The organism is Photobacterium kasasachensis, assembly GCF_050336885.1.
Taxonomy (GTDB): Bacteria; Pseudomonadota; Gammaproteobacteria; order Enterobacterales; family Vibrionaceae; genus Photobacterium; species Photobacterium kasasachensis.
The window spans coordinates 1-57,671 of record NZ_JAKJSH010000005.1 but is presented as its reverse complement, the minus strand read 5'-3'; the positions used below and the strand labels follow the sequence as shown (position 1 = coordinate 57,671).

General features: G+C 48.8%; 50 protein-coding genes (1 of these 50 running past the window's edge). 27 read left to right on the top strand and 23 right to left on the bottom strand.

Annotated features, from left to right (window positions below):
• The 4 genes from L4D19_RS04710 to L4D19_RS04695 all read right to left on the bottom strand — a co-directional run.
• A protein-coding gene (locus tag L4D19_RS04710) for a 6-pyruvoyl trahydropterin synthase family protein (protein WP_428451455.1) crosses the window boundary here: on the bottom strand, positions 1-849 show its 5' portion. It extends 27 nt beyond the left edge of the window; only the first 849 of its 876 coding nucleotides appear in the window; the start codon lies at positions 847-849; its stop codon lies off the left edge, out of view.
• Between the two features lie 127 nt (positions 850-976).
• Entirely contained in the window at positions 977-1,627 is a 651-nt protein-coding gene (locus tag L4D19_RS04705; protein WP_428451454.1) for a hypothetical protein, read from the bottom strand.
• A gap of 160 nt (positions 1,628-1,787) precedes the next feature.
• On the bottom strand, positions 1,788-2,165 hold the full coding sequence (locus L4D19_RS04700) for a SpoIIAA family protein (RefSeq protein WP_160648789.1): 378 nt from the start codon (positions 2,163-2,165) through the stop codon (positions 1,788-1,790).
• A gap of 261 nt (positions 2,166-2,426) precedes the next feature.
• Positions 2,427-3,980 carry a long-chain-fatty-acid--CoA ligase gene (locus tag L4D19_RS04695; RefSeq protein WP_428451453.1) on the bottom strand — a complete coding sequence of 518 codons (1,554 nt, stop codon included), beginning with the start codon at positions 3,978-3,980 and terminating at the stop codon, positions 2,427-2,429.
• 381 nt (positions 3,981-4,361) lie between these two features.
• On the opposite strand from L4D19_RS04695, the gene L4D19_RS04690 reads away from it, so the two are divergent.
• Entirely contained in the window at positions 4,362-5,351 is a 990-nt protein-coding gene (locus L4D19_RS04690) for a phospholipase A (RefSeq protein WP_428451452.1), read from the top strand.
• Between the two features lie 54 nt (positions 5,352-5,405).
• On the opposite strand, the gene L4D19_RS04685 is transcribed toward L4D19_RS04690, so the two are convergent.
• From L4D19_RS04685 to L4D19_RS04675, 3 genes are all read right to left on the bottom strand, one after another.
• Positions 5,406-6,620 carry an amidase family protein gene (locus L4D19_RS04685; RefSeq protein WP_428451451.1) on the bottom strand — a complete coding sequence of 405 codons (1,215 nt, stop codon included), beginning with the start codon at positions 6,618-6,620 and terminating at the stop codon, positions 5,406-5,408.
• Positions 6,621-7,143: 523 nt separating this feature from the next.
• Entirely contained in the window at positions 7,144-9,075 is a 1,932-nt protein-coding gene (locus L4D19_RS04680; RefSeq protein WP_428451450.1) for an alkaline phosphatase D family protein, read from the bottom strand.
• 108 nt (positions 9,076-9,183) lie between these two features.
• The gene (locus L4D19_RS04675) at positions 9,184-10,068 is read right to left on the bottom strand and encodes a LysR family transcriptional regulator (protein WP_428451449.1); all 885 of its coding nucleotides are present in this window, start codon (positions 10,066-10,068) and stop codon (positions 9,184-9,186) included.
• Between the two features lie 165 nt (positions 10,069-10,233).
• Here L4D19_RS04675 and L4D19_RS04670 point away from each other — a divergent pair, with 165 nt between their 5' ends.
• Positions 10,234-11,598 (top strand): MATE family efflux transporter, encoded by a 1,365-nt coding sequence (locus tag L4D19_RS04670; protein ID WP_428451448.1) that lies wholly within the window; start codon positions 10,234-10,236, stop codon positions 11,596-11,598.
• A gap of 87 nt (positions 11,599-11,685) precedes the next feature.
• On the opposite strand, the gene L4D19_RS04665 is transcribed toward L4D19_RS04670, so the two are convergent.
• Entirely contained in the window at positions 11,686-12,891 is a 1,206-nt protein-coding gene (locus L4D19_RS04665; protein WP_428451447.1) for a NupC/NupG family nucleoside CNT transporter, read from the bottom strand.
• A gap of 239 nt (positions 12,892-13,130) precedes the next feature.
• Positions 13,131-14,078, bottom strand: coding sequence for a LysR family transcriptional regulator (locus tag L4D19_RS04660; protein WP_428451446.1), 948 nt, complete (start codon positions 14,076-14,078; stop codon positions 13,131-13,133).
• Positions 14,079-14,225: 147 nt separating this feature from the next.
• Between L4D19_RS04660 and L4D19_RS04655 the strand changes: the two genes are divergently transcribed.
• Both L4D19_RS04655 and L4D19_RS04650 read left to right on the top strand, forming a co-directional pair.
• Positions 14,226-15,551, top strand: coding sequence for an FAD-dependent oxidoreductase (locus tag L4D19_RS04655; RefSeq protein WP_428451445.1), 1,326 nt, complete (start codon positions 14,226-14,228; stop codon positions 15,549-15,551).
• A gap of 172 nt (positions 15,552-15,723) precedes the next feature.
• Positions 15,724-17,361 carry a tetratricopeptide repeat protein gene (locus L4D19_RS04650; protein ID WP_428451444.1) on the top strand — a complete coding sequence of 546 codons (1,638 nt, stop codon included), beginning with the start codon at positions 15,724-15,726 and terminating at the stop codon, positions 17,359-17,361.
• Between the two features lie 93 nt (positions 17,362-17,454).
• Here L4D19_RS04650 and L4D19_RS04645 read toward each other — a convergent pair whose 3' ends face one another.
• From L4D19_RS04645 to L4D19_RS04635, 3 genes are read right to left on the bottom strand one after another with little or no spacing between them, the layout of a single operon-like run.
• Positions 17,455-18,123, bottom strand: coding sequence for a hypothetical protein (locus L4D19_RS04645; protein WP_428451443.1), 669 nt, complete (start codon positions 18,121-18,123; stop codon positions 17,455-17,457).
• A 26-nt stretch (positions 18,124-18,149) separates the two neighbouring features.
• Complete coding sequence (locus L4D19_RS04640) at positions 18,150-18,617, bottom strand: enoyl-CoA hydratase (protein ID WP_428451442.1); 468 nt, start codon at positions 18,615-18,617, stop codon at positions 18,150-18,152.
• Positions 18,618-18,631: 14 nt separating this feature from the next.
• The gene (locus L4D19_RS04635; RefSeq protein ID WP_428451441.1) at positions 18,632-19,063 is read right to left on the bottom strand and encodes a c-type cytochrome; all 432 of its coding nucleotides are present in this window, start codon (positions 19,061-19,063) and stop codon (positions 18,632-18,634) included.
• Positions 19,064-19,199: 136 nt separating this feature from the next.
• On the opposite strand from L4D19_RS04635, the gene L4D19_RS04630 reads away from it, so the two are divergent.
• Positions 19,200-19,823, top strand: a complete 624-nt coding sequence (locus tag L4D19_RS04630) for a cytochrome b/b6 domain-containing protein (RefSeq protein ID WP_428451440.1) — start codon at positions 19,200-19,202, stop codon at positions 19,821-19,823.
• A 10-nt stretch (positions 19,824-19,833) separates the two neighbouring features.
• Positions 19,834-20,262 carry a MarR family winged helix-turn-helix transcriptional regulator gene (locus L4D19_RS04625; protein WP_428451439.1) on the top strand — a complete coding sequence of 143 codons (429 nt, stop codon included), beginning with the start codon at positions 19,834-19,836 and terminating at the stop codon, positions 20,260-20,262.
• Positions 20,263-20,286: 24 nt separating this feature from the next.
• Here the strand turns inward: L4D19_RS04625 and L4D19_RS04620 are convergent, their stop codons facing one another.
• Entirely contained in the window at positions 20,287-21,318 is a 1,032-nt protein-coding gene (locus L4D19_RS04620) for a S66 family peptidase (protein WP_428451438.1), read from the bottom strand.
• A gap of 230 nt (positions 21,319-21,548) precedes the next feature.
• Here L4D19_RS04620 and L4D19_RS04615 point away from each other — a divergent pair, with 230 nt between their 5' ends.
• A complete protein-coding gene (locus L4D19_RS04615) occupies positions 21,549-22,223 on the top strand; it encodes a DUF3047 domain-containing protein (protein ID WP_428451437.1) in 675 nt (224 codons plus the stop codon).
• A gap of 22 nt (positions 22,224-22,245) precedes the next feature.
• Here L4D19_RS04615 and L4D19_RS04610 read toward each other — a convergent pair whose 3' ends face one another.
• Complete coding sequence (locus L4D19_RS04610) at positions 22,246-23,256, bottom strand: DUF2860 domain-containing protein (RefSeq protein WP_428451436.1); 1,011 nt, start codon at positions 23,254-23,256, stop codon at positions 22,246-22,248.
• Positions 23,257-23,431: 175 nt separating this feature from the next.
• Between L4D19_RS04610 and L4D19_RS04605 the strand changes: the two genes are divergently transcribed.
• Complete coding sequence (locus tag L4D19_RS04605) at positions 23,432-24,640, top strand: OmpP1/FadL family transporter (protein ID WP_428451435.1); 1,209 nt, start codon at positions 23,432-23,434, stop codon at positions 24,638-24,640.
• 35 nt (positions 24,641-24,675) lie between these two features.
• Here L4D19_RS04605 and L4D19_RS04600 read toward each other — a convergent pair whose 3' ends face one another.
• The 5 genes from L4D19_RS04600 to L4D19_RS04580 all read right to left on the bottom strand — a co-directional run bounded on the left by L4D19_RS04600 (position 24,676) and on the right by L4D19_RS04580 (position 29,931).
• Positions 24,676-25,509, bottom strand: a complete 834-nt coding sequence (locus tag L4D19_RS04600) for a citryl-CoA lyase (RefSeq protein WP_428451434.1) — start codon at positions 25,507-25,509, stop codon at positions 24,676-24,678.
• Positions 25,506-26,708, bottom strand: coding sequence for a CaiB/BaiF CoA transferase family protein (locus L4D19_RS04595; protein ID WP_428451433.1), 1,203 nt, complete (start codon positions 26,706-26,708; stop codon positions 25,506-25,508). The genes L4D19_RS04600 and L4D19_RS04595 overlap by 4 nt, the downstream gene beginning before the upstream one ends.
• Positions 26,709-26,825: 117 nt before the next feature.
• Positions 26,826-28,382, bottom strand: coding sequence for a tripartite tricarboxylate transporter permease (locus L4D19_RS04590; RefSeq protein WP_239411335.1), 1,557 nt, complete (start codon positions 28,380-28,382; stop codon positions 26,826-26,828).
• Between the two features lie 4 nt (positions 28,383-28,386).
• Positions 28,387-28,860, bottom strand: a complete 474-nt coding sequence (locus L4D19_RS04585) for a tripartite tricarboxylate transporter TctB family protein (RefSeq protein WP_428451432.1) — start codon at positions 28,858-28,860, stop codon at positions 28,387-28,389.
• 87 nt (positions 28,861-28,947) lie between these two features.
• Positions 28,948-29,931 (bottom strand): tripartite tricarboxylate transporter substrate binding protein, encoded by a 984-nt coding sequence (locus L4D19_RS04580; protein ID WP_428451431.1) that lies wholly within the window; start codon positions 29,929-29,931, stop codon positions 28,948-28,950.
• Between the two features lie 197 nt (positions 29,932-30,128).
• On the opposite strand from L4D19_RS04580, the gene L4D19_RS04575 reads away from it, so the two are divergent.
• From L4D19_RS04575 to L4D19_RS04520, 12 genes are all read left to right on the top strand, one after another.
• Positions 30,129-31,781 (top strand): ATP-binding protein, encoded by a 1,653-nt coding sequence (locus tag L4D19_RS04575; protein WP_428451430.1) that lies wholly within the window; start codon positions 30,129-30,131, stop codon positions 31,779-31,781.
• Positions 31,781-32,479: a response regulator gene (locus L4D19_RS04570; protein ID WP_428451429.1), complete on the top strand. Its 699-nt coding sequence runs from the start codon at positions 31,781-31,783 to the stop codon at positions 32,477-32,479. Before L4D19_RS04575 ends, L4D19_RS04570 begins: the two co-directional genes overlap by 1 nt.
• 329 nt (positions 32,480-32,808) lie before the next feature.
• Positions 32,809-33,672 carry a glycosyl hydrolase family 18 protein gene (locus L4D19_RS04565; RefSeq protein ID WP_428451428.1) on the top strand — a complete coding sequence of 288 codons (864 nt, stop codon included), beginning with the start codon at positions 32,809-32,811 and terminating at the stop codon, positions 33,670-33,672.
• 223 nt (positions 33,673-33,895) lie between these two features.
• Positions 33,896-34,801 carry an oxidoreductase gene (locus L4D19_RS04560; RefSeq protein WP_428451427.1) on the top strand — a complete coding sequence of 302 codons (906 nt, stop codon included), beginning with the start codon at positions 33,896-33,898 and terminating at the stop codon, positions 34,799-34,801.
• A gap of 32 nt (positions 34,802-34,833) precedes the next feature.
• A complete protein-coding gene (locus L4D19_RS04555) occupies positions 34,834-35,745 on the top strand; it encodes a helix-turn-helix domain-containing protein (protein WP_428451426.1) in 912 nt (303 codons plus the stop codon).
• A gap of 35 nt (positions 35,746-35,780) precedes the next feature.
• On the top strand, positions 35,781-36,959 hold the full coding sequence (locus tag L4D19_RS04550) for an alpha/beta hydrolase (RefSeq protein ID WP_428451425.1): 1,179 nt from the start codon (positions 35,781-35,783) through the stop codon (positions 36,957-36,959).
• A 3-nt stretch (positions 36,960-36,962) separates the two neighbouring features.
• Complete coding sequence (locus tag L4D19_RS04545; protein ID WP_428451424.1) at positions 36,963-37,616, top strand: NAD-dependent epimerase/dehydratase family protein; 654 nt, start codon at positions 36,963-36,965, stop codon at positions 37,614-37,616.
• Between the two features lie 151 nt (positions 37,617-37,767).
• Positions 37,768-38,562, top strand: coding sequence for a YMGG-like glycine zipper-containing protein (locus L4D19_RS04540; RefSeq protein ID WP_428451423.1), 795 nt, complete (start codon positions 37,768-37,770; stop codon positions 38,560-38,562).
• Between the two features lie 487 nt (positions 38,563-39,049).
• Positions 39,050-39,442: a hypothetical protein gene (locus tag L4D19_RS04535; protein ID WP_428451422.1), complete on the top strand. Its 393-nt coding sequence runs from the start codon at positions 39,050-39,052 to the stop codon at positions 39,440-39,442.
• Positions 39,443-39,579: 137 nt separating this feature from the next.
• Positions 39,580-40,077 (top strand): copper chaperone PCu(A)C, encoded by a 498-nt coding sequence (locus tag L4D19_RS04530; RefSeq protein ID WP_428451421.1) that lies wholly within the window; start codon positions 39,580-39,582, stop codon positions 40,075-40,077.
• 304 nt (positions 40,078-40,381) lie between these two features.
• The gene (locus tag L4D19_RS04525; protein WP_428451420.1) at positions 40,382-41,293 is read left to right on the top strand and encodes a sensor domain-containing diguanylate cyclase; all 912 of its coding nucleotides are present in this window, start codon (positions 40,382-40,384) and stop codon (positions 41,291-41,293) included.
• Between the two features lie 221 nt (positions 41,294-41,514).
• Positions 41,515-42,519, top strand: coding sequence for a leukocidin family pore-forming toxin (locus L4D19_RS04520; RefSeq protein ID WP_428451419.1), 1,005 nt, complete (start codon positions 41,515-41,517; stop codon positions 42,517-42,519).
• 69 nt (positions 42,520-42,588) lie between these two features.
• Here L4D19_RS04520 and L4D19_RS04515 read toward each other — a convergent pair whose 3' ends face one another.
• Complete coding sequence (locus L4D19_RS04515) at positions 42,589-42,816, bottom strand: nitrite reductase (protein ID WP_239410997.1); 228 nt, start codon at positions 42,814-42,816, stop codon at positions 42,589-42,591.
• A gap of 245 nt (positions 42,817-43,061) precedes the next feature.
• Here L4D19_RS04515 and L4D19_RS04510 point away from each other — a divergent pair, with 245 nt between their 5' ends.
• The 6 genes from L4D19_RS04510 (at position 43,062) to L4D19_RS04485 (ending at position 51,399) form a co-directional block, all read left to right on the top strand.
• Complete coding sequence (locus L4D19_RS04510) at positions 43,062-43,907, top strand: helix-turn-helix domain-containing protein (RefSeq protein ID WP_428451418.1); 846 nt, start codon at positions 43,062-43,064, stop codon at positions 43,905-43,907.
• A gap of 108 nt (positions 43,908-44,015) precedes the next feature.
• On the top strand, positions 44,016-44,630 hold the full coding sequence (locus L4D19_RS04505; RefSeq protein WP_428451417.1) for a GNAT family N-acetyltransferase: 615 nt from the start codon (positions 44,016-44,018) through the stop codon (positions 44,628-44,630).
• A 111-nt stretch (positions 44,631-44,741) separates the two neighbouring features.
• On the top strand, positions 44,742-45,623 hold the full coding sequence (locus L4D19_RS04500) for a LysR family transcriptional regulator (RefSeq protein WP_428451416.1): 882 nt from the start codon (positions 44,742-44,744) through the stop codon (positions 45,621-45,623).
• Between the two features lie 163 nt (positions 45,624-45,786).
• Entirely contained in the window at positions 45,787-46,872 is a 1,086-nt protein-coding gene (locus L4D19_RS04495) for an efflux RND transporter periplasmic adaptor subunit (protein WP_428451415.1), read from the top strand.
• 11 nt (positions 46,873-46,883) lie between these two features.
• On the top strand, positions 46,884-49,946 hold the full coding sequence (locus L4D19_RS04490) for an efflux RND transporter permease subunit (RefSeq protein WP_428451414.1): 3,063 nt from the start codon (positions 46,884-46,886) through the stop codon (positions 49,944-49,946).
• On the top strand, positions 49,933-51,399 hold the full coding sequence (locus L4D19_RS04485) for an efflux transporter outer membrane subunit (RefSeq protein ID WP_428451413.1): 1,467 nt from the start codon (positions 49,933-49,935) through the stop codon (positions 51,397-51,399). Before L4D19_RS04490 ends, L4D19_RS04485 begins: the two co-directional genes overlap by 14 nt.
• 89 nt (positions 51,400-51,488) lie before the next feature.
• Here L4D19_RS04485 and L4D19_RS04480 read toward each other — a convergent pair whose 3' ends face one another.
• The 3 genes from L4D19_RS04480 to L4D19_RS04470 form a co-directional block, all read right to left on the bottom strand.
• Complete coding sequence (locus L4D19_RS04480) at positions 51,489-52,649, bottom strand: glycosyltransferase (protein ID WP_428451412.1); 1,161 nt, start codon at positions 52,647-52,649, stop codon at positions 51,489-51,491.
• A 145-nt stretch (positions 52,650-52,794) separates the two neighbouring features.
• The gene (locus L4D19_RS04475; RefSeq protein WP_428451411.1) at positions 52,795-55,656 is read right to left on the bottom strand and encodes a TolB family protein; all 2,862 of its coding nucleotides are present in this window, start codon (positions 55,654-55,656) and stop codon (positions 52,795-52,797) included.
• 30 nt (positions 55,657-55,686) lie between these two features.
• On the bottom strand, positions 55,687-56,406 hold the full coding sequence (locus L4D19_RS04470; RefSeq protein ID WP_428451410.1) for a winged helix-turn-helix domain-containing protein: 720 nt from the start codon (positions 56,404-56,406) through the stop codon (positions 55,687-55,689).
• A 184-nt stretch (positions 56,407-56,590) separates the two neighbouring features.
• Between L4D19_RS04470 and L4D19_RS04465 the strand changes: the two genes are divergently transcribed.
• On the top strand, positions 56,591-57,496 hold the full coding sequence (locus L4D19_RS04465) for a DMT family transporter (protein WP_428451409.1): 906 nt from the start codon (positions 56,591-56,593) through the stop codon (positions 57,494-57,496).
• Positions 57,497-57,671: the final 175 nt, after the last annotated feature.

Here is a 57,671-nt window from a genome sequence, read left to right as displayed (position 1 = left end):
AACCCCTTCGTAAGCGACCACGTCAAGGGACTTGCCCTCGACCATTGGACGAACCTGCTCAGCAATATAATGCGCCAACAGCTCTACGGTAGTATCTGTATCGAGCATCTCGGTTTCCGAGCGGGCAATCGCCAACTCAAACTCACCCTGAGGCGCCTGATAACGGAAACCATAATGGGTCAACTCGGAGATACCCGCCGCATGCTTGCTCAGGTTCAGGTCCGATAACGCAACCTCGTCTTCACTGCTACCCAGGTAGATATCCTGCCAGCGCTGCGCCCACTGCTGCTCTAGCTCGGCATCGCGCTGGCCGCCAACATACAGCTCTACCGGAGAACGGTGGCCATGAGCAATACGCTGACAGTTCCCGTCATGCTTTTTAAGCCCATGGCTATAGTGATAAAAGGCGCCTTCAATTTTCTCATGACGCAAAGTCAGTTCCAGCCCTTGCACATTGTCCGGTAACTTACCGTCTAGTACCTGATACAAATGGCGGGTAACAGACTCAATCGTTACTGCATCATCATCAATAAAGCAGTAAGCCTGATCCGGGCAATTCAAGTGAATACTTGTCTCGTCACGTAGCAAGTCGACTGTTGCGTAACCAGGCTGACTTTCGGCAACATGAATTCGGGAGTTCCGAGTCGGTACAATTAGGCGATGATCGACAAACTCATCCACCAGCTGCTTGATTTGCTTTTTGACCCTGCTGAAATCGAGCACCATGCTCATTTCATTCAGCTCACCCGACATCACCACATCGAGGATCCAACTTTCTCCGACCATACCTCGCTGTTCGCACAGGTAAGAAGCATCGATAACGGTAAGATCTCTGACAAATAGCTTCAAAGTGAAGTCCTTAATGATAATGGTTGTCGTTAAACTAGCAGGGCATTATACGCAGCTGAAAACGGGAGTAAACAACAGCGTGAGCCCGCCTCCCATCAGATAAGCTGCACGGGGCATATTCTGTTACTCAGAACAAATAGGAAGCGCCAATAAAGAGGGAGGTGACACCGTTCTGCTGTGATTCGAATGTAACGGCATTTCCATCGCTGTCGGTACCATTCCAGGTTTCTATATCTTTCGGCACCAGCGAGTGACGTAGCCCAAGATCAACTCTGACCGGCTCTGCTACCTGCCAATTAATCCCTGCCTGCAGGCCGAACACGATTCCGCTTACATCAAACCCATCCGGAAACTGCGAATCCGGCTCCACCGACGAGTAACCGATATGAAGCCCAACAAACGGGGTTACAGTCTTTTCATGACGGAACAGGTAATCGGCACTGAGCAAGTGCATGTTGGCTTTTGTCTCGTAGGCAGGGGACTCTTGGAACTTGGTTTCAGATTTATGCTGCTCGAAACTGTAATACATCCGGCTCTTGCCATCGGGTGTATATGCGCCAATATCAATGCCAGCAAAACCCTCGCCTGAGGTGGATTCTGCTTCCAGCTTACTGCCATTACTCAGCACAACGCGATCAGAATTACTGAGCTGGCTCATTCCGCCCTTTATGCTGGCAAAATATCGAAAAGACGAATCGAGCTGCTCAGTATCCTTGGCATGAAGCGATATAGGGAGCAATGCAAACAGTACAGCAACCGCTGTTTTATTAATATCCATTTTAAACCTGTAAATAGTACAAACATATAAAGCAAATAACTGAATATGGCGATAACACCCACGCCACCATACTCAACAAAGGAAAGATCTAATTGTCGTTTATTCTAATTCAATAGTAATTTCAGTACTATAGTTGCTATTGTGCAGTAAGCTCTAAATGTCACTCCCGTAGCCAACTCAGTGCATCCAGGGGCTCTTCAAAATACCTGACCTCTCCGGAAACAAACCAGCTTCCCATCTTAGACATCACTTCCTGCCACCGGCTGTTGCCGTAAAACGCAACTTTGTTGAATTTCTTGCCGTGCTTTAAGCCCAGCTTTAAATCATCCCAGGCGGCCTGGAGCTGCCAGCCGTCAAAATCAGTACCATCGACGTAAACATTGACGATCGGGTGTTCAACTTCCACCAGCGCATCCTCAATCAATGGTGTGATCTTTTCATAATCCGAATGAGTCAGGGTGCCAATGGCCTTGAATTCCATAAAGACCATTTCATCCACCCGCTCTACATCCATCGAGATACCATGTACGTTACTCATCATTCCTCCTCAGAGCTTGTCATCGACAATCAGCCTCCGAGTCAAAGGGATCTGTTGATAAATCACTTATTGATATCATTACAGTTTAGCTGCTGAAACCCCATTCAGCGTCCTCAAATACCGACACAGCGATCATCCTGACCGGTTCAAAACCATCTCTGGGATGGATTCGGCTAAACACATAAAAAAGCAGGGGAAATCCCCTGCTTATCTTAAGCTGGCTCACTACGTATCAGGCGAATTGATTTCGCCAGCTAAGCACTACTCGGCAGACTGACTCATCCTGGCCTCGGCTTTGAGATCTTTTTTCAGGATCTTACCCGTGGCGCTCATAGGCAGCTGCTGACGTATCTCCACGCTCCTCGGATATTTGAACGTAGCAAACTGGGCCTTACCCCACTCGTAGAGCACCTGTTCATCCGCGTCGGATCCTTCTTTCAGCACCACATAGGCTTTAATCTCTTCACCATATTCCTGATCAGGAATGCCAATCACCGCCACCATGGCAACAGCAGGATGGGTCATAAACACTTCTTCGATTTCTCGCGGATATACATTAAATCCGCCGCGAATGATTAAGTCTTTGACCCGATCAACGATGTACAGATTTCCCTTTTCATCAAATCGACCGATATCACCGGTAAAGAACCAGCCATCGCGTAGCGCATTCTCATTTTCTTCCGGGCGGTTAAGGTATCCCTTCATGATGTTATGACCACGAATAATCACCTCCCCTTCCTGACCGCTGGCAACAAGCTCACCCTTCACATCGGCCAGGCGAATTTCAACGCCCTGAATCGGTTGACCGACCGAGCCTGGGATCCGTTCCTGATCCAGGTGATTGAAACAGGCAACAGGGCTGGTCTCCGACAGTCCGTAGCCTTCGAGAATCGGGACGTTGAACCTATCTTCAAAAACATGAATCACCTCTGTCGGCATCGACGAACCACCACTGATTGCCAGCCGCAGCGAAGAAACATCCCGCTCGTTCGGGCAGTGATTGAGCGCAATATACATAGTCGGTACCCCAGCAAACACGGTCACCTTATGCTCAGCAATCAATTCAAGAACCAATGCTGGCTCGAACCTCGGCACCAATACCATTGTTGCACCAGCGAAGACGGAGGCATTCATGTTAACGGTCTGGCCAAATGAGTGGAAAAGAGGCAACGTTACCAGCTGAACATCATCGGCCTGCGCCGCTATCAGGTTTTCTGTAACCAGGGCATTGCAGACCATATTCCCCTGCGTCAGTTCGGCCCCCTTCGGCAGGCCGGTTGTTCCGGAGGTATATAAAATAACAGCCGTATCATCGGCACGACGAGGCAGATAATCACAACAAGGAGCACACTCCTGGATAAAAGCAGAAAACGATGGCTGGCCATTAAATGAGTGCTGATTTTGATCCGCAGTCATCACAACCATATCCAGGCACTGCTCCACCTGGTTGAATGCCGCAACCCCGGCCTCCCCCATCGGCAATACGTCTGTTCCCTCAAAACAGAAAAAGAACTTCGCCTGAGAGTCTTCGAGGTGGTATTTAATCTCTCGTTCTTTAAGCAGCACATTAAGCGGTACCACGACCGCTCCGGCTTTCTGGATGCCGTAATAGACAATAGGGAAAAAAGGCAGGTTCGGGCAACTCAGCGCCACCTTGTCACCGGGTAAAATACCTTTGGCTATCAGGCCATTGGCAACCTTGCTGGCAAGGGCATCAAACTCGGCATAGGTGATTTGAATATCACCACAAATAATCGCAACTTTATCAGGTTTACAACTGGCATTTCTTTGCAGGGCAGCAGCTAGACTCATCATAGATGATTACCTTGTTATTCGTTGATTATCATTGATTCAGTTGCTAAATACCTAAAAATCCAACAGATATTAAGCAGCGTAGAATGATATAACTAGATAAGCCCTGACCAATTGTCAATAAACAGATGTTTAAATGTTAACTTTATGTGATCACAACTATCAAGTCTTAGTACCTGGTCACTGCGAGAAAGCAAAATGGGGATCACACCTAGCCTCCAACATCGCTATAGCTGGCTATCAAATGCTAAGTACAGCGAGCCATTGTCGTTCTCTGCTATCAACAACATGGTAGCGATAGACTATTATCAGCTTTATACATGTTTTTCTTATTAATAAATAAGAAAAACACCTTAACAACAGACACAGGGGGCTTTAGGCCTGATGATCACAAACAAGTACATTCTCTGTTGGATATTATTGTATCTCTTAAGCTTCCAAGCCCACTCTAGCTGTGCGGACATTAAGGTCGATCACCAACGGTTAGAATGTTATGACCAGCTATCAAAGGGTGGCCCCGAACTATCAGACAACGCTGATAAATCAGTAGCATCTAAAAGTGAAGCGAAAGCGTTCAATCTCACTACCATGGATAGCAACGAGATTGTCAGCTATTTTAATGACAGGAAAGTATTTCAACTGACCCCACATTATCCCAACTACATCCTCCCGTTGTCTTATAACGAAAGGCCGAATGAAGAAGCCTTCGAGGAATTTGCTCCCGGCGCAGAACTCGACAGATTTGAAGTCAAATTCCAGATCAGCGGTAGACTCAAACTGTTGGACGATATCTACCGCGATAACTGGGATATCTGGTTTGGCTATACCCAAACAGCGTGGTGGCAACTATATAACTCTGATGAATCAGCGCCTTTTAGGGAAACGAACTATGCCCCAGAAGTCTTTGCCTCCTACTACTCGGATGTGAATATCTTAGGTTTTAAACTCGTCATGACGGATATTGGTCTAATTCACCAGTCGAACGGACGCTCTGAATTACTCTCCCGAAGCTGGAATCGACTATATGCTAACTTTCAATTTACCAGAGACGACTTTTATCTATCCATTCAGCCCTGGTATCGCATTCCTGAAAGTGATGAGGACGATGACAACCCTAACATCGAAGATTACATGGGCTACGGAAATTATCGCCTGACATACAAAGACGAGGGAACACTGTATAGCCTTTTATTACGTAACAACCTAAAGTTTGACGATAATAAAGGCGGTATCGAATTAAGTTTGGCATTCCCCGTTTACGATATCGTTAAATTATATCTGCAATATTATAACGGCTATGGTGAAAGCTTGATTGACTATGACCATTACGTAAACCGAGTAAGCCTTGGAATATTAATTTATGAGTGGTTATGAGCCAGCTCTTTTAATACAGGTATCTCTTACGGAACATTATAAAAATCAATAATGCTACTGAGGAAAAAGCTTTCGGGCTGTAGACAGTAAAAATTCATCCTGATACGGCCCAGATGCAATAGATAAACCTACTGGGGCACCATCGACTGTAGTTAAAGGAATAGATATTTCGGGCAACCGCCCAACACCTGAAAACGATGTGATAGCCATTGTTCTGTCATAGAAATCCATCACCGTTTCAATGTTATTAAGCGCTCCTTTTAGTGGGGCAATAGTTGGAGTAGTGGGAAATAAAACCAATTCACCTTGGTTCATGAAGTTTAATATTCGCCCACATAGCTTTTCGCGCAGTAGTAATGCGTCACTCAACTCGCTCCGATCAAACCCTCGCAAATTCTCATAGGCAGCCGCAAAGCTGGGACCTTTTTCGGGGTTAGTCTCTTCGATCCAGCCACCGACTGTATTCATGAATTCAGCAGTTTGCACAACTCTCAACGCTTGAGTATTTAACGTATGCAGATCAATATCTTTTCCGACTATTTCACTTAACGTAATTGATTCTATGGCAATATCAGATGCTGAGAAAATCCTTGCAACCTCTTGCTTTAGCGCACCAGCGACAGCACCGTCAGCAATAGCAAAAGCATCTTCAAGTATATAGATGCGACGGGGCTCGATAGGTTCAGGGCTCTCGCTATTTAGCATGATTCGCATTACCTTATCGAGAATTGATATGTCATTAGCAAACGCACCAACGGTACTCACACTTGGCATAAAAGGCAGTACTCCCGCTTCAGAAATACGGTGCAGCGTGGGCCTCATACCCCATACCCCGCACAAACTCGCAGGCACGCGAATAGAGCCTGCAGAGTCAGTACCGATAGCGAAATCAACCAAGCCACATGCAACAGCTGATGCCGAGCCGCTCGATGAGCCGCCTGGAATTCTGGCTGGTGCCTTGGGGTTAACAGGCGTGCCATAAAAATAACTTTCTCCATCCAGGCTATAGGTATATTCATCGGCAACTGTTTTGCCTACACAAGTTGCACCACTCGCCAATAGTTGCTCGATACAGACGGCACTGTAGACAGCAGAATGATGGGCTGAAAGCCAGGGTTTGCTACCATAAGAAGTATTAAAGCCTTTGAGTTCAATATTATCTTTCACTGCAAAAGTGAGGCTATCTAAAGGGCCATTTTTATATGGACTCAAAGTAAATATTTCAACGAATGCACCGGATGATGACATCGAGTATTTTTTATCAGTCATTATCTTTCCAATCTTAGCTTGAGTTATATAACGAATAAAATCAGGCTTGGCAAAAATAAAACTCACTCAATATAAACAAATTAATTAATTGGCCTAACATAAGATTTAGATTTATTTTTAATATCCTACTATTTCCTGAATGAAAAATACGTTATCACTCAACAACCATTCCTTCAAGTAAAAATCAGAGTTTAACAACAGATATTTATCAACAAATAATATGGCGATTTTAAGAGGCCAAACAGGCGGCTGGGGGCTTTCATTTTAGAATTTAGTAGCCAGCAGCGAACTTGAACATTGAACGCATGAGAGTTAATTTAAGCAGGCTTACTGACCGCTCGACACTTTTAATTAAATTGTGATTATTTGTGGTGTTCTCACATTGAACTTAAACTGTTTCTTCACACCCAAAAGATAAACTGATTTCAAATCGACTGTAATAGTTATTGCAACCTTTTATACAGATAAGAAACATCTTTTCAGCGTAGAGAGCAGATGTTTCTTATCATCATGACCTATAGCGCTACTCAACAGGTGGAAAGCACACCGTGTCACCCTCTGCGGTCAGGATCTCAACCCGGCTCGGCTTGCCGTTACTATCGAGATACAACTCACCGATTGCGCTGCGATTGACCAAACGGTGGTTCCCGGTTGTATCAGGATCGCGTTTTTTGATCTTTAACCGCTTTCGCTTGGTCAGCCAGTTCAGGGGAGAGTGCGGGCTATACAGCGCCCTGTCCATCACATCACAAAAGCGCAGCAAGGCGTTGGGGAATTCATTCTTGATCCCGCTTGATGTGATCTGGTAGATATTCGGGCTGCTGCGGCGAAAGCGCAGCTTCACATCATAGGCAAACGAATAATGGACATCACCAGAGAGGATTACGAAGTTTGTCGGTGTCTTGGTATGAGAAAAAATACTGAGCAAGGTATTGGCGGAACCCGGATGCGCCATCCAGTTTTCGGCATCAATCAGCAATGGCTGACCGAGCCAGGTCATGCCGCGCTGGAGCATTTCGATAAACTTCACCCCGAACATAGGTGCCGCCGAAACAATGATCACCGCGGGCTCATTCAGCAGCGACTGCTGCAGCTCGGTCAGTGCTTCCCAGTCCATCAGCCCCGACGGTTTGTTCATTTTCGACTCTGAGCGCCAGCGTCGCGTGCGGGTATCCAGCACCAGCATTTTAGGTGTTGTTTCAATGGTGTAATGCCACTGTTCAAACCGATACAGATGGTTAATCAGCTGATCCTGATGCTCACAGCTAGGCTGTGAGAAATACCCCTTGGCCAGATTGAGAAACTCCTGATCGAAATGCTCGGGCGCATTGCCCCAACCCTGGCACAGCCAATAGCTGATCAGGCCATTACCAATGATACGGCGGGACAATAAGTTACCGTAAGCCGCTTTTTCCCAGCCAATCGTCAGGTTCCAGTCGTCAGTGATATCATGATCATCAAAAATCATATAGGTCGGTATATGCGCCATTAAGCGCTGAACCTGCGGCAAACCTGCAACAAATTCATCGATATGCTGCTTTTCTTGATGCCATAGCTGCTGCCATTTAGGCTCAAGCATACGCTGACCTGACTGGAAGCCGCACTTTTTCAGCCGCTCACCGTCGATAAGCTGCCACAACTGCGGCGACCATACCAACAGATACATGGCAAAGAACTCACTGAAGCTCATCAGATGGTTTTCGCATTCCCTTGAGCTAAATACCGGCCTTCCCCGGTTTGGCAGCCACTTTCGCAATCCGTTATCCGACAGCCAGTTGCCGCTTTCCACATAGTGCGGCAAGATCTTTTCACGGCCATAGAAGTTATAGCCATGCTGATAAAGTGACTGAGTGTTGGCTACCGGCCCCTGGGCGAAAGTTTCATCAGGCAGTCCCAGTAATCCGATAACCTGCTGAATAGCGTCCAGTGTAGGTCCGGCAACATGATCGGCATAAATCTGATCGCCACTCATCATCAGCAGCGCCGGACGCTCCAGAACTGACTGCAAGGCCAGTTTATCATCCGCCGCAACCAAACTGTCCTTGCTCGGATAATGCGGATTACGACAAGAACCATGCAGTACGTAGTCAGCCTGCTCCTTAATACTGAATGACAGCCGCTTTTCGCCGGGGTACAGCAAATAGGGAACCAGCTCGGTAATGTCTCCTCGTTGAGTAACCAGCTGATATTCCAATACGGTAGCGACAGGAAAATGGCCTTTGATGCTGGCCATTGTCACCCAGGCAGCCTGGCCCACCTGGATCTGCTCCGCTGTTGTTATCTGCTCAGAAAAGAAAGGTTCATCATCCTCGGGATAGTAGAGGGAAAAAGTCGCAGCCAAGGGCTCTGATGTGACAAGCCACAGCGTAAGTTCATTCGCCGTACATTTGCGTAGGATCGGGCCTGCCAGCAACAAAGGCAGGTTGGCGGAGGAAGATGCAGTTTGGGAACACATGGTTTGCACTAAATACCCACTTGATGGCTTTGATGCCCTAATCATACCTCGATTTTGCATCAAAAATTGCTAGCAAAACGTAAAGTTATGCATAGATTCTTGCTCGCACTAGGTGTTTTCCTTGAACATTGAACTTAGCTCGTCATACATCCAGGTCATGATTTTGCCACTTCCTTTATCGCGCCGCTTGACGACTCCCATCTCAACCAGCAGCGAATCAGCGATATGCTCGGTAGATAACTCAACCAGCTCGTCGACATACCACTCTTCTTTCGCCAGATGCTCCGGAACCAAAGCCCAGCCAACTCCCCGAGTGACCAGAGCCGTAATATAGTAATAGCTATCAACGTACCAATGATTGGATGAAATCGGCTTGGCCGAGGCCTCCCCCATCCGCTCGCGGATCACCAGTTGGCGATAACGGTTAAGCTCACTCACACGTGGCGCCGAAACCGTTGCTAACGGATGCTCGGAGGAAACAATCAGGGACTGGTAGAACTGGCTGATAGGCATAAATTCCAGGTTGTCAGGCAAGCTTTTAATGTGAAACAAAATACCAATATCGGCTCTTTTCTCACTTACCCAGCGTGCAATATCGTCCTGCGAGCCATTGATGATAGTGAGCTTCAAGAGCGGATACTTCGCAGCAATTTGTAGGAAAAAATTCTCAAAAGACAAAATAGGCACGGCTTCATCCATGGCGACGGTAAGCGAAATTTCCTCACCAGTCGAGACTGTCATCGCCCGCGATTGCATCCGCTGACACTGCGCCAGTACGGCCTGTGCCTCGGTATACATCTCTTTGCCTTCAGGCGTTAGCACCGGCAGGCGAGCACTGCGATCGAACAGTTCGAATCCAAGGTCGACTTCCAAATTGGTGATCGCCGTACTCACCCGAGACTGGGCCTTGCCGATTTTTCTTGCCGCCGCTGAGAACGACCCATGATTGACAGCCGTGACAAAGGCTTCTAACTGATCGAGTGTCCAATTCATTTCATTTCCTTATCTCGCATCTCGCATCTCGCATCTCGCATCTCGCATCTCGCATCTCGCATCTCGCATCTCGCCAATGTATCCGAAAAACGGATGGATACCAACTTTCATCAATCTGTATTCCACGCATAATTCTCCCTAGACATCAAAAAGTGAATAATGACTATGCAAGAGAAAGTAACCACCGATAATTCAGTAAATCGCACGTTTTGGCGCTATGCGATCCCGTCAGTTGTTGCCATGTTGGTCAACGGCCTCTATCAGGTCATCGACGGCATTTTTGTGGGTCACTATATTGGCTTTGAGGGCCTGGCCGGGATCAATATGGCATGGCCTATTATTGGTGTGATTGTCGGTCTTGGTCTATTGGTAGGAATGGGCTCAGGCAGCCTGATCTCTATCTACCGCGGCGAAGGGGCTACAGACAAAGCACGTAGGACATTGACAACAGGCCTTGGTCTCATTCTTATTGCCGGTGTGCTAATGATGGCGTTGGTCTCGGCATTTGGGCCAGCGATGCTTATTGCCCAGGGAGCCGTCGGAGAAACTCTTGAACTTGGCATTGAATATATCGATATCTTCTCGTGGGGAGCGATATTTACGATTGCAGCAGGTGCAATGCCAATGCTGATCCGCAATGATGACAGCCCGAACTTTTCGACCATTTTAATGGTTATCGGTGCCCTGATTAATATTGCTCTCGATTACCTATTCATAGGTCGGTTTGGCTGGGGGCTGGAAGGCGCAGCCATCGCTACTATTTTCTCGCAAGTTACCGTATTTGTTGTCGCCATCGGCTACTATTTTTCGCCATTTTCCCAGCTAAGGCTGAGTTTGGGAAAGCTACGATTCAGCCCGAGGCTGGCTGCTAAGTCCATCGGATTAGGCACCTCAAGCCTATTCATGTATGCCTATTTCAGCTTCGTTATTGCTCTGCATAATCGGCTGTTCATGGAATATGGCAGCTCGGTACACGTTGGTGCGTTTGCTATTGTCGGTTACCTGATGACCATGTACTACCTGTTAGCCGAAGGCGTCGCAGGGGGGATGCAACCTCCGGTGAGCTATTACTTTGGCTCGGGGCAAATGAATAAGATAAAAGCAACACTAACCCTGGCTATCAAAGTGGTACTACTCACCGGTATTAGCGCCGTAATACTGCTAAACCTGTATCCCGAGACCATGATCGGCTTGTTTACCAGTGACGATCCGGTACTGATCAGTGAAACGACAAACGGTCTGCGGTTACACCTGTTCTCGATGTTTCTGGATGGTTTTATTGCCCTGGCTTCTGTGTATTTCATGGCTGTCAATCAAGGCGGGAAGGCACTGGCGATTTCAGTTGGCAACATGCTCATTCAGCTGCCGTTCCTCTACCTGTTACCACAGTGGCTGGGTATCGACGGGGTGTGGCTTTCTGTTCCAGTATCGAATGTTGTCCTGTTTACAATAGTTGCGCCTATGGTTTGGAAGGATATTCAGGGAAAAAACAAAGTGACACCAAACCTCAAGCTGGCTGAATGTAACTAGAACCAATATTTCTATATCAGTAACACAACAAAGGGAGCCCCAAATAAGGGCTCCCTTTCTGTTTCCCCCGAATCAACGACAACGCACTTAAAGTGACAGGATCACGCCTGCAATAGCCGCGCTCATCAAGTTAGCTAGCACACCGGCAGCAATAGCTCGAAAGCCATTTTGGGAAATAAAAGTACGGCGCTCCGGTACTAGGCTGCCCAACCCACCAATGAGAATTGCCATGGTCGAAATATTGGCAAAGCCGCACAGGGCGAAGGTCACTATTGCCATAGAGTGCGCACTAAGCTGATCTTGTACCTTAATCAGCTCGATAAAGGCGACAAATTCATTCACTACAATCTTGTTGCCTATCAACGAACCGGCAGTAACTGCCTCATACCAAGGCACTCCAATCAACCAGGCTACAGGCGCGAACACATAGCCTAGGATCAATTCAAAGCTGAGCGCAATACCCACAAGTTCGCCGATATAACCCAACATACCGTTCAACAGCGCAATAACGCTGACAAAAGCCAACAGAGTCGCCCCTATAGCAACCGCAATTCTCAGGCCGGACATCGCACCGTCCGCAAGGGCTTCCACTACATTTGTCGCACGAGGAAGCTCAACCGAGGTGATCTCATCCTGATCTAGCGTGGTATTACTTGGCGGATAGAGTATCTTTGCCATCAGCAAACCCGCCGGCGCTGACATAAAGGCGGCAGCAATCAGAAAGTGCAACTCCACCCCCAAAGAGGCGTATCCCACCAGTGTACCGCCGGCAACCGAGGCCAGCCCGCAGGTCATTACAGCAAAAAACTGCGAGTCGCTCATGTTCTTCAAATACGGCTTCACCACCAGCGGCGCTTCAATCATACCGACAAAAATATTGGCAGTGGCCGATAGCGACTCTGCGCGACCGGTGCCCAGCAGTTTTTGCAAAGAACCACCAATCAGGTTGATCACCTTTGGCATCAGCCCGATATGATAAAGGGCTGAAATAAGTGCAGAAAAGAAAATAATAATGCCAAGTACATTGATGGCAAAGACAAAACCGACGCTACCGGTGGCCAGGCCGCCAAACAGAAAGCTGATCCCTTCCTGACCGTAATTAATCACACTGGAAACAGTACCGGTAACTGTATTCAATGCCTCTTTACCAGTCGGCACATAGAGCACCAACAGCGCAAACGCCACCTGTAGCCCTAATGCCAGTGAAACAGTTTTTAGGGGAATATTGCGGCGATCTTTTGACAATAGCCATGCAAAGAGCAATATCGTGACAATACCTAACAACGACGTCATGCGTGAACCTTTGTAACCAAATTAAGTTGAGGCGCGCATTCTAGGCAACGGGACTCTTGATGCAATATCCGCTTGTTAACAGCTTGTGGCACAAATTAAGCCCAACACTACCAATATATTTATCTCATTGTATTAATTGAAGTTAAATATCATCTAATCGCTATTGTTGCCACATGGAAAAGATATTTTGGCTATCACAAAAGCCAACACTGGCAACTCTGGATAATTTTCGGGCAGTTTTACTTCCCCGACAGTTTGACCAACGGTGCTAGGGCCTTGTCCCAATAAGGCGTTTCACCGATATACTCTTTAAAAAACGCAATCACCGCCGATATTTTACGCGGCAGGTGTTTACGGCTCGGATACACCGCATAAAACGGCATGCTCTGGTTGGCTTGCCAGTCCGGCATCAACTGGATTAATTTACCGTCGCGAAACTCGCCAGTGAGCAGGTAGCTCGCCAAATAGGCAATGCCCCACCCTGAGATTGCCGCATCACGTACCGCTTCCGCCAGATCCACCCGATAGTTACCCGACACCGTTACACAAAGTGCTTCTTGCTGGCTGGTGAACGACCAGGTGCTGTAATTACGTTGACGACTTTGATAGGTCAGACAGTTGTGATTGACCAGGTCATTAGGATGATGCGGCACGGGATGATGAACCAGGTAGTCAGGCGAAGCCACCACTACAAAGCGTGTGTCGGCCAGCCTCTGGGCCACGTACCCCTCGGGGATATGCTCATAATTGGTGATCCAGAGATCAATACCGTCTTCGAGCATATTGGCCTTGTGATCAAACAGGCTCACTTCAACCTGCAATTCCGGGTATTGCTGCCGCAGATGCTCTATTGCCGGGATAATATGCATGGTCCCAAAAGACTGTGACAATCCAAGGCGCAACACACCAGCCACTTCATCACGGACATCATCCATAATGGCATCGGCATCCTGAACAGCATGGACGACCTGCTCGCAGTAGCTTGCAAAACGCTGCCCGGCTTCGGTCAGGGTAAAACTTCGCGTGGTCCGCTGTACAAGCTTCACGTTAAGTTCGCCCTCAAGAGCGCCTAACTGCTTGCTGACATGAGACGTCGAAACACAGAGTTGCCTGGCAGCCATCGTAAAACTGCCAGCTTTTACCAAGATATGAAAGATGACCATCTGGCCAGCACGATCCTGAATCACGTTACCGATCCTCACTTGAACTATGAACGATTACTCTGTTTGTTGGCCGCTATGCCAGAAAAAGGGCGCTAAGTGTAATGGATCCGAACGGAATGTCACGTATAGTGTCACTAGCATTTCGATATCGACTAGTAAGGTTGTCAAACCATGCCCGCGAAACCAATAGACCTGTGTAATGCCTCGCCTGATACCATTTATGACACTGTATTTGACGCCATAGTTGTCGGCAGTGGCCCCGGCGGTGCAACCATTGCCTGGGAACTAGCAAATCAAGGTCAACGGGTATTGGTTCTCGAATGGGGCAACAACACGCCATTGACTGGCTCTTTTATCCAAATGGCAGGAATAGCCGCGATCCCCGGCAAAAGTGCCTACATTACCCCAGATCTATCATTATTAATTCGTGGGATCACCGCTGGTGGCAGCTCAGCGATTAACTACGCAACCGCCATGGCACCTCCAACCGAGATGTTCCTGCGTTACGGTATCGACTTATCCGCTGAGATCGCAGAAGTGGAGCGAACACTGCCAATCTCAACCCTCCCCGACGATCTTATCGGCCCCAAGGCTCATCGAATCAAACAAGGGGCACAACAGCTCGGACTCAACTGGCAGAAGCTCGATAAGTTCATTGATATTGATAAATGCCGCTCCGCCTGTCACCTGTGTTCGTACGGCTGTCCGCATGATGCCAAGTGGAATTCCCGCCTGTTTTTGGACGATGCCACCGAGCAATGTGCCCAATTGCTCACCAGTGCTAAAGTTACCCGAGTGCTCACTGAAAACAACCGTGCTGTCGGCGTTGAGTTCAAACATAGAGGCCAACTTCGGTCGGTACGGGGCAACAACATTATTCTAGCCGCAGGCGGCATCGGTTCGGCGCAAATTTTACAGGCAACCGGTATTACCAATGCCGGACAAGCCTTCTTTATCGACCCGGTTATCGCTGTGATGGGAAAGGTACAGGAAAGCTATCCCGACGGCGAAATCCCAATGGCAACCGGGCTGCACTTGCCCGATGACGGCATAATGCTGTCCGATCTCAGCCTTCCCAAGCCTTTCTTCCATTTGTTTACCGCGCAGGTAGGTAAGTTCAACCATATGCTGTCTGCCAACAACACCTTATCGCTGATGGTAAAAGTAAAAGATGAACTAAGTGGAAAAATAGGTTCAAGTTGGGTGAACAAGCGCCTTCAATCAAGTGACAAGGAACGACTGGAATCTGGTGCCATCATTGCTGAAGGCATATTGCGCGAGGCTGGTGCCGACCAGACTTATCGCACCCATCATTTTGCAGCCCACCAAGGTGGTAGCGCAAGAATCGGTGACATAGTCGATAGCAACCTGCAAACAGATATCCAGGGTCTGTATGTCTGTGATACCTCAGTGATCCCCGAATCATGGGGGCTCCCGCCAACCTATACATTAATTTGCCTAGCGAAAAGGCTCGCCAAACATATCAATAAGGCTTAGTCGTCTCAGCTCTATCACCAAAGTCACCTTGGTAGGCCGCCATCCGAGATTCTTACCTATACTTTCCTCAATAACTCGACCACGCCAGTTCACTTTGAATAGGCGAGATCAACTGTGAGCCACATATTAAGCAACAAAGCCTATCGCTAGACCATATTTTTGGAGAAAGAATATGAAAACGAATAGTAGGCATGGCTGGCTATTGGTGGCGGCCATCTTTTCCTGTCCGACTTTACTTAGCCAGAGCGTTCATGCTGCAACCCAAGAAACCGACCCAGGCAGGCTAGGCAAAGTAGAATTCCCGACCTCATGCAATGAAGAAAACCAACCAATGCTGGATCAGGGCCTGGCTTTGCTCCACCACATGACTTACGTCAAGGCCCGATCAACCTTTGAAGCTGTCATTGAAAAAGATCCTGACTGTGCGATGGCCTATTGGGGAGTCGCGATGTCTATCGTCCACCCGCTGTGGTCAGATCCACCTAACGAAGAAAACTTTGCCAAAGGCCTGGAAATGGTGGAAAAAGCCAAAGTAAAAGGGACGAAAACCCAACGTGAAGTTGCCTATATCCAGGCCATTAATAGCTACTACGCCCAAGGGCGAAAAGAAAAAGAAACGGATAACCTGATAGCCTTCGAACAAGGTTGGGCTAAGGTACATGACGCGTTTCCTTCTGATCAGGAAGCGACGGCCTTCTATGCGTTGTCACTACTGGGTACCGCATCACCAGCCGATAAGAGCTATGTAAAACAGAAAAAAGCAGGAGAAACCGCAGCGACTATATTGGCCAAGAATCCAAAGCACCCCGGGGCTCACCACTATATTATCCATGCTTATGACTACCCGGAACTGGCTGAGAAAGCGCTTGATGTCGCGCGCAGCTACGGCGAGATAGCACCATCAATCCCCCATGCTCTCCATATGCCTACCCATATCTTTACCCGGCTAGGTCTGTGGGACGAATCTATAGCCATGAACATCCGCTCTGCAGCAGCAGCCAAGCTGAATCCGGCAGGCGACAAGATCTCACTGCACTATCTTCATGCACTGGACTACATGGCCTATTCCTACCTTCAAAAAGCCCAGGACAAAAAAGCGTTGGCTGTGGTCGAAGAGACACTTGCACTCAGCGATCCGCTTCAGCCACATGCAGCCTCGGCCTATACATTGGCAGCCGTTCCAGCCCGCTATGTATTAGAGCGGCAGCAATGGGCAGAGGCCGCCAAGCTTGAGCCGAGACAACCAGCCAGCTATCCGTGGGACAAATTCCCGGCCATGGAAGCAGTTACCCATTTCGCGATAGCACTCGGTGCTGCTCAAACCGGCGATGTACCGAAGGCTGAAAAAGCGATTGCCCGGCTGGGCGAGTTAAAAACACAAACGGAGAAAAGTTCTGCCTACTGGGCTAAGCAAGTTGAAATCCAACGCCTGTCTGCTTTGGCATGGCTGCAGTTCAACCAAGGCGATCATAACCAGGCATTACTGACAATGCAGAGTGCCGCCGACTTGGAGGCAACCACGGAAAAACACCCAGTGACGCCGGGAGAAGTCTTACCGGCCAGAGAGTTACTGGGCGACATGCTGCTGGAAATGGAAAAATACCAACAGGCGACAGTTCAATATGAAGCTGCCCTGAACCGCAGCAAGAACCGTTTTAACAGCCTGTACGGCGCGGCAAAATCAGCAGAGCTCACCGGAGATAAAGACAAAGCCAAACAGTATTATCAAATGCTGGTCGATGTTGCGGAAGTCGAAGAAGCAGACCGACCACAACTCCAACAAGCAACCACCTACCTGGCAAGCAAGTAGCCCCGACGCAGTACTAACGTGTTCCTCCCTCAGCGACAGGAGTTAGCCAGCAATGGCTAACTCCTCGTATAACGAGTTGCCCTGCTAATACTGTTATCTGGCAAGATCCAGCTTATGACCTAGGTATTGAACTTCAACTGTTGCATAGCCAAGATTTACCGCCTCAAATTGCTTACTTAATTCACGTGCATGCTGAGCGTTGTTTGCCAGGAAAGAAACTGAATATACCGGCCTCACTGTGCCATTATCCAATGTCTGAGTATCAATATAAGAAGATGTCACGAGCCCAGCCTGGTTGAGACTGATAACACGCTGCAGATCAATGCCCAACACCCGGTCAATTTCAAGCGGTTCAATCTGATCTTTCCAAGTAAAGATAACACCGTAATTATTATACACCGGGGTATTATCCAACCATTTTGAGCCTAATGAACGCACATTTTCGATTTTAATCAGCTCTTTTTGATATAGCGGCAAATTGGCTAACTTATCGGTCACCTCTTGCTTACTGTCTGCTTCAATAACAAATCGAAGTAACTTAATCGGTTTACCATCAATATTACTGTCGGCAACAAACATGTCTTTGATCTCGCCATTTTCAACAAGTTTGCCAAAAGCGGTTCTTTGCTCCGACATAGTGTCCATCACTTCTTGCACATTGTCGGTATTCCATGCCAGTTCAACACCGAAATCAGCAGCCAATAGAGTACCTGAAGAAAGAAAAGCGATACCAGCAAGAAGCACATTATATTTGTTTTTCATTATATTACCTTTTGAAGTTCGTTATATTACTTATGAAATTTCGGACCAATAGTGCTTAGAACCACCATAGTGATCAGTGGGATAACATTTGAGATCCCTATCCACATCTCGGTTGTAACCGTATCCTTATAGGCTTGCGAAATAGCACCAAGTTTAAGATTCTCAAGAGCCAACTGAGTCACTTCAGGCATCATGGGTACCAAAAATACCACCGCATTAACTGTCAGAAATGCCATACATAAGTAGTTGAGTTTGAGCCATGCCGGTTTGGTCAGATAATCAAACGAGTGCACAACCGTTGCGATGACTTTCATCGCCAGACCCGGCAAAATTAGGATATAAGCACTCTTTTCTTTATAAACGGCCATGTAATACAGTGCTTCAGGTTCATTACCTAATACAGCACCGATAACAATGTGGGACAAAATACCGCCGACATAAAAGATCATCCCCAGTTGGAACAACAAATCGCTCCAGATATGTTTCCTTTTCATCATCATCTCCCGGCCTACCACCGTGAACGATAAGAACGATGGCAGCTACGGCAGGTGTCCTGAGCAGACTCCAAGCCAGCTTCAGCCAAATCAACATTCTGTTCGCGACTGGCTCTGTTCAACTGTTCGAAACCTGAATCCATCTGACTTAATAAAGCGTTAAATTTCTCAGACTTTTTCCACACACTTTCTTTTGCTTTGCTGTCTTTCTGGCTTCCTTCAGGAAACAGAGTGAACAAAGCCGAACTGTGTTGCGAAAGCTTGTTGCTTAGCTCAGACAGCTCTTTCCAATCGGTATCTGCTCCATCAATCGTGCTTTCAGCTTGTTCCGATATGGTTTCGATTGTCGAAAATGCTTCCTGACGTTGCTGAATCTCAGCATTAAAGTCATGGGCCTTCGCTACCAGTGGCAGAAGCACAAGACAGCTCAATATTGTCTTTTTCATTACCTGATCTCCTAACGTTGAGTTCTGACTAGTTACTTTTCTTGTCGACAATTTACACAACAATAGTTGCCCACGCAACAGTTGTTGTGTAAATTGTCTTCCGTCTTATGTAAGGAACATCATTCGGGAGATAGTTATGAAAGTTTGGGATCTGGCAACACGGTTATATCACTGCTTTCAGGCAGTACTCTTTATTGCTCTTATTGCCTCAGGTTTTTCCGGTAATGGGCCTCATGTTCAGCTAGGTCTGGCGCTGTTTACGCTCGTTCTCTGGCGGATTCTATGGGGATTAGTTGGCAGCCAGACCAGTCGTTTTAGTCAGTTTATACGCAGCCCGATTACAGTACTTCGATACCTGACAGGAAAAGAGCCGGCACGGCCGGGTCATAATCCAGCTGGTGGCTGGATGGTAGTAACAATGATATTTGCGCTGTTTCTACAATGTTTTTCAGGTCTCGCGCTGGCAGGGCTGCTCGACAATATGCCATACATGGAGTATTGGCTGACCGATACTGTATTCTCTGCACTTGAAAGTATGCACTATATCCTGGCACGAGTTCTGCCGTTGCTGATTTTGACCCACGTGGGTGCGATTGTTGTGTACAAGCTACGCTCTAAACCACTGGTAATGGCGATGCTAACAGGTGTTCAGAGCAAGGTGACTGAAACTGGTGAACTGTATTTTGTCTCTCAACTTCGAGCCATCACCGTCTTTGCTACCGCCATATTAGTGACGGCGGCAATCGTTGTAATAGCTTAAGAGAAGCACCATGGCCGTTAAGTTTGACAGGCAAAGAAGTTTTGGCTGGATGATAAATGTAGTTGCACATCGTACGGCAAAAAAATTCGATATCGAATTGAAAAAGCATGGTCTTACCATCGCGCTATGGCCGACTATGATGTGCTTATGGGAAGAGGAAGGTGTCACACAGCGAGATATTGCGGCTAAATCTAAGGTTGAGAATTCCACAACAACCCGAACACTCGACAAGCTTGAAAAATTGGGGCTAGTAGAAAGGCGAGCCGATCCTAATAGCCGCCGTTCATTTCGCATCTTCCTGACAGAAGAAGGGCACAAACTAAGGAAAACCCTGCTTCCTATCCCTGTGGCAGTCACTCAAGAGTTACTCTGCTCCCTGAAGCCAGAAGAACAGGAGCTGATGATTGAACTACTACGCAAAATGGTCGCCAACATCTAATAAGCTAACAAGTGTTCGAGTATATTAGGCAATAAGCTGTTGATGAATACGCCCGCCATCGTGTAATTCCACGGTGGCCAAAGCGCCGTTTATCAACGTCAGATTTGGCGGCACATGACCGATATCCAAATCAATCATCACGGGGATCCCTAAATCTGCAAGGTGCCTTTCCAATACCTCGTAGTAAGTCAGATCGTCCTCATTGTCTGAATCGACAACCGCACATCTGCCCAGCAGCAACCCGTTAATGCAGGAAAAGACACCGCGAAACTTCATATTCAATATCGTTCTGGCTAAATCGACCGGTGACATTTCAACATTTTCCAGAAATAGCACCAGCCCTTCAGGATACTGGCGAGACAAGTTATCAAGATCCAAATAGTCAGTACCGAACAGATGAAACAAAGTGTCCCAACAGCCACCGATCAACCGGCCCTCAATGGTGTTCCCCTTTTCAGGCTTAACTAGCCATCTCCATTGGGTGGGTATCTCCGGCTGCAGCACCGCTTCTGGGTCCTCAGCAATATTTGGCCATGACCGGGTGTGCTTGGCTGACGCGGATTGCGAAAAATGTTCACCATACGGCGTTGATAGACAAGCCAACGTGCCAGCAGTTAGTGATTCTGTGGCATTGCTTGTTAAGTCCATCAAGTTTGAGCAATGTGCCGAAGCCCAACCTAACTTGCTGGATAGAACGGCCGTTATGGTACTAACATCTGAAAAACCCAACACCCACTTAGGCTTTACCTTTGTCAGGGCATCAAAATCGAGCAGCGGCAACAGCTCCATCGCCAACTCTCCGCCCCATGGCGGAACTATGGCATCGATATCATCATTCAAGAGGAATGACATCAGTTCATCGGCACGCTGCTGCGCAGGTGCACTAACGTGTTTTTGCTGCCCTCTTAAACACTCGCCTTCAACGACATTGAAGCCTTGCGACTTAAAATAGGCCAGTACACATTGATACCTGGCTTCATGCTCTGTGGCGATTCCCGTTGAGAAAGCGGTTATCGCTATCGTACTGCCTTTCTTTAGTGGTGCTGGATATTTCATGCTTCGCTCACCTCTCGTTTCCAATAAGAACAATTAAGCATATGGAATCCAACCATTCAATAGCGAAAAGCAATAAAAACCTTACATTTTATAGAGATAGATAAGGCTACTCATCTTAGACGAATAAAGAGAAGTGGCACTACTTGCAATCATGTGCTTTATAAATAAGAAGCGGTTAACCCGTTATTTGATTGTCTGTTCTCGACCATTCTTGCTATCGGAGCCTGATAATGAGGATATTGCACTTGCTGAGCCTAAGCTCACTGTCGATGTTCTGTCTTAGCGCCTATGCCGTTACCAGTATTCCCATCGCTCGATTTGAAACAGAGTCATTGAGCCGTTGGCAGGAAAAATCATTCGATGGTTATACCCAATACAATATAGTCACCCTTAGCGGTCAACGGGTGCTAAAAGCCGATAGCCAAGGTTCTGCATCTATCTTGGCCAAACAGCTAAAAATCGATTTAAAGAAAACCCCCTACCTTAATTGGTCATGGCGAGTTGAAAACAACCTGCCCCGGCTCAATGAACGGACCAAACAGGGAGATGACTATGCCGCCCGAATTTATATCGTTCAGGGAGGCAATACGCGCTGGAGCACGATTGCTCTCAACTACGTATGGTCAAGCAATCAAATTCAGGGCAGCCGGTGGAACAATGCCTTTGTCGGGAAGAGAGCCAAAATGCTGGCGGTAAGAGGCCAAGCCGATGCCACAAGAAACTGGACCAATGAGAAACGTAATGTCTATCAGGATTTAATCGAGTTCTTTGGTGATAAAGGCAGCGACTGGAAAAACGAGCAGGCCTACCGGTTCATCGATGCTGTTGCCATCATGACAGACACTGACAACAGCCAACGCAGCGCAATAGCATATTACGGAGATATTTACTTTTCTGAAAAATAAACACCCTGTTAAATGTGCTCAATTAAAACCGATAAAGCAATCCGGCACTTAACAGGCTGACAGAGGAATCATAAAAGTTAACATCGCTATCTTCTTCGAACCATACCACCCCGGTATTGGCCAACCACCCCTTCCAGCCGAAAGGTTGGGCATAAAAGGCAGTAAAGCTGACACCGAACCGGTCGCCATCAGCTTTGGTATCAAAAACCGGATTTGCCTCATTAAACTCAATAAAGCCGAAAGAAGCGTTAGTGACAAACCGCCAACGATTATCCATCCTGTAGATGTAATTCACGCTAAAGGACATACCATCATAGGCCATAGCATTACCATCACTGTCTTGCTCAAAATAGGCAACGGCCGGTGTAACGATGTGCTTCATTCTGTCGTACGACACAGTGTACTGCGCAGTAAAACGGCTACTGTCGCCATTACGGTTCAATAAGGCTAGCTCAGAGTCTGATAACCCCAGAGATTCACCGCTGCGTTCTCTATCGATATCCACTTCACGGGCGGAATAGCGAAGCTCCAACCCCGTGCCATAAATGTTATCCCAAATCAGCCGGTAGCCATCGCTGGTACGATCGGTTTTAGCTCGATCGCTACCAGTTAAAAACGGGTCTTCCCACACTTCCGTGGCGAGTGGCGTTTGCAGGAAACTGGCACCGATAATGCCTGCTTTTCCTATCTCCTGGCGAATACCGGCTCGGGCGGAAAAATCAAACCGGATATAATCTTCCAACTGATTACCAAAGAAAATCTGAGTACGGGTATCAGCAAATGTATAGGCCAGCTCCAAGCCGATCACCGGTATACCGACGGTTCTGGTATCAGCCGTCTGATCAAGCGAATCAAGCGTCGCGTTACCAATGTCGGCACTGCCGAATTTTGCCAGCGAATTGGATTCAACACTGGTTACCCCTGCGCCAATATTCACAAAGCCACTGACTCCGCTTTCTTTGGGAATAGGCTCGATGGCAAAAGCCGAAGGGATCACCACAGTACCGAGAGCAAGCAGGCTAACGTATCGCATTGACAAATTCCTAGAGGATCATTTGTTCAAAATCTAGGTGAGCACACCTCTCCTGTAAAATTATTAGGATATTATTTTTGCGAAACCATCTCATTTTCCTTAACCGTGCCAATCCTAAGAGCAGATCAAACTGCTACGCTTAATTGACTCGGATCCCCATTAATCATATTGAAACATGCAAAAGGCTCTCTTGTTCTTAACATTGGCCGCATCTGCCAGCAGCCACGCCACGGCACCGGTTTTCAACCGCTTGTTTGCTGCGGCTGACAGTGCCGAGACGGCTTATAATAACCCGGCAGGGATGACCCGGCTGCATAGCAACGAATTATCGCTTTCGGGTCACTTGATCAAATATTTAGGGGAGTTCGACATAAATCAGAGTGTCACGACCGTCAGCGGCGGAGCACCTGACAGCGGCGATCCTATCCTTATTCCGGCAATGTATTATGTCCGCGTTATCGACGATGACTGGCGGGCAGGCTTTTCCTTGACGATCCCTACCGGTTTTGGCTCCAACAACGACGGGGACTGGGCCGGGCGCTATTACAGTACAGAATCCAGCCTCATACTCGTTAGCGCAACCCCCAGCCTTGCCTATCGGGTGAATGACAGGTTGTCGCTCGGTGCCGGGTTAGGCTTCAATTACACAACATCAGAAATCTCAACGGCTGTTGCGAATAGCGATCCCAACTTGTCTGACGGATCGCTAGACGTAGAATCCGATGGCCTTGGTATAGCCGTCGTACTTAGCAGCCTCATAGAGCTCACCCCGCACACCCGGGTAGGTATTAACTATCGCAGCGAGTCTGAAGCCAGCACTGATCCCGATATCGACATTAACGGTACAGGTATCGCACCGGAGGAACTGGAACAGCTAAAAGCGGCAATCAACGATCTTGAGATCGCCAGTAAGGTCCCGCAGCAATTCCAGTTTGGCATTTATCACCAACTGGACAACCAATGGGAGCTTACCTTTGATGCCGTGTGGATCGACTTCTCCGAATTTGGCGTGACAGAGATCAGCATTGTTGGCAATGACATCGATGCGCCTGATGATCTATACGAAGACTTCTGGGCCTTCTCTGCCGGCTTGTCCTTTCCCATCTCACCGAGCCTGACTGGCAGAGCCGGCTTGTTGTTCGTCCAACAGGCAATATCAGATGAAAACCGAAGCTTTTCTTTTGCCCTGGATCGCATTTACGGTATCGGCGCAGGCATTCAGCATCAACGCAGCAACGGCGATAAAGTTGATGTGAACGTCAACCTGTTCGATAGCGGCAACGCGCCTATCGATACCGGCGACGACCCCGTTCGCGGCCGCATCGCCGGTGAATATAAAGATCACTATGCAATAGGGCTAGAAGTCAGCTATCACTGGAAGTAATCACTTATCCCTCTTGCCTCCCTCAACACTGTAGGCTACTCCACATCTCTTGGCGGATACCCGTCATAGCTCCAAAGCAGGTGCCGCGGGATCGGTCCTTTGTTTCTGCCTCCCTGCCCTGTCTGCTCCCACGCATGAGCCAGGATCCCCACAGAACGAGATAAGCAAAACAAACCGCGGGCCAATGGTGCCGGAAAACCCAGTTCGGCATAGATTACTGCCGTTGCGCCATCGATGTTCATCGGGATACGCTTGCCTTTCTTTTCTGCCAGATAATGCTCTATTGCCAGGGCTATTTCAGCATACTGGCCCGATACAGTTCCCGCCTCAGCGGCATGAATGACTAGCTCCAGCAATGCCGGAGCCCTGGGATCAATCGGGTGAAAGCGATGGCCAAAGCCGGGAATAAACTTGCCATGTAGCTCAGTAAACCGGAGCAGCTCCTGTTCAACGGCCTGCTCTAACGCGACTCCTGAACTGCAGCGCTCGGCGATAGCAGAATACAAGCCGACAGCCTGCTCACCAGCACCGCCATGTACATCCCCCAGCACATTCACCGCCGATGCCATCGCATTATTGAGATCAACACCACAGGTCGCGGCCATTCTAGCAATGGCAATACTCGGGGCTTGCGGGCCATGATCGACCGCAGCCATCAAGGCAGCATCAAGCAATGATGCCTGCTCGGTTGATGGCCGTTCGCCCCGCACCATCAGCCAAATCATTTGGGCAAAGCTGGTCTTTCCGATCAACTGATCAATCGGGTATCCGTGATAGCGAATCACCCCTGGCGACATATCAATGATGTCGGTTTTCCACCAGTCGCTGACTTCACGGCCCAACCCTGACTCTGGACGCTCTATGCTCATAACACTCCCTCCTCCCTGAATTGCTCAATTTCCTCATGGCTCAGGCCAAGCGCTTGCAGGCACTGATAGGTATGCTCCCCAAGACGCGGAGGCGGCATTGAAACAGCAGGACGCTCGCCATTGACCTTAAAGCCGGTCCGGACGTAACGTACATCCTTGTTCACCCCGGGCACATCATGAAAACAGCCGGTAAAATCTCTTCCGGCGACTTGTTCTAAATCAAGGGCCTGCGGCACACTCAATACTCTACCTGCAGGTACCCCTGCCTGATTCAGCTTCTCCTCCCAGCTTGCTGCCGAGTCTTTGGCAAAAGCTTCCTCGATGATTTCGGTCAATGCCAGACGGTGATCCAGCCGTGCCTGCCGTTCAACAAAGCGAGGATCGGTTATCAGCTCCGGCTGTCCTATCAGCCGACAGACGGCCTCGAACTGCTCCTGCTTGTTGGCTGCCAGATTCAGCAAACCATCTCCGGTACGGAAGGTACCGGACGGGCTGGAAGTGACATTATTGTTGCCCATCGGCTCAGGAGCCTTGTTCGCAACCAAATAGTTAGAAACAGCCCAGCCCATAGTGGTCAGGGTTGATTCAAGCATCGAGACATCGATGAAACATCCTTCTCCCGAGCTCTCCCGTCCGGCCAGCGCGGCACAAACCGAAAAAGCCGCCGTCATTCCACCAATGGTATCGGCGATGGGATAACCCACCCGATAAGGGGCATTGGCCGGATCACCGGTAATACTCATGACCCCCGACATCCCCTGGATAATCTGATCATAGGCTGGCAGATGCTTCATCGGTCCGTCAGCACCGTAACCTGAGATGGCGCAATACACCAGTTTGGGGTTCTCCTCTCTCAGAACCTCATAACCCAGCCCAAGTCGGTCCATCACGCCAGGCCTGAAGTTCTCGATGAGCACATCAGCACCCTTGACGAGCCTTTTTAGCAACGCCTTGCCTTGGTCAGATTTAAGGTTAAGGGTCAACGACTGCTTACCGACATTCTGGGCCAGAAAGGAAATCCCCATTTTATCCCTGTTAAGAGAAGGTTCAGCACCCAGTTGGCGCGCCAGATCTCCGCTACCGGGAACCTCGACCTTAATCACCTCGGCTCCCATATGAGCCAGTTGATGGCCACAAAATGGCCCGGCCAATACATTGGTTAAATCGAGTACACGATATTGTTTGAGGGGTGTTAGCATCCCTGCTCTCCTGAATTTCGAACAGCTAACACCGGGCCTGCTGATAGCCAGCCGGCCGAGCGTTATCACTGTGAATGAGTGGATGTTAGAAACTAAACGTGAAGGATAAGAGCCAAATTACTTGCTGATTTCCATTTCCTCATCGGCAGCTTCGGTGGCATCTGCCGTATTAACCTGCCGACGTTTTTCCCGCCACATCGAGAACAAAGGCATCAAGAGTGCCAGCACGGCACAGATCATGATGGTCAGCGTTAGCGGACGCTCCCACAGGAAGGCATAGCTACCATCAGAGAGAGTCAGCGAGCGACTCAGGTTCTTCTCCAAAATATCGCCAAGAATAAAGCCCAGTAGCATTGGCGCCATCGGGAAGTGCAACAGCTTAAGGAAGGTGGCAATAACGGTAATAATCACCATCATCTGGATATCAAAGGTGTTGAAACTGACCAAATACACACCCGTTATCGAGAAGAACAAGATCAACGGGATCAAAATAGGCCGAGGGATCACCAACAAGCGCGAGATGTACGGAATTAACGGCAAATTAAGGATCAACAGCACAATGTTGCCGAAATACATCGAAATAATCACCGACCAGAACACATCAGGATTATCGACAAACAAGCGTGGTCCCGGCTGGATACCATAGGCGATCAGGGCACCAAGCATGATGGCCGTTGTCCCCGAGCCCGGAATACCCAACGTCAGCAATGGCACGAATGAGCCCGTCGAGGCAGCATTGTTTGCCGACTCCGGCGCAGCCAGGCCGCGCAGGGCTCCTTTACCGAACTTGGCCTTTTCTTCCTTCGAGGCCAGATTCCGCTCCATGCCATAACTTAGGAATGATGCAATCGTTGCCCCGGCTCCCGGCAGCACACCAACCAGAAAACCGAAGAAAGACGAACGTCCAACCGTCGGCGCCACATGCTTCACTTCCTCTTTGCTCAGCTTCATGCTGCCAAGAGAGTCCATGTCCATCTGCGGCTCCTCCTGCTTGTGTTCACCACGAAGCACTGTCATCACCACTTCAGTCAAGGCAAAGGTCGCCATAGCTAGCAACAAGAAACTGATGCCGTCAATCAAATCCACGTTATCAAAGGTAAAACGGGGAATACCGGACATCACATCGATCCCGACCGTCGCGATCATCAAACCGAATACTGTCATCATCAGCGCTTTCAGTACCTGCCCCTTGCCGGAGAAGGCTGCCACCGCAGTAAGACCCAATATCATCAAGGCAAAATAGTCACTCGACTGGAAACTCAGCGACACCTTGGCCAGCGCTGGTGCGGCAAAAAGCAGAACCAGTGCGCCAATTGTCCCGCCGGTAAACGACGAATAGGCTGCCAGTGCCAACGCCTTACCGGCCTGCTTCTTCTGCGCCAGCGGATAGCCGTCAAACGCGGTAACCACGGTACTGGCACAGCCCGGCGCATTAATCAGGATCGACGAGGTAGAGCCACCAAAGATCGCACCGTAATACACCCCGGCCATCAAAATAATGCCGGAAGAAGGGTCAAGCCCGTAGGTGATCGGGATCATCAGCGCAATCGCCGATATCGGCCCCAACCCAGGCAACATACCGATGAAGGTTCCGGCAAAACATCCGACGATCACCATCAGCAGATTGAAGGGCATAACAGCTGTTGTCAGCCCTGACATCATTCCATCAAACATTGTCTTACCCTCCAATGAAAGTGTTAAAGAAGCGTCCAGGCGCAAGGTAAATATCGAGCAGTTGAGTTAGGACAAACCAAAAACCCACGGCAAAGGGGACAGAAGCCAGAAACAGGATCTTGGGCCGCCGCTCGCCTAGCAGCCAGTAACCGCCCCCCAGAAACAAGGCTGTCGATATCATAAAGCCCAGCCATTCCAGAGAGATCGCAAACAGCACCATCAACACCAGTAACTTGGCGACCAGCACGAAGTCATACCCGAACAGACTCAGTCGATCCTTGCTATCTTTGCTTGCCGTCGCCAGCTGCAGAATAGAGAACAAGATGCCTAGCACAGCCAGCGCCGTCGGCAGGGTTTTGGCATGAAACGGTTCGTATTCATCGCCGGGAAACAAGGCAATTTGATTGGCATAAAAGCCGTATGCAACGGAAAAGCATAGAAATACCAAACCACCAATATGATCTTTGGTTACTGTCATAGGTGATCCCTCACAGTGAACAGATAGAAAAGGAGAAGTTAGGAAGAAAAAAAGCGCAGGGGCAAATGCCTCACTGCGCTACGGCAATTAGTTTAGGAAGCCGAGCTCTTTCATCAGGCCACCGATTTCTTTTTCCTGTTGCTTCAGGAAAGCTTCAAATTCTTTGCGAGGCTTAAAGATTTCAGTCCAGCCATAGCGGTCACGTACCGAAGCCCACTCGTCGGTGTCATACATGTTTTCTAACACCTGAGCATATTCGGCCGCCTGCTCGTCACTTAGCTCTGGTGAGCCAAAGAAGCCACGCCAGTTAACGAATGAGGCGTCATAACCCAGCTCCTTCAGTGTCGGAACATCCGGGGCGACTTTCGAGCGCTCTTCACCTGTCATCGCCAGGATACGCACTTCACCGGCTTCTGCCAGGCTCAGTGCTTCGCTAAGCCCCGTCGACAACACCTGTGTTTCACCTGACAGCAAACCGGCCATGGCCTTGCCACCAGCATCATAGGCGAGGTATTTCACCTTGCGCGGCTCGCCACCTGCCGCCTTGAATGCCAGCGCGGCAACCAAGTGGTCCATACCACCACGCGATGAGCCACCTGCTACCGACACCGAGCGCGGGTTCTTCTTGTAGTCTTCTGCCAGTTGGGTAAAGGACTGATATTTTGAGTCTTTAGGCACCACAAACGCGGCATAATCACCGATAGTGGCAGCTATTGGCGTAAGATCTCGGAACGATTGTGGGAAAACTTTGGAAAGAGAGCGGATCACAATCGGCGTCGAGTTCACCATCAGGGTATCTTGCGACTGCTCGGCTGTCTTGATCAGGTAGGCAATAGCCTTACCGCCACCACCGCCAGACATATTTTCGTATGAAACCTTATCTACCAGCTCTGACTTTGCCAGCGCTTCGCCGGTCCCGCGAGCGGTACTATCCCAGCCACCGCCGGCACCACCAGGTACCAGGAAGTGAATGGAATCAACGTCTGCCTGTGCTGTCCCTACACTCATTGCCGACGCAATGACAGCTGCTAATACGGATACACGCTTACGGGTAATAAACTGAGTTAGCATAATGGTTCCTCATTAATAGTGATTTGTTCCTTCACCATTAACGTTATGCCCGCGCCCGATTTATTAAAAGATTGTAAAATTAATGTGAATAAGGTCCTTATTGGTAATTTTGTTCATAATGTTCACAGCACCCAGACGCCAAGAAAGGTACACTGTCTGTAACAAGGAATATGGGTGGAAGGATATCACCAATTACCATGACGCAGTTTCTGTCATTACGCCATCTTCGGCTAAAAACACGTATGGTGTTGATTCTAGGAATAATCGCAATACTTCAGACCGGTGTGCTGGGACATTTCACCATTCGCTACCTCGATAACGTTCTGGATGAGCAAATTGGCCAGCAGGCAATGCGTGTCGCGCAGTCTATTGCATCATCACCAGATGTGATTCAGGCCGTAACCGAAAAGAACACAACATTTTTGCAACCACTGAGTCTTCGGCTGGCTGAATCGACCAAGGCTCGATTCGTTGTCTTTGGTGATAAAAACGGTATTCGCCTTGCTCACCCCTCATCGACTCGTGTCGGAAAGTCAATGGCTGACGATGACGGTGATACCAACGAACCAGCGCTTATCCACGGCAAGGCATACGTATCGAAAGCCAAAGGCAGTATCGGTTGGTCTATGAGGGGAAAAGCCCCGATATTCGAGCAGGATGGCACGACGATCATCGGGATCGTTTCTGTCGGCTATATGCTGGATACCGTCGATACCATTGTCGGTCACCACAGAGTCTCTATGCTCGTTGCTATCACCATTGCTTTCTTGTTTAGCGTGGTCATGGCCATCTTGTTCGCCAACCACTTCAAGAAGGCCATTTTCAACCTCGAACCGGAGCAAATAGGCCGCCTGTTCCGTGAGCGAAATGCCACCCTGGAAACCGTACGAGAGGGGATTGTTGCCATCAACCACAATGGTCATATCACCACCTTTAACCATGCCGCCATCAAAACGCTTAAGCTCCCCGAAGAGCAGCAATATATAGGTCGTTATATCCAGGATGTATTGCCGGATAGCGGCATGCTCGACGTGCTGGAAAACGGCGAACCGCAGTTCGATCAGGAAGTGTGGTTACATGATCATAACCTCATCGCCAACCGGATCCCCCTGCTGCAAGACAACGTGGTCACCGGCGTTGTATCAAGCTTTCGCCTTAAGAATGAGCTTGATATGGTCAGCCGTAAGCTCACCCGTATTCAGCAATACGCCGAAAGCCTGCGCAGCCAGTCACACGAGTACAACAACAAACTTCACACGATTGCCGGACTGATCCAGATAGATGCCAAAGACGAAGCGCTGGCAGTGATCGGCCAGGAAACCTCCAGCCATCAGGCCTTTATTCAACATCTAATGAAGGTAACTTCAGACAGTATTCTGGCCGGGTGCCTGCTCGGCAAATACAACCGGGCCAAAGAGCTGGGACTTGAGCTATATATTGATGAAGACAGTCAGATGTCAGCCCTGCCCGAACAACTCCCCCGCGAGCAGTTGGTCAGTATTTTAGGCAATCTGATCGACAACGCCCTTGAGGCAACACTGGCGCACCATGGCAAGGGGGGCACAGTCAGCCTTAGCCTGTCTGATTTTGGCAAAGAGCTGATTTTCGAAGTCAATGATCAGGGAGCAGGACTGACGGCAGACGAGGCTGACAAAATATTTACCCGCGGCTATACCACCAAAAATACGCAAGGCCACGGAATTGGCCTCGATCTGGTAAGAAACCTCGTCGATCATTTGGGCGGCATGATCACTGTAGAGCCAGCCGAGAACGAAGGCAGTCGGTTTACCGTCTACCTGCCGAAAGCATTCCGGGAACACTCAACTGAACATGGAAAAGAGGACGTATAATGGGAACACCGATCACTGTCGTCATTGCTGAAGATGACCAGCAAATTGCCGAGATTCAGCGACGATTTGTCGAGAAAATTGAAGGATTCGAGATTATCGGCATTGCCCACGGACTGGATGAGGCCCGTGATCTGGTCGAAGTACTCAAGCCACAGCTTCTGTTGCTCGATAACCAGTTTCCAACAGGCACCGGACTGGAATTGCTGCGCGAGTTACGAGCCAGCGGCAGTAATACCGATGTGATTTTGGTGACCGCAGCCAAGGAAGTCGATACCCTGCGCACCGCCATGCACAGCGGGATCTTCGACTATATCCTCAAACCCGTGGTGTTTGAACGCCTGCAGGCATCGCTAGGCAACTATTCAAGCCACCTGGATAAACTCGCGGAAATGAAATCTCTGGAACAAAGTGATTTAGACGGCCTGTTCACATCATCTGCAACCAAGCCCGCAACACCCCAAGCCCCTCCTAGCCGCCTGCCAAAAGGAATTGATGCCATCACCCTGGATAAGATCAGAGCGGTGCTAGTTTCGCCAGCCACAACCCTCAATGCCGAACAGGTAGGCCAGGAAATAGGAGCTAGCCGGACCACCGCCCGTCGCTATCTCGAATATATGGTCAGCACCGATGAACTCTGTGCCGAGGTTTCCTACGGCACTGTCGGCAGGCCCGAGCGAAAATACCGTAAGCAAGGCTGACATTGCTTAGCTATGCCTTAAGCGCCTTTGATACATAGCCTGATTATTCACCACTGGAATAAATTGCAGCCAAGTCACAACTACAAGTGCAACCAATTGCAAACTAGCCACACTCCCCCCTGCCATTTGGAAGCAACCAATAAACTTTACTAGCTTGATAGATAAAGTTGTGAGCGCTTCCTAGTCGGCAGTGTGATTTAGGAATTAGAAGAGCAAATAACTCGGCAACTTTTTATGCACCTCTCATTACAAAATATATCGGTGCCCTAAGTCGAATCACTCAGCAAGCACCGGATTGGTTAGGTTGATACACATAAAAAGGATAAATGATGAATAACTCACTCATGGTTGGCTACCTTCAGAGCTGGTCTTCTAATGTCACTTTTACTCAGGCAGCAGAAAGTGGCTACAATGCGATTGTGTTGGCATTCGGAGAAATAGACGGTTCGACCGTCAATATTTACGATGGCTTTTTTGCAGCAGCACACACGCCGGAACTACTGAAACAAGACATCAGCAACGCCAAGGAAAAAGGCGCAAAACAAATTCTGTTATCAGTCGGTGGCGCCAATAATACCTATAACCCGGGAGGAGCCCCCGTAAGCGAACTGGCAGGCAATATCGCCAGCTTCCTCAATGAATATGGCTTTACCGGGATCGACTTCGATCTTGAAATAGAGGGCGACGGCGCTTACCTTGACGAATTGTGCCAGGCGCTTAAAAGTATTGAACCCGCATTGATCATTACCGCTGCCCCGCAGCTTAACCAGGGCGCACACGAAACGGATCTTATTCTGGTTTCAAGCGGCAATTGCCGTATGTATGATCAGGCCGTCAACAATCACCGCTTCGACTACCTGTTCATTCAAGCCTATAACAACCCCTGGCCTGTTATAAACAATACTAAGGAAACGGATGTCGAATTTATCTCCAACAGCTTTATTAACCTGACAACTACGATCCCAAACAGTACCAAGATAGTGATTGGAGAGCCGGCAGACAGGCAAGCGGCAGGCACCAGTATCTTTACCGTTGCTGAGGCCCCTGACAATATTTACCAGCTTATTCACGACCAATACGAAACGATTTATTCCAATCCGCAATTTGGCGGTGCCATGGTATGGAGCATTAACCTCGATGCCCAAAATGGCTATCAGTTTGTCAATGCCCTGAAGGGACTGCTTGATTCGTAACAAGTTGATTAATGCTCTTCAATCATTGTAAAACCAAACAAAAACAGTCATCAGGATAGGCCTCCCCTATCCTGATTTTCACTATATTCCACTAACAATCAAACGGTTAAAACTTCACCAGTAAAATGTATAAGCATCTCTGTGATAGGTATAAGTCGATAAAAGCCCCCCTCTTTATAATGGCGCTATCAAACGAGTTCAATCCTAGTACAGAGGTGAAATTATGGCAGCGTCAAACTGGAGTGCCCAAGATATTCAAGATCAGCAAGGTCGGTTGGTCATTGTTACCGGAGCCACCAGCGGAATCGGCAAAGAAACTGCGCTGACGCTGGCCGGAAAAAATGCTTCTGTCATCATTGCTGCACGCAACATGGCGAAAGGGCAAGATGTCGTCGATGAAATCCTCAAGCAGCACCCAAAGGCAGATATCTCGGTACGTGAACTTGATCTGACCAGCCTTGAATCAATCAAAACATTCTCTGATTCAATCCTGCGTGACTATAAGCAGCTAGATGTTCTTATCAACAATGCCGGGATCATGATGTGCCCGTATTCCAAAACGTCAGATGGGTTTGAAGTCCAGATGGGCACCAACCACCTCGGTCACTTTGCGTTAACAGGCCGCCTGATGCCACTGTTGATGAACACCAAAAACGCGAGAATCGTAGTGCTTTCAAGTATCGCCCACCGATTTGGCAACATTGACCTGTCAGATATCAACTGGGATAACAGAACGTATAACACCAACAAAGCCTATGGCGACAGCAAACTGGCCAACCTCTATTTTGCCTACGAGCTGAGCCGTAAGCTTGAAGGCATTAAAGATGCGCCGATTGTCACGGCAGCACACCCGGGGTGGACGGCCACAGAACTACAGCGCCACACAGGGCTATTTATATTCCTCAACCATTTCTTTGCGCAAGATACCAGTATGGGAGCATTACCGACATTACGCGCAGGTTTCGATGATAGTGTTAAACCCGGTGACTATTTCGGCCCCGCTGCATTTTTCGAAACACGCGGCTATCCTGTCACTATAAAGTCCAACAAGAAAGCCCATGACACCCTGCAAGCCAGTGAGCTGTGGCGGCAGTCAGAAAAAATGACCGGCATTGAATTCTCAATATGATGTGACATAACAGCGTACAGTGAAAGAAGCCTATGAACAGTATCATTAACATTAAAAGTGTTTCCGAGACCCACCAGATGCTGGGGCTCGGAAAACCCAGGCACCCACTGGTTTCAGTCTTCAATAACGACTGTCTGAATATGGACCTGAGCGATGCCTGCTACAGTTCGGATCTGTACATCATTTCGATGAAAGAAGGCGTGACGGGCAAGATGTCATACGGCAGAAGTTCCTATGACTTTGAAGAAGGCACCATGGTGTTCATGTCTCCGGGTCAGGTAATGACACCTGCGGAAGCAGAAAGTACCGGGGATAGCGGCAGCTACGCCGGTTGGACGCTGATCTTCCATCCCGACTTGATCCGTAAGTCACAGCTGGGAAGAAAAATCGGCCAATACACCTTCTTCTCCTACGACGTCAACGAAGCGCTGCACCTCTCCGAGGACGAAAAGCAAACCCTCAATGAACTGGCCGATAAAATAAGAAAAGAGATCAACCAAAACATTGACAGACATACTCAGCACCTTATTGCCGGCAATATTGAGCTACTTCTGGATTATTGTACCCGCTATTACGATCGTCAGTTTTATACCCGAACGAATGCCAGCGAGGATATCGTCTCAGCCTTCGAGCATCTGTTAATCCAGTATTACAACCAGGATAAGGCTCTGGAATCGGGGATTCCGACTGTCGCCTACTGTGGTCAGCAGCTTGGTATATCGCCGAATTACCTTAGCGACTTGTTGAAAAAAGAAACCGGCAGAAGTGCCCGGGATCATATTCACTTTTTCATCATTGATCGCGCAAAAACCCAGTTACTGGGCACCAACCAGCCGATAAGCCAAATTGCCTACGGGCTGGGATTTGACTATCCGGCGCACTTTACCAAGTTGTTCAAGAAAAATACCGGCGTCAGTCCGTCCCAGTTCAGGGTTCTTAACTAACACTGTTATTTAGCTGCAAACACAGGTTATCCAGCATGAAAAAATATGCGTCTCTTATGGCCATCGTACTGTCGATGATGGTCATAGCCGGTTGCACCTCACATTTGTCACGCTCGACACCGCTGAATTTATCTGGCGACTATTACAACTATATCCAGCCAAGTTTTGACCAATATTTGGAAGAAACGGAAAACTGGCTGCGGAAAAACCGCCAGTTCATCACCAGCAACCACGATAAAGAGCTGGCAATGAATATGCCGTTTGAACTGACACCTAAGCAGCCAACCAATAAGGCCGTTCTGTTTGTTCACGGCCTGGGTGACTCTCCCTACAGCTTTTCCGATCTTGCCAATACCATGGCTGAGCAGGGTTTCTATGTTCAGACATTGTTACTGCCAGGCCATGGCAGTAAACCGCAGGACATGATGCTGCCAAGCTATCAGGATTGGCAGACGATGGTCGATCACTATGCCAACCTGCTAAAGCAACAATATGATGAAGTCTGGCTCGGTGGCTTTTCAACCGGGGCTAATCTCGTCACCATCCACGCCATTGATCAGGGCGATATCGACGGGCTGCTGTTGTTCTCGCCGGGCTTTCAGACCCAGACTCCCTATCTGGAGAAGCTAACCCCACTTGTGGCTGCATTCTGGAATGGCTACCAGACGGAAGAAAACAACCTTGCCCGCTATAACTCGGCACCACTTAACGGCGCTATCGCCTATTCGGAAAGTGCAACGGCGCTCAGAAACAAGCTCAAGCAGCATACACTGACGATCCCGACGCTGATTGCGATCAGCGAGGCCGATAGCATCATCGACCCCGATGTAGTCAAAAATCTGTTTGAGACCCGGTTTGAGAACACTTCCAATCAGTTGATTTGGTATGGAGAGCAACAGCAACCAAATCGCCGGATCGTTCAGAAAAGCATGCATCTTGACCAATACAAGATCAGCACCGGTTCTCACATGAGTCCGATTTTCGCCCCGTCTAACCCTTACTATGGTGACAAGGCAGAGAAGATCATGTGTGAAAACAGCTTTAGCAGTGATGATACCGACCACTGCAATCAGGGTGAGCCTGTGTGGTTTTCAGCATGGGGTTACACAGAAAGTGGAAAAATCCATGCACGACTAACATGGAACCCTTACTACAACGAGCTAGAGAACAACATTTCCCGACTTATTCAGTCCTCGACATCGAAAGAAGGTTAATAAATGAAACTAATTATTACCGGCGCAACAGGTATGGTCGGCAAGGGAGCATTGCTGGAAGCTCTGGACTCTGCCGATGTCAGTGATGTACTCGTGGTTAGCAGACGCCCTTGTGACATTCGCCATCCCAAGCTGCGGGAGTTGCTCATCGACGACTTTATGCAGATAGCCAATGTTGCCGACCAACTTGCAGGCTACGATGCAACCCTGTTTTGCCTCGGTGTCTCATCGGTTGGCATGAGCGAGCAGGATTACCGGGCTGCCACATATGATCTGACCCTGGCCTTTGCACATACTGTTCTCGAACAGAATCCGGCAATGACATTCTGTTTTGTCAGCGGCTCAGGTACAGATATCAACAGCAAAACCATGTGGTCAAAAGTGAAGGGAGAAGCCGAAGCCACGCTGCAGGCCCTTCCTTTCAAAGGCAGCTACATGTTCCGTCCGGCGTTCATTCAGCCACTAAGGGGGATCCGTTCAAGAACTGCGATCTATAACGCCATGTATTCTGTGCTAAAGGTAATAAGCCCGTTACTGATAAAAGTGTTTCCCAACTATGCCACCACGACAACCCAGTTGGGCAACGCCATGATCCAAGTTGCCCGCCATGGCTATGATCGCCCTGTGCTTGAAGCCAAAGACATAACGAAATTCTAAGTGAAGCAGTGTGTCAAATCCCTAACGATTTGACACACTTTTTTACATTAAAAACACCGTTCAATTTGTACAGGACCTATTCAGAAAACGATTGCTAATCTTAGCCCCATAGAAGAACAAGACTTACTCAGTTTGATATAAGGGCACGGCAATGAACACTTTCATACAGACCTCTATCGCTTCCGTTTTAGGCCTTACATTACTCACCGGTTGTGTTAATCCTGGTGAAGATGATCCCAATGCCTCCACCAAACAAGGGGCTGCTGGCGGCGCGTTATTGGGGCTGACACTTGGTGCATTAACGGGTGATGCTGAGCTGGCGATGAAAGGAGCCGTGGCCGGCGGTGTGGCTGGTGGCGTAGCTGGTGCTACCAACGATATCCAAAACAACCGTGAAAACATCCGTCACGACAGCCGCAATGACTCACTGGCTCAGATTGGTAATGGCGGCAGTGCCTCAACGGCTCCCTCTCAAAACAAGGCGCAAAACTGGGAGCAGTTAGATAACTTTACCGGTGACTGGAATGTCAGCATCTGGAGCGGCGCAACAGAGCAACCAGTAACGGCGACCGCAAAAGCAACCGGCTCATTGGCAAAAACCACCGAAGCCCAGATCCAAATTCAGGATCTTGCTATCGATAGCAATAAGCAGCCTCTTCAATTAACGGCGAATTTTGCCTACACCCCTGATGCGGGCTACACGCTATCGGTTAACAGCAATATCAACAATATTCCGGTCCAATTTGCCGGTGAACATCAGCCAAACATGAACCGCTATAACTACTATCCGACCTCAAATGATGTCAGTGTCATCGAAGGTGTCGACTCATCAACTATTCGCCTTGAGTTAGCTTTTGCCGGCCAAAATGTCTGGATGATTGATACCTATGCCCAGATAAATGGCAAAGAGGAAAAAATCCAGACTTACCGATTCACCAAGTCATAACTCGTTACACTCTCCAGTAACATTCCTTGCGTTATATCGTCTTAGGCTCATGGCGGTATAACGCTTTTTTCTTGGCAGCCGATGAAACATTAACAATGGAGCCCCCCTTATCGAAAACTCACCTCTTTCACTACACCTTGGTAGTCAACAAGCGTGGAACATTTATATCCTTAACAAAAATGAAAGCAAATCATTACAAACAGCCACCGCCTTCACAATGATTCGCCGCAAGCATATTTGTTTACTTTATACCCAAATTACAAATTTTCTCAGTAATGCTTAATACTCAGTAGCTTAGATGATGCTATTTTCATGCATCTTTTTAGTGCCGACCTCTCAAACTGGAAACAAACTATTTACACCAATGGTTACAGAGTTGTACTAAGTTTGATACTATGCGTTACTATTTTAGGTGGTAGATAAAAATTCGATGAATTTCAGCAGCAGGAGACATCAAAGCACAAGGTGGGTAATTAGCCTTACCATCTTGGCTATTCTGCTGAGTAATTTTCTCTCTTCGGTTGTCATACTAAACCCGTCCCACTATCAGGGAGGTGGAAACTGGCTAACCGGCGAGAAAGTGCTGATCTGCACGAGTGAAGGACTCAAATGGATTAGTGTTGATTCACTCAAGCAACAAAACTCGGCTTTGGCGCAGCATGATAGCCAGGGTGAACATAGTGATATCAAATTCCACTGTCCGATCCTGAAGCACCACCAATCAATCAGCACTTTCCCTGGCGAAGCACTTTTTTTCCTGCTTGCATTGCTCTCTTTGCACCAGAAAATCCGATTACACAACCGTAAATCGTTCTCAAAACGTATTTACTTCATGTACGCACCCAAACATTCTCCGCCCAGCCTTGGCTCATTCAATTAGCACACGGCCAATTAAAAGCCATTAAATATCGAGAATTTTCTTGCCGACCAACTCTCGGCAAGCAAAAGACGAATAAATGTCCGACGGCAAATTACTCAAATTAATGCCTCGACATAATAATGATTGCGGAGAAAGTCATGAAAAAAATTATCAACATCATTTTGGGTAGCGCATTACTATTAAGCGGCTTTGCCAATGCACACGACTACAAAGGCGGTAACCTGCATATTGACCATCCTTGGTCTAAAGAGGTTCCACCAACGTCAGCTGTGGCAGCTGCTTTCTTCAATATCATGAACCATGGTGATGAAGGCGATACCCTGCTTCGTGCCGAATCGCCTATTGCTGGCAAAACAGAACTCCACGCTCATATCCATGAGGATGGCATGATGAAAATGCGTGAAGTTGAGAAAATTGATATTCCTGCCAATGGCACACGTACCCTAAAACCTGGCAGCTACCACATTATGTTCTTCGAGCTGCAAAAAGTACCAGCTCTTGGCGATCGCTTCCCGCTTACGCTTCACTTTGCCAAGGAGGGTACCATTGAAGTCGACGTTGCCGTCGAAGTAGCAACATATAAGCCTGACGGTCAGCAAAAAGATGAGATGAAAAGCGCTCACGCCCATCATTAAGCAGAATTAATTACATCATTTAACAGTAAAAACCGCTTGATGTTTCAAGCGGTTTTTAATTATCTACTAGTAACTCTTCTACATCTCTACGCTATTTATATAAACAGAATTAACCTCGACACCAGCTAACACATAAAGACTCTCAATAATATTAATATTATTTTTATCAATGTCGCACGAAAATATCACCTACGGAATTCTAATAACGAGCAGATACTATCTACTTGTTATGGAAATATTTTCTAGATTTCCATAACATCTTTTATTAGTCTTAATAATATATTGGCCTTACAAGGTGTTAGATATGATAGTAACCGATGTAGACCAAATAACACCAGAGAACATAGAGCACATCCTGAAAAGGATTGTAGATGAAGTGGGCGCTTACATCTATGTAAAAGATGCTGAAGGCAAATATATATACGCCAATAAACAGACTTGCCAGCTATTCAATTGCAGCGTTGATAAGATACAGGGTACTGATGATAGCCAATACTTCAGCCCATCATTGCTAGAACAAATTATAGAAAACGACCAATTTGTATTAAAAAACAGAAAAAGAATAGAAGTACAAGAAAGAAACCAACTTCAGTGTTCGGGAAAAATTTTCATCTATAAATCCGTGAAAATTCCACTTATCAGTATCAACAACGAGGTGATTGGTTTATGCGGCGTTTCTACCGACATCACTGATTTGTACAACACCCAAAAACGACTTCAAATACAAGCCAATACTGATTCTCTGACATTACTTTCTAATCGCAGGTATTTTCTTGAGCAGGTAGAAAAAGAAATATCCCGCTCTATTCGGCATAACACTCCGTTATCACTAATTATCGCTGATATCGACCATTTCAAGCATGTTAATGATAACTATGGACACGATATCGGTGACGAGGTATTGGTTTCTATCAGCAATATCTTCAAGCGTACGCTACGGAAGGAAGATATTATAGGCCGCATTGGCGGAGAAGAATTTGCTCTGCTACTCCCGCATACCAATTTACAATCGGCACTAAAGCTGGCGGAGCGAATAAGGGAAGATATTGCCCAAAGTTCGGTATCGTCCCATGATCGCAAAAAAATAAAAGTCACGATCAGCATGGGCGCGACAGATTTAACACATCGCGATAATTGCTATCAATGCCTGTACCGCAAGGCAGACGAAGCTTTATACAAAGCCAAAGAAGCTGGCAGAAACAAAGTCTGTATATAAACCACAAATTACAAAGCTTCATCGAGCGATGATACTGCTCTTTGACAACCAACAGCCATACCCCTTAAGCATCCCGAAAGCAAAGAAAATTCACTCAAGGCCTAAAGACCGAACCCATCACTATGATTTAATTACATTTTGTTGCATACACCACTCAATAAATGTAGATTTCCGCTCGCAACACAACAATTGATAATACGAACTATTACAATAAAGTCTTTATGAAAAAAGCAGTAAAAGCACCATTATTCGTTGTCGGTTCGGTGCTACTTTCTACAGCACCAGTCATTGCTGACGAGCTCAATACGGTTGTTGAGCAGACTATCATTGACGATATCCGCCTTGAGGGATACAGCAAAAAAAGCTACCAGGTCGTTCTGGAAAATGACGATCAGCTCTATCACCAACCCTATGCTTTCCGTGGTAGCAAGATCCAGATGAAACTCCGGGTTGAATTGTTCCACAATGAAAACAACGGCAAAAAAGCAGCCCGGGTGATCACTTTAGGCAATGGCTTCGTTCCGGGGAAATCGGGCGTAAGACAGACTTATGATTCCCCGTTGCGGGCAAGATTTACCCAGACCTATCCGGTTAATTTCAGTTACGGCATTTATCAGGCAGGTGGCACCCCAATCTTTGGTGAAGACTATTCGCCCCAAAATGAGACGGCTGATGTTTCGGTATCCAGCACCACGGTATCGCCAACCATTGGCTTAAGTGTAAGTGGTTCGTCGGGTGAGAGCGGTTTTACACCAAGTGTCGGGCTCAATATCTCGAGCCAACTTGGTGTGGCTTACACAACCCGCTTCTCCAGCAAAGATTACGTTACCTCAGTGGTTCCGAGAGTCGGAGGGCAACGTGGTACGGGTGTTAATTGGACAACCTCACTGAGCCAGCTGTATACCCATGATTATCAGTATTACGGTAAGTGGGCAGGGGTTTATCACTACACGGATTGTTATAACGAAAACTTGATCCCAGAGGAAAACTTCCCGCGCTTAATTTATGCTTATAAGCCGAAATTTCAGTTCGTGTTCACCCCTGAAGAACATGGCGATAACGACGGCCACACAGAAATGGTTGTCCGTGCTGGTATGAAGGAAGTTGAGGAAGGATTTACCCGAGGCGCATGTACCTGGAGTGATTACGGCACCAAAACTCAACACACTGAGGCGCAAGTCCGTTTCGTGATCGACTGGGACAAACTGACGGTCGGAACACTTTAACTATGATTCTGGACACGACTGGCCATGTGCTAGTCGTGTCATCACAAAACTTGGGTTATTGGAAAGCAGTTATAAGTTCTTGATCTCTTCTTTCAACTGATACCCTTTATCTGTCACTATTTTCTCAAGCACATCGACACGTTGTTGCAATGTTCGCAGTTCATGGCGCAGCTGCTGAACCTCACTGCTACTGCCCTCGCTTTCGAGCTTTTTCATCTCAGCCTTATGTTTGAAATAACGCTGTAACCCTATAGAGGCAAAAACAATCGCCACTATTGCAACACCGGTAAATTCCATTTCATTGTCCTCTGGTAGTTTTCTAATTACATCAATGATTAGCAAACTTTACACCAAGATGATGGCAAATAAAATCAAACACTTACAGTGACTTTTACTACCTATACTTATCAGTTAGCGAAGCCTACCAACTAACCTTACGAATATCGCCAAGGTTCAGTTATTCTGACTAACACATAGAAACCGCCTCCAATAATCAATTATGACTGGTAAAATAAATAATTCTCTTCAGCGTTAATGCAAAAATGAATACTTGGAAGAAGGCCCCTTTAGATCCAACCGTCGCCCAGTTTGTAGAGTGCTATTGGTTACTCGAGGTCAACTATGGAGAGATGGAAAGACCATCCCCCGTATTGATCCCAAACCCAAGCTGTCACTTGGTAATAACACCACCTGACGCCATTCATCATTATCAGTATGCAGATAAAGATCGAAGTAAGCTTGTGCAGCTAACCGGTTCGCATATTATTATGCCATCGACACGGGCACTGACACTGCTGGATGACAAGCAGGTATTGAGACTCGGGGTAAAATTCCTTCCCGGCGCACAATACCAGCTCTTTGGCCTAGACGGTAAAGCGACCATAAACCAGACATTTAATGATTTACCTGCCATTCATTCGCTGCTGCAACCAAAAGATCTCGAAGCACTTTTTCCGTTTAAAACAGATCAATACCGAATTATAGAAGCATTAGATAACCGTATTGCTGCCATCATCGGGCAGACAACCGAAGATCGCCACAGCCTGCTCGTAAACCAGGCCCTGCAGATCTTGGCGCAGCAAGCAGCCCATGGCATCGAACATAAGTTAGCGTGTTCAAGAAGAACCCTGGAGCGATCATTTACCAAAGTCACCGGACTTACCTTAAAGCAATACGAACTGATGGTGCGGCTCGACAAATTACTGCTTTTTATTTACCAGCAACCCGAAGGCCAGCTTGATTGGGCCAGTATCGCCGCGCAGTTTGGCTTCAGCGATCAGCCACATCTGATCCGAATGCTCAAAAAGTCAATCGGTGAAACACCCGGCAGTTACCTCAATACGAGAAATCTCATCATCGATATCTATGGTGACTTTGAATCATCTTAAAATTGTCGTTTTTGTTCAATCATTGCTGCCGGGCCAGCGCTAAGATACTGCAATCAACAGCGAAGAAGCTATTTAGGTATGCTTAGGAAAGAAAGGCAAAAGACAAGCATGAAAAATACAGAAAAATACCAATCACTGAAGCATGGCCATTCATGCCTGCTGAACGAAACATTATCGATTCGGCTGATTCAGCAGAGTGATTTTGACGATATCGTTACAATGCTAGAAAACCCAACTGTCAACCAGTACCTGTTTTTTGCTCCGTCTCCGGTTGAAGTCTACGAGGCCTTTTTCACGCCGATTATTGAAAATACCCAGCAAGCCATCACAAACAATGAATGGCCGGACAGCCCAACATTTGTTATCCGGGACACCGAAGGGACTTACATGGGGATGCTCGGTATTACGCCGGTAATGATGCTAACGGGCAATTACGAAGTGGGTCACCAGTTACCAGAGCACGCATGGGGACAGGGGATTGGCACGCTCGGTTGCCAGTTTGCAACGACACTGGCCTTTGAGCAGCTCGGGGCACATAAAGTCTGCGCAGACTGCTACGCCGGTAACATTGGCTCGGCACGGGTACTTGAAAAAACAGGGTTCATTCTGGAAGGTCGCCAGCAAGATTACTACCGCCTCGAGAACGGGTTTGACGACCGGCTGTGGTTTGGCATAACCCTTGATCAGTTTAAAGTACAATACCCAAAACGACACCAAGGTTAATTCATCGTTAGAAGCTTCACTATTGTCAGAAGCAGCATTGGTAAAGATTGATTGCTGCTTCAGGTTGAGCCACACTAACCCGAGTTTCTCACTCAGTTAGGCAATCTTGTTATGCGTCTCGACGATCTCAAACTCTTCACATCCGTCGTTCAGCTCGGTAGCTTTAGCGCCGCGGCAAACGCACTGGATCTTCCCAGAGCCAATGTGAGCAGACGGATCGGCGAACTTGAAAAGCACCTGAATGCCCAACTGTTTTTCCGCACTACCCGTAAGCTACGCCTCACCCAGCATGGCGAGGTGTACTACCAGGAACTGCTGAAAGTGGTTGAAGGGATCGAACGAGCCCAGGAAGCCATCGACAAACTGGACGACAGGCCTGTCGGTAAAGTCAAAATGGGGATCCTGCCCGACAGTGACGAAGCCATCCAGCCGATCCTGGCCGCCTTCCAGCATCAATACCCTGAGATTGAGCTGGATGTACGATTCAGCAGCAATAGCTACCATGACATCTATGAACAAGGATTAGATCTGGCCTTTCACATCGGGCAGCTTCAGGACTCAAGCTATATCGCCCGGCGAATCACCGCCCTCAGCCGATTTCTGCTCGCCAGCCCAGGTTATATCGAGCAGCATGGTATGCCGGAGAGTGTTGATGATATCGCCAATCATCGCTGTATCTGTTATCGCTGGCCAGACGGCAGCCTTGAAGATAGCTGGCATTTTACTGATAGCAACATCAAGGTATTTCCTAAACTCAGCAGTAACAGTACCAACTTTATCCGGCGCTCTATGATTGCCGGGCAGGGACTTGGTTTTTTACCCTTACTACTGGCTGTCAGCGCATTGGAAAGCGGTGAGCTTGTTCGGGTATTGCCTGACTATCAATCTAAAAATGAAGAGCTGTGGTTACTCTACCCGGACCGTCACGGCGTTAGCCGGGCTACTCGACTGCTCATCGATCACTTGCTTACCGAGATCCCCAAGATCCTCTAGCTTTGTCACAGGTATTAACCTAATGCCAACCTGACATCTGCGGCGAGACGCAAAGAAGTCGACTTATTGTCACGTTTTTCGTGACAGTATTTCGCACGCTTGCATGCATATCGCTAGTACACTAATCCCTACAATGGCTCCCAAATGACAGTGGGAGTCAATCATGAAACATTCATCACTCTTTATTCTGGCCCCGTTAGCCGCTCTGGTGCTAACCGGTTGTACAGAAGCCCCGGCCAAGCTGGCCGACAAATCCCCTCGCCCGGTGCAGGTTATCGAACTAGGAGCAAACAGCCAACAGGGTATTAAACGCTTCTCCGGTGTACTCGAAGCCGTTGACAGCGCCAATCTGGCGTTCAAGGTTCCCGGCACTATTGAACAAGTACTTGTCAGTACCGGTGACGCGGTAACGAAAGGGCAAGTTATCGCCCGGCTAGATCCCCATGACTATCAGGTAACGGTCATGGAGCTGGAAGCTCGACTGGAAGAGGCCAAGGCCGCCCAGGCACTTGCTGCCATTGAACTCAAGCGGGTAAAACAGGCGACAGGCGACAACGCAATCGCTGCAGTCAACCTTGACCGGGCGATGAGCGGGTACAAACGCAGTAACGCAATGGTAAAAGTGGTGCAGCAGAACCTGCAAAAAGCCAAGGATGCCCTGAGCTATACCGAGCTCAAGGCTCCTTTCAACGGAGTTATCGGCAAGCGATTCAACGAGCAGTTCGAACAGGCCGCCCCCGGTCTTCCGATGTTCACGCTACATCAACCTGAACAACTGCAGGCTGTGATTGATGTTCCGGAGAGCCTGGCTTCGCAGGTCAGTCATGCCACCACAGCCACGGTGAGCTGGTATGGCGCAGAGCAGACGATACCCGCGCAGCTAACAGAAACCAGCACCTTACCTGATCCAATCAAGCAAACTTACACCCTCACCTATGTACTGGATAGCGATAACATCAGCCTGCTGCCCGGCAAGGCAATAGAACTGAACATTGCCTACGAACAAACCAAGAACAATTACTGCGTGCCCTATTCTGCCATTATCAGCTCCGATAACGGCACCGGCGTTTTCGTGGTGAAAAACGGTAAAGCGGTTCTTAGCCCTGTCGATATCCAGTCTGCTCATCGCGACCAGGCCTGTATTTCCGGCAATGTTCAGTCCGGAGACAAGTTAGTCACCGCTGGTGCCCATTACCTCAAACCCAACCAGTTAGTCGGTTCGACCCAAGTCGTTTCCGCGGTTCAATAGAGGTGGTGCCAATGAATCTAGCTGAATTTGCTATCAAGCAACGGACCTTCGTCTCGTTCTTCTGCGTGCTGTGCATCATTGCCGGTACCCTCTCCTATTTCAAGCTGGGTAAGCTTGAAGATCCGTCGTTCACGGTCAAAAGTGCCGTCATCGTTACCTTGTATCCGGGAGCTTCGGCTGCCGAGGTTGAAGAACAAGTAACCGACAAAATCGAAACCAAGCTGCAGGAAATGGGGTCGCTGTGGAAGCTGCGTTCGCTCTCCCGCCCGGGCAGCTCGATGATTTTCGTCGACCTGCAGGAAGCCACCAACTCAAAAGCGCTTCCTCAGCAATGGGATTTACTGCGCCGAAAAGTTGCTGATAGTAAGCTAACCCTGCCGGCGACAGCTCAGATCAGTATCATTCAGGATGAGTTTTCTGAAGTCTACGGCATGCTGTTTGCCGTCTCCGGTGACGGTGTCGAACCCAGCCAGCTGCGTCTGTACGCCAAAGAGCTGCAGCGACGACTGAAAACCGTTGAAGGGATCAAAAAAATCGAACTGCATGGCGTGCGCAATCAGGTCGTCAATATTGATTTGCCGGATGAGCGTCTGGCCGAATACGGCCTTTCTTCTACGCAGGTACTCAACCAACTGGCCAGCCAGAACATGACCTATGATGCCGGTAGCTTCAAGGCCGGTATCGAACGAATCCGAATCGATCAGGGCAGTGAATTTACATCGCTAGATGATATCCGTAACCTGACCATCAAAGGCGGTGTCGGCAATCTTGGCAGTGGCCTGATCCGCCTGGGCGATATCGCCAAAATCTCAATGGGCTACCAAACTCCGGCCCTCTCTGAAAGCCGCTTCAACGGACTGGATGCCATTACCCTGGCGGTTAGCCCGGTTAATGGGATCAACGTTGTATCACTGGGCGACTCGCTTAACACTATTATCGCCGACTACCAGCAAGAGCTGCCTATCGGCGTCGACATCAACACTATTGCCTTTCAGCCGGAGGAAGTTGAGAAATCAATCAACAACTTCGTCACCAACCTGCTCGAAAGTGTCGCAATTGTGGTCGTGATCCTGTGGTTGTTCATGGGATTCAAGAGTGCACTGATCGTCGGTAGCAGCCTGCTGCTAACCATTCTGCTGACGCTGATCTACATGAAGCTCACCGCCATCGATCTCCAGCGGGTTTCACTGGGTACCTTTATCCTTGCGCTGGGTATGCTGGTCGATAACGCCATCGTGGTGACCGACATGATCATTGCCAAGCTGAATAAAGGGGTTGAACGTCTTAAAGCCTGCCGGGAAACCATTCAGGAAACGGCCATTCCGCTGCTGGGGGCGACCGTAATAGCTATCATGGGGGCAACCCCGGTACTGTTCTCGCAGACAGACTCCGCCGAGTTTGCCGTCTCGGTATTCTGGGTCATGTGTTCGTCACTCTTGCTTTCGTGGCTGGTCGCCATGACCGTCACCCCGTTGATGTGCTGGCTTTGGATCAAACCGAAACCATCAAACGCTGATACTAATGCAGCCGCCAAACCATCTCTCTACTATCGAGCGGTAAACTTTACAGTGAGCAGTCCTCTAAAGACACTTACGCTCCTGATCCCGCTGCTGGCTATTACTGCCTTTGTTGTACCCAAAATATCGGTCAATTTCATGCCGAGCTCAGATCGGGCTATGGTCTTCCTTGACTACTGGCTGCCAAACGGTGCCCAGATTGAGCAAACCTCCGAAGACATGAAGAAAATTGAAAAATGGCTACTGACACAGCCAGAAGTCTCGAACATCTCGACCTTTGTCGGTGCCAGCGCCCCGCGCTTCTCGGTAACTGTCGAGCCGGAGCCTTTTGATGCAAGCTACGGACAAATTCTGATCAACACCCGGGACTATGACTCAATTGTCGATCTGGTCGAACGTGGCGACCAGTGGCTGAAGACTGAGTTTCCGCATGCCGAACCACGCTTCCGTCCATTGAAGCTGGCCACCAAGGATAAGTACAGTATCGAGGCACGCTTCATCGGGCCTGATCCGGATGTGCTGCACCAGCTATCACAGCAAGCGCAGGAGGTACTGGCTTCTAACCCGCATACCAAGTACATCCGTGACGACTGGCGCCAGCAGAGCAAAGTACTGGTTCCTGTTATGAACCAGGAGCAGGCTCGCCGCGCCGGTATCAACCGTACCGATGTTGCCCTGGCCATCAAGCGCGCTACCGATGGCGTTACGCTAAGCCAGCTTCATCAGGGTGACGAACTGATCCCGATAAAACTACGTAGCGCAGCAGCAGATATTGATTCTCTGGAGACCCTGCCAGTGCGCTCCTTGCTTGGCCTGCACAGCATACCACTCGGTCAGGTTGTTGACGGCTTCGAGCTAAAAACAGAAGAAAGCATGATCTGGCGTCGTAACCGCCTGCCAGCGATTACGGTTCAGGCCGATGTCCATGGTAAAACGGCCTCAGAAGTACGCCTGCAGGTTGCCGAGACAATCGAAGCCATCGAACTACCATATGGTTACCAGTTCGAATGGGGTGGCGAATACTACGACGAACATCGCTCGGTAGTCGACACCTTCATGCAACTACCGAAAGCTGTTCTGATCATGGTGATCATTCTGGTTGCCCTGTTCAACGGGTTCAAACAGCCAATCATTATTATGACGAGCGTCCCACTGGCAGCTACCGGTGCCAGTTGGTTCTTGCTACTGGTCGACAAACCATTCGGCTTTATGGCCCTGATCGGTGCGATTGCCTTGTCAGGCATGATCATCAAAAACGGTATCGTGCTGATGGATCAGATAGAGCTAGAGCGTGCCAACGGCCGACCGCTGGAGGAAGCGATCACCCAGGCAACCCTCAACCGCACCATGGCCATTTCAATGGGAGCGCTGACCACGGCATTGGGGATGATCCCACTGCTTTCCGACCGTTTGTTCGACCAGATGGCAGCCACCATCATCGGCGGCCTTGCGGCAGCAACTGTGCTGTCACTGTTTGTCATGCCGGCGCTGTATCGCCTGTTCTACCGTTCCGAGTCAGCTGTTCATACCAAGGAGCTCAGCAATGAAACTGCGTAAACTATCACCGATCGTTGTTGCCCTTATACTATCAGGCTGTGCCACCGGGCCGGATTACCAGCCGCCGGAACAGACACTCGACACTGAGTACCTGTACCAGCAAACAGCAGGCATCAGCCAGCAGGCGGCATTGGCAAGTACCAGCCCTTGGTGGTATCAGTTCAACGACACAATGCTGAACCAATTGGTCGCCGATGCCCAGCAACAGAACATTCCGCTGAAAATCGCAGCCGAACGCATCAAGGCCGCGCAGGCTTACCAACAAATGGTGGAGTCATTCAAAGTGCCGACAGTCAGCCTGGGGGCCGGATATTCATCATTTGGCTTGAGTGAGAACGATCCCCTGCTTGGGCCGGTCGTATCAAGCAACAACCCGCTCGGCACTACGTTGGTCGACTCCAATCAGGAAGCCTTCCACGCTGGTGCCACCATCGCTTGGGAAATGGATCTGTTCGGTCGCATCGACAAACAGGCCCAGGCAGCCGCGATCCGTAAAGAGCAGGCTGATATATTCCGCGAGGGATTGACGACGATGATCACCTCAGACGTCATCCATAACTACCTGCAGATGCGCGGTGCTCAGGCACGAAAGGCAATTGCCGCAGACATGGTACGCGATCAGGAAGAAACGCTTGCGCTGATTGAGAAGATGCTCAAAAGCGGCTACGGTTCCGAGCTGGATCTTGCCCGGGCCAAAGCCATGCTGGCAGCGACAAAGTCCGTGCTCCCCCAACTGCAAACCGCCGAAAGTGTCCACCAGCAAAGGCTGGCTATCTTATTGGGCGAAACACCTGCAGGGATGAAGACCCGTCTCAGCCAAAACCAGTTGCTCTCAGCTTCTCAGCCAGTTCCTGAGCTGAGCGGGATCATTCCAACCGGCCTGCCTTCCGACTTGCTCCAGCGCAGACCTGATATTCGCATAGCTGAACGGGAAATGGCTGCCGTCAACGCCGAGCTCGGTGCAGCCATCGCCAACCAGTATCCGAAATTCTACCTCACCGGTGCTCCGGGCGTGCTTGCCAAGGATTTTGACGACCTGTTCAGCAGTGATTCGGCAACCTGGATAGCCAATATCGGCGTGAGCTGGAACCTGTTTGATGGCGGGCGCAGTGAGGCCCTTATCGATATTCAGGAGGCGCGCTTTAAAAGCAGCGCCCTGTCTTACCAACACGCCGTAAACGGGGCCATAGGCGAGGTGGAAACCCTGCTAAACGGCTATGGGAACAGCCAGCAATATCAGGCCTTGGTACTGGAATCTAAAACCGAAACGGATAAAGCCGTCAAGAAAGCCAAGTCGCTGTATGCTGCGGGGTTAGTTGACTACCTAACGGTTCTGGATGCCCAACGCCAGCAGCATATTATGGCTGATCGGGTCATTGCTGCGAAACTGCAGACTGCCAATCTGGCTACCGGTCTGAACAAGGCGTTGGGAGGCGACTGGGAACTGCAGTAACTTCCAGCGACATCACATACTCCATACGGCCTTCAGCCGCTAACAACAGAAAGACTCCCACACTCTCTGTTGGCTGAACGGCCGTATTTTTATGCTCGCGCTTCATCTAAAATCCTGTATAACCGGCCGGCTAGTACCCGGGCATCAAAAGCCTGATAGAACTCGTCACTGGAGCGATATACCTGTTGCGGGTGTTGCTGCCATTGTTGGTACATTGCATGTAGCTGCTGCTGATAGGTTGCCGGATCCCCGGTACTCACTTCATAGAGTTGTCCGGCATATCGCCGCAGAAAGCTCAGTGTTTCTCCCTCAGGCAGTTCGGCTAGTATTGGCCTGCCACTGGCAACATAATCTATCGCCTTGGCAGCCAGGTGAGTATCTTTCTTGCCGCGATCCGGCGGGCCATTTTGAATAAACAAGGCATCACACTGACTCAGCGCCCCTCTGACCTGCTCTTTATCTACCGGTCCGGTCATGACTACCGATTCAGTAAGGCCATAATCGTCGACCAGTCGGCAAAATCCCGGCTGGTAATGACCAATATTAATAAACCGAACTGGAAACGAAACCTTAGCCAGTTGGCTCAAAATCCCTTTTGCCGAGCGACGGAAGCTATCCCAGGTTCCGCAGTAGCCGAGAGTAAACGACGCATGTTTTTCGGAAGCATGATCAAGGGTAAAATCATAACTATGAGGTATCCAGACAACCTTGCCTTTCCCGGCTAGACGTTGATAGGCGATCCAGTCTGATTGCGAGGTGACAACCAGCCTGGTTGCCTGCCTCAATGCACACTTTTCCCAGCGCGATATGCTTCCTTTGGCAAAATAACTGGCCCGCGACCAGCCATCTCGAAAATCCAGCACCAGCGGCAAGTCGAACCATCGCGACAGATAGTAACCAACCATCGCACTGCTAAACGGCGGACAACTAACCATGATGACATCTGGCCGATTAGTTATAATTTGCCGGCAGCATTGCAGCAGGCTCGGAATGACCCAGCCCCAACACATATCCTGCTCCCGACGCCATAACCACTCAATTCGCCATGAAGCCACTGCCTGGTTCGCAATCAGGGTGTCATGCTGCCAACAGGCTTGTTTTTCCCTTTTCATATGTCGCAGCGGGACTTGTTCTCTCACCAGTTGGATTTCACATCCTGCCCGGGCGAGATTTTGCGCAAAACGCCAGCTACGATTTGCACTGGCATGCCAATGCGGTGGGGAAAAATAGCTCAGATATAGGATTTTCATCCTCGATGACCTTGGCCAAACCCAAAATCACAAACCAGACAGACAGTTTTCATTCTACGGCTCACGTCATGGAAACTGTTATCAGTATAGTGACATTAGGCTTATACCAATGTCTTGTAGCGAGCCATTCTCTGGAATTAGACGTTTACCACAAGCTGCCTGATACCGTGAAGTACACTTCGTCTTTACCCAGATTGCTATCGAGTCCGTGGGCATAACCCAATGTCATAGGTAACGTCAGGTTATAGCCCAGCTCAGCCTCGACCGTAATTTGTGCACCGACGCCGGTGAGTTGCTTATGATCGTCGCCGGAATCCCAGGCAGCCCCAGAATCGACAAAAACCGAACCTGACACATCACCGACACCCACCGGATACAACGACCAGTTACGCTCAATTCGTCCAAGCCAAGTTTCCAGCTCCAACCTTTGAGTCGCATAGCGATGACCTCGCTGGACAGAGTCATCGTAGCCCCGCAGCGCTTGTGTATCACGACCAAACAGGCGAGATTCCTCGAACAAGTCCTTTCCGCCAAGACGGAAACGCTTAGCATCATCGTCAGCATAACCGCCTCCCAATCTTGCCGTCAGGGTCGTTCTTCCCGGCAGGTCCCAGGTTCCCTTCCATTGGGCCTGATACTTCTGACCATCATAGTCGCTGTCAAACAAGGCGTTGGTTTCAGCCACCACATCCAGATAATGCCCCCAGCCGATGCCCGGTACATTGAGGTAGGCTTCGCGGTTATCAAATGTTACTGCCAACCCAGCCAACGTTTCGTTGGTTTCCCTGAACGCAATCATGCTGGCAAAGTCAGGTTGGGATACAAGGCTCTCTTTATCGAGCACCCCGCCGGCATGCAAGCTAAGCTGATCTTCAAAGGCGGTTACGATGTGATTACGCTGCAACACAAAATAGTCATCACGGGTAATGCGGTAATCACTTCGACCATTAAAGGTCATCTTGTCGTAATCATGACTACTGTTTAATATGGCCATCCAGCGATTGTCATACTGATACACCAGATTGGCATCAACCAGCTCGTTATCAAAATCCCATGTTGCCGCCAGCTGATAGTTATGGCGTCCCAGGGCATCTGAGCCAAAGGTCAGTGCGCCAATCTGGGTTCTGGCATCATCAATGTACACAAGCGGCAACCAATTATGTGGTCTAAGCGTTGACCATGGGCTATAGGCTTCGGGCTCGCTCTTTTCTACCACTTGCTCAACGACCGGCGGATAGTCATAGCGGCCCTGCAGATTTTCAATAGGTTGAGTCGAGAGTACGCGAGGGGCCGGCAAATAACGCAACTGGTACCCTTCTTTCTCATAGGCCTGATAAACCAGCCCGGCACCAGGCTGCCAAACAGGCCGAAGTGCACCGCCTAGCTCACGCGTCCACTGTTCAACGTCGCCGCTGCTTTGATCAAGCACATAAACATCAAATACACCTTCATAATCGGCGCTATACAGAATACGGCCATCAGGGAGATAGCTCGGGCTGCTTTCAGCCGCTTTGGAATCTGTTATCGGTTGCCATGTCTTGCTATCAAGGCTCAGTACCTCTAGGTTCCAGCCTTGCCGAGGTCGTTTCACCGCCGCCACCAGCTCTTTGCCTGTCGGCGAGATGTCGAAAGTCCCTAGCACCGTTTCCGAATCACCGCGCCAAACACGAACTGGAGCCTGGGCCTGATCAATAGATTGGACATCCACTAACCACAGTTCGCTGACACCCGCTACCTTACGGCTGGCGATAAGCTGTTTGCCATCAGGCATCCAGCGTACATTTCGAAAACGCTGGCGCTCAGTCAACTGCTGCCACTGGCCATCACGATAGAGGAACAAATCGTTGTAGCTTCTGCCGTCGGCATAATGCACCAGGCGAGACGCCGCCAACCCAGACTGTGGGTGCGATGACATCGCGGTAATATCTTTACTGGCCGTTAACGGTATCCACTTGCCACTTTCCAGATCAAACGATGCTATCTCCGGACGATCTTCTCCGTTGTTGCGATTAACCAGCAGGCCGCTTTGGCTCTGAGTCACTACCTGCAGATACGGGGTCTGCTGAAACTCTTTCCCACCCTCAATACCAAGATCTTTACCAACTACTGATTGTTGCTCTAACTGGGCCAGTTGCGGGGCAAACTCTTTCTCCAGGTAAGCCTGAAAATCTAACCATAATGCATTGAAGTCTTTGCCAAATGACTGTCTGGCCGTGCGGTTGAGCAAGAAATACGGGATAATCCGGCGGCTATAACCAGTCAGAAAGGCCTGAACCTTCTGTTCGCCATAAGTCTCTGACAAGTATTGAATAAAATAAGCGCCATAGAGATATTGGTAGCCCAGCGGCCACTCTCTGTTGGCCACCGCAACCTGCTCTAAATCTTTGAGATCACCGCTGGCCACCTCCATGCGCATCTTCATGGCATATTGACTGCTCTGAAGACGTCCGTAACCCAACTCCTCATTGGTTTCCAAATACACCGCCAAGCCTTCTAGCAACAAAGAAGGGGTTAAGGCATGGGGAAAGAAAAAAGCCTGGCGCCCGAATACACCCTGCAAGACTTTAGGAACCCCAGTGGCTAGCTCCATATGCATAATGTGGGCGTATTCATGACGGATAAGCAAGTGAAGCCAGTCATCACTGGTAGCCAGATCACCGCCGTCCTCCGGCGGGCTCATAAACAAACGGATCTGGGCAAAAGGTAACGGGGTAGCCCAGCCATTAGAAAAATCGAAATCATCAACCAGTACTATTTCAGTTCTGGCTTGCGGCGCTGACTGAAAAAACGGCAGTTGCTCACTGCGCACCCGTTCGGCAATATCGAGTACCCTGGCGGCGCTTTGTTCATGACCTTCAACAAAATGCACCGAAAAGTGCGCAGATTGCTGGCTTAACCACTCTTTTCCGGCTTCATCCCAGCCGACGGGAGCCGCGGCTGCAGTCGTCGACAGGCTTGCGCTAACCATTATCCCTAATAGCGTGCGTTTCAATATTTTCCCTAACATCTTCTTCAACCTTGATTGTTTTTCGGCACACTACCAACTGTCTGGTGTAAATAAGTACCCTTTGCTTCTGACGGTGATGATTTTCCTTGGAAACGACGGCGTATCACCAAGCTTTTTACGCAAGGTAACTACCTTGTTATCAATGGTGCGATCTATACCGTCGTAATCTATGCCCCGGATCGCCTTGACCAAAAACTCACGAGATAACACCTCATCCGATCGCGAGGCCAACAACCACAGCAAATCAAATTCAGAACCGGTCAATGACACCTGTTCGGTTCCCAACATACAACATTTTCGCGCATTGTTTAGCTTCAGAGAACCACAAACAAGCCTATCATTACAAACTTCAATTTTCTTTCGTACCGATGCAATTTTTTCAGGTTTATCAAACTGCTTACGGCGTAACAGGGCCCGGATCCGAGCCAGCAGCACACGAAGTGACACTGGCTTTTGAATAAAATCATCGGCACCGATTTCAAGGGCTGCCACATGTTCGATGTCATCTTCAAAAGGGGTTAACAACAAAATTTTACTCGATACATGCGGCCTGATCTGACGACAAAGCCCCAAACTGTCACATCCGGGGTTGGCAAGACCAATAATAACGATCTCGGGTTGCAGAGCTTTGACCAGTTCGGCTGCCGATGACTCGGTCGAAAGAACCACTTCGTACCCGTGCTGAGTGAAGTAGCTTTCTTGCTGGGCCCTAAAGCTGAAGTCATCTTCCACTAATACTATTTTCATCATTCGATCTTACATCTAGCATTAATTGCACAACGTTCAATATTGATACATATCTTACTTAAAATCATTAAGTTGTAAATCTTAAGAGCAAAAAACAGTAACTAGACGCATGCTGCAATAGCAATTTTAATAATTGACCGTATGATAGCCATCTAAAAGCAACAAAATTGCAACAAAAGGATGTGGAATGAATTTTGATAAATCGACTAACAGCACAGCACTCTATCTAGTGTTGGCCGCTTTATCAGCCGTATTTATGGGAACAATTGGCACCATTGCCGTTTATGCGAACCTCAGCTCGGAAACAGTGACCTTCTTTCGCCTCTTTCTCGGCGGACTCATCATGCTGGGTTATTTAACGATTGATAAACAGCTCGCGCTTCTTAAACGCTGGCCTTCCTGGCAAGTCATAATCAACGGTAGCTTGCTTGCCGGCTTCATCGTTTTTTACATTCAGGCCATGAGTTATACCAGCATGGCCAATGCCATCATGACGATTTATCTGGCTCCCGTCGTCGCTTCGATCTCGGCCCATTTTCTATTCTCGGAAAGGCTAAACACTCAATCTGTTGGTTTGATCCTGCTTGCCTTATTGGGCTTTGCCATGATGATGGAATTTAAGCTTAAGTTCGGGACAGGCTCGCAGGACGCGCTCGGTATGCTGTACGCCGTTCTTGCAATGGTGTGTTATAGCGGCTTTATCTTGATCAATCGCTCCATTCCGCCGCACGTTCACGTCTTTACCCGAAGCTGGTACCAATTGATGGTCGGTGCCGCCTGTATGCTGCCTTTTATGCTGGCACAAAATGAGTCCATTACGCTGACTCAGTGGGCATGGCTGGCAATCGCTGGGCTGATCCCGGGCTTTTTGGCAATCCTGTTTGCCGTTGTCGCCCTGCGTGAGCTACCTTCGGCCACTTTCGGCACACTGTCCTACCTCGAGCCTATTGCTGTCGTTTCGCTGGCCTGGCTGCTCTTCGGCCAAGCTCTTAGCCCACTACAACTGACAGGCTGTATGGTTATCATGACTTCTGGCGTCATGCAGGCTATCGCGACACAAAAGCCACAATCAAAGCTAATCGAATCAAGTTAGCAGTTTTTGAGCGCTGACCGCCGGATATACCTAAATTCAATGCATACAAAAAAGGCCCAGTCTTTCGACTGAGCCTTTAGTGTAGTGGCGGAACGGCCGGGCTTGCGATCAAGCGGGACTCATTCGACCGTAGGGCGACCCCTAACTCAACGCATACAAAAAAGGCCCAGTCTTT

Bases quoted from the DNA above. Each gene is read 5' to 3' on its own strand.
- L4D19_RS04705 (WP_428451454.1), bottom strand. From the start codon at position 1,627: ATGGATATTAATAAAACAGCGGTTGCTGTACTGTTTGCATTGCTCCCT.
- L4D19_RS04700 (WP_160648789.1), bottom strand. From the start codon at position 2,165: ATGAGTAACGTACATGGTATCTCGATGGATGTAGAGCGGGTGGATGAA.
- L4D19_RS04695 (WP_428451453.1), bottom strand. From the start codon at position 3,980: ATGATGAGTCTAGCTGCTGCCCTGCAAAGAAATGCCAGTTGTAAACCT.
- L4D19_RS04690 (WP_428451452.1), top strand. From the start codon at position 4,362: ATGATCACAAACAAGTACATTCTCTGTTGGATATTATTGTATCTCTTA.
- L4D19_RS04685 (WP_428451451.1), bottom strand. From the start codon at position 6,620: ATGACTGATAAAAAATACTCGATGTCATCATCCGGTGCATTCGTTGAA.
- L4D19_RS04680 (WP_428451450.1), bottom strand. From the start codon at position 9,075: ATGTGTTCCCAAACTGCATCTTCCTCCGCCAACCTGCCTTTGTTGCTG.
- L4D19_RS04675 (WP_428451449.1), bottom strand. From the start codon at position 10,068: ATGAATTGGACACTCGATCAGTTAGAAGCCTTTGTCACGGCTGTCAAT.
- L4D19_RS04670 (WP_428451448.1), top strand. From the start codon at position 10,234: ATGCAAGAGAAAGTAACCACCGATAATTCAGTAAATCGCACGTTTTGG.
- L4D19_RS04665 (WP_428451447.1), bottom strand. From the start codon at position 12,891: ATGACGTCGTTGTTAGGTATTGTCACGATATTGCTCTTTGCATGGCTA.
- L4D19_RS04655 (WP_428451445.1), top strand. From the start codon at position 14,226: ATGCCCGCGAAACCAATAGACCTGTGTAATGCCTCGCCTGATACCATT.
- L4D19_RS04650 (WP_428451444.1), top strand. From the start codon at position 15,724: ATGAAAACGAATAGTAGGCATGGCTGGCTATTGGTGGCGGCCATCTTT.
- L4D19_RS04645 (WP_428451443.1), bottom strand. From the start codon at position 18,123: ATGAAAAACAAATATAATGTGCTTCTTGCTGGTATCGCTTTTCTTTCT.
- L4D19_RS04640 (WP_428451442.1), bottom strand. From the start codon at position 18,617: ATGAAAAGGAAACATATCTGGAGCGATTTGTTGTTCCAACTGGGGATG.
- L4D19_RS04635 (WP_428451441.1), bottom strand. From the start codon at position 19,063: ATGAAAAAGACAATATTGAGCTGTCTTGTGCTTCTGCCACTGGTAGCG.
- L4D19_RS04630 (WP_428451440.1), top strand. From the start codon at position 19,200: ATGAAAGTTTGGGATCTGGCAACACGGTTATATCACTGCTTTCAGGCA.
- L4D19_RS04625 (WP_428451439.1), top strand. From the start codon at position 19,834: ATGGCCGTTAAGTTTGACAGGCAAAGAAGTTTTGGCTGGATGATAAAT.
- L4D19_RS04620 (WP_428451438.1), bottom strand. From the start codon at position 21,318: ATGAAATATCCAGCACCACTAAAGAAAGGCAGTACGATAGCGATAACC.
- L4D19_RS04615 (WP_428451437.1), top strand. From the start codon at position 21,549: ATGAGGATATTGCACTTGCTGAGCCTAAGCTCACTGTCGATGTTCTGT.
- L4D19_RS04610 (WP_428451436.1), bottom strand. From the start codon at position 23,256: ATGCGATACGTTAGCCTGCTTGCTCTCGGTACTGTGGTGATCCCTTCG.
- L4D19_RS04605 (WP_428451435.1), top strand. From the start codon at position 23,432: ATGCAAAAGGCTCTCTTGTTCTTAACATTGGCCGCATCTGCCAGCAGC.
- L4D19_RS04600 (WP_428451434.1), bottom strand. From the start codon at position 25,509: ATGAGCATAGAGCGTCCAGAGTCAGGGTTGGGCCGTGAAGTCAGCGAC.
- L4D19_RS04595 (WP_428451433.1), bottom strand. From the start codon at position 26,708: ATGCTAACACCCCTCAAACAATATCGTGTACTCGATTTAACCAATGTA.
- L4D19_RS04590 (WP_239411335.1), bottom strand. From the start codon at position 28,382: ATGTTTGATGGAATGATGTCAGGGCTGACAACAGCTGTTATGCCCTTC.
- L4D19_RS04585 (WP_428451432.1), bottom strand. From the start codon at position 28,860: ATGACAGTAACCAAAGATCATATTGGTGGTTTGGTATTTCTATGCTTT.
- L4D19_RS04580 (WP_428451431.1), bottom strand. From the start codon at position 29,931: ATGCTAACTCAGTTTATTACCCGTAAGCGTGTATCCGTATTAGCAGCT.
- L4D19_RS04575 (WP_428451430.1), top strand. From the start codon at position 30,129: ATGACGCAGTTTCTGTCATTACGCCATCTTCGGCTAAAAACACGTATG.
- L4D19_RS04570 (WP_428451429.1), top strand. From the start codon at position 31,781: ATGGGAACACCGATCACTGTCGTCATTGCTGAAGATGACCAGCAAATT.
- L4D19_RS04565 (WP_428451428.1), top strand. From the start codon at position 32,809: ATGAATAACTCACTCATGGTTGGCTACCTTCAGAGCTGGTCTTCTAAT.
- L4D19_RS04560 (WP_428451427.1), top strand. From the start codon at position 33,896: ATGGCAGCGTCAAACTGGAGTGCCCAAGATATTCAAGATCAGCAAGGT.
- L4D19_RS04555 (WP_428451426.1), top strand. From the start codon at position 34,834: ATGAACAGTATCATTAACATTAAAAGTGTTTCCGAGACCCACCAGATG.
- L4D19_RS04550 (WP_428451425.1), top strand. From the start codon at position 35,781: ATGAAAAAATATGCGTCTCTTATGGCCATCGTACTGTCGATGATGGTC.
- L4D19_RS04545 (WP_428451424.1), top strand. From the start codon at position 36,963: ATGAAACTAATTATTACCGGCGCAACAGGTATGGTCGGCAAGGGAGCA.
- L4D19_RS04540 (WP_428451423.1), top strand. From the start codon at position 37,768: ATGAACACTTTCATACAGACCTCTATCGCTTCCGTTTTAGGCCTTACA.
- L4D19_RS04530 (WP_428451421.1), top strand. From the start codon at position 39,580: ATGAAAAAAATTATCAACATCATTTTGGGTAGCGCATTACTATTAAGC.
- L4D19_RS04525 (WP_428451420.1), top strand. From the start codon at position 40,382: ATGATAGTAACCGATGTAGACCAAATAACACCAGAGAACATAGAGCAC.
- L4D19_RS04520 (WP_428451419.1), top strand. From the start codon at position 41,515: ATGAAAAAAGCAGTAAAAGCACCATTATTCGTTGTCGGTTCGGTGCTA.
- L4D19_RS04515 (WP_239410997.1), bottom strand. From the start codon at position 42,816: ATGGAATTTACCGGTGTTGCAATAGTGGCGATTGTTTTTGCCTCTATA.
- L4D19_RS04510 (WP_428451418.1), top strand. From the start codon at position 43,062: ATGAATACTTGGAAGAAGGCCCCTTTAGATCCAACCGTCGCCCAGTTT.
- L4D19_RS04505 (WP_428451417.1), top strand. From the start codon at position 44,016: ATGAAAAATACAGAAAAATACCAATCACTGAAGCATGGCCATTCATGC.
- L4D19_RS04500 (WP_428451416.1), top strand. From the start codon at position 44,742: ATGCGTCTCGACGATCTCAAACTCTTCACATCCGTCGTTCAGCTCGGT.
- L4D19_RS04495 (WP_428451415.1), top strand. From the start codon at position 45,787: ATGAAACATTCATCACTCTTTATTCTGGCCCCGTTAGCCGCTCTGGTG.
- L4D19_RS04490 (WP_428451414.1), top strand. From the start codon at position 46,884: ATGAATCTAGCTGAATTTGCTATCAAGCAACGGACCTTCGTCTCGTTC.
- L4D19_RS04485 (WP_428451413.1), top strand. From the start codon at position 49,933: ATGAAACTGCGTAAACTATCACCGATCGTTGTTGCCCTTATACTATCA.
- L4D19_RS04480 (WP_428451412.1), bottom strand. From the start codon at position 52,649: ATGAAAATCCTATATCTGAGCTATTTTTCCCCACCGCATTGGCATGCC.
- L4D19_RS04475 (WP_428451411.1), bottom strand. From the start codon at position 55,656: ATGTTAGGGAAAATATTGAAACGCACGCTATTAGGGATAATGGTTAGC.
- L4D19_RS04470 (WP_428451410.1), bottom strand. From the start codon at position 56,406: ATGATGAAAATAGTATTAGTGGAAGATGACTTCAGCTTTAGGGCCCAG.
- L4D19_RS04465 (WP_428451409.1), top strand. From the start codon at position 56,591: ATGAATTTTGATAAATCGACTAACAGCACAGCACTCTATCTAGTGTTG.